The organism is Mycolicibacterium vinylchloridicum (assembly GCF_013404075.1).
In the GTDB taxonomy this organism is placed as follows: Bacteria; Actinomycetota; Actinomycetes; order Mycobacteriales; family Mycobacteriaceae; genus Mycobacterium; species Mycobacterium vinylchloridicum.
Window position 1 is genome coordinate 1 of the sequence record NZ_JACBJQ010000040.1, and the last position, 52,260, is coordinate 52,260.

The window sequence follows — 52,260 nt, forward strand, 5'->3', positions numbered from 1 at the left end:
ATGGGGCATTACGGTGGGACACGAAGACCTCCGGTGTGTGAGTGCTTTCCTAGACAGCTCGCACTTCACTCGGAGGTCTTCGTCATGTCACCACGCCACGCCGTCACCAACGTCCGTGGTCAGTACAGCTAGCTAGCGGCGTGGCCGGCGCAGGCCGAAGGCCAGCCAGATCACGGTGGAGGTGCCCGCGGCTACCAGCACGGCGGGCGCGGCATTCGCCGTCACCAGCCCGACGACGCCGAACACGACAAGGCCCAGGACCAGCGCGACGAGCTTGTACAGCGGCCACGGGACGCCCGCGATCTGCACCTGATCCATGCTCGTCATGGCTCGACGATAGCACTTTTTCGGGTTCCCGAAACTTGGGATTCGGGTGCCGATGTTCTCGGGTGGGCGGGCAGCACTGCCAGCACAAACACCGCACCGGCGAGGCAGACCGCGGCTGCCGTCAGACAGCCTGCCTGCAGGCCGGCCAGGAACGCAGTGTCGACGGCGCCGCGCACCGCACCCGCGATCGGCGGCGGCGCCTGTGCCGACACCGCCAGTCCCTGGGCCAGGCCTTCGGCCGCGGCGGACCGGGCGGCCGGCGGCATGAGGCCCAGTGCCTGGCTGTCGCCCAGGTGCCGGATGTAGAGGGTGGAGAAGATGCTGCCGATCACCGCGACGCCGAGAGTGCCGCCTACCTGACGGGTGGCGTCGTTGACGGCCGATCCGGCACCGGCCTGCTCGGGCCGCACCACGCCCATGATCGAGTCGGTGGCCGGTGCGGTGGTGAGTCCGAGCCCGCCGCCGAGCAGTACCATCTGCGCGGCCATCGTCGGGTAGGTGATGGCGAGGTCGCTTGCCGCGATCCACCCGAACGATGCGGCCAAGAGTAGAAGGCCAACGAACACAACGACTTTGGTGCCGATCCGGGTCACCGCCAGTCGGGTTCCCACGACCGACCCGACGGCGATCGACAGCGCGACCGGCAGGATACGCACGCCGGTCTCCAGTGGGCTGAAGCCCTGCAGCAATTGCATGAACTGCGTGATCAGGAAGATGAACCCGAACAGCGCGAAGAAGGCGACGGTCACCGCCCCGCTGGCGGCGCTGAACCGCAGATTCGTGAACAGCCGGACATCGATCAGCGGTTCGCGCCGGCGGCGCTCCCACCAGGCGAAGCCCACGGCGGCGCCGAGAGCGACGGCGAACCCGGCCAGCGTCGGTGCGCTGGACCATCCGCGGTCGGGGGCTTCGATGATCGTGTAGACCAGCGCGCCGAGCATGACGACCGACAGTACGAGTCCGCCGCGGTCCAGCCGGTTCTGGCGTCCGGGGGACGCGCTCGGAATGACGAATGGGGCCGCCAGGGCGGCCGCCAGCGCGATCGGTGCCAATGCCAGGAACAGGCTGCCCCACCAGAACACCTCCAGCAGGGCGCCGCCGAGAATCGGGCCGATGGCGACACCCAGTCCGGTGACCGCGCCCCACACCCCGATGGCCGCCGCCCGCTGCCGCGGATCGCGGAACGTGTCGGTGATGATCGCGAGCGTGGTGGGGAAGATCAGCGCGGACGCGACACCCATCACCAGTCGCATGGCGATCAGCGGTCCGGTGGACGTACACAGCGCGGCGCCGACGCTGCCGAGCGCAAACAGCACCAGGCCGGCGATCAGGGTTCCGCGACGGCCGAACCGGTCGCCGACGGTGCCGCCGGCCAAGACCAGTGCGGCGAAGGCCAGGTTGTAGGCGTCGACGATCCACTGCAGGGCCTTGGTCGAGGCACCGAGCGACGAATTCAGGGTTGGCAGTGCGACATTGACGATCGTGGTTTCGACGTTGATGGCGAGTGCGGCCACCAGGACCACGACCAGGATCGCAACGGGCCGGCCGCGGCCGGGCGTGCGGGGCTGCGGCGGGACCGGCTCGATGCCCACGCTCATACGCTCGACCTCCATGTTGACGGCGATAACATCCGCGAGCATGCCAGCGGAAGTTAGCGCTGTCAACATCAGATGTCAGTGGATCCCGTCGCCGATGACGTCGAGGAGCCGATCCGTGATCAGCTGGCGGCGTTCGGCGCCGGCCGTGGCCAGTGGGCCTTCGAGGAAAAGGGTCGCCGCTCCGTGCACGGCCGCCCAGGCGGCTTCGTCGAATCCGTCCCGGCGAGCCTTCGTGAGCACGCCCGCCGCGACCAGCTCGTCGACGCAGCCCCGCAGGATCTGGAACGGGTGCCGGCCGTCGGGCACGGGGCCGTCGAGTGGCTCGATGCCCTCCGGGGCGAATGCGGTGCGGAACAACCCCGGCTCGGCGACCGCGAAATCGACGTACGCCTGACCGGTCGCGCGCAACCGGTTCAGTGCCCGCTCGGACCGCGAATCTCCATCGGAAACCCACTCCAGCGCGTCGATCATCGTCGTGCCGAGCTGGGTCATCGCGTACACCTTCACCGCCCCTAGCAGCGCATGCCGGTCGGCGTAGTGGCGGTAGGCCGCGGAGTTGCTCACCCCCGCCAAGCGCTGGACGTCACGCAACACCACGGCGTCGGGGCCGCCCGCGCGGGCCAGCGCGACCCCGTGATCGAGCAGCGCCTGACGCAGGTTGCCGTGGTGATAGGAGGCGCTCGCCATGTTGACAAGTCTTACATCGGCTACCGAGTTCTCACATGAGCGGCCCGGCCAATGTGAGCGCGGTTTATCGTCGCGATAACGCGCCCCGGCACCTCCCGTAATGTCCGCCGGGCACGGTAGAGCCGTGGCTGCCGGGAATGACTGCGCCGACCACATCCGTACCGCGTGCTCGTATTGCGGGGTCGGATGTGGCATCGACGTGCGCACCAGACCCGGTCCTGGAGGTCCGGTCATCGCCAGCGTCGTCGGTGACCGGCTTCACCCCACCAACCGCGGCCGGCTGTGCACGAAGGGCGCCACCCACACCGAACTGATGGGCACCGCCGAGGGCCGCGTCCTCACCGCGCTGATGCGCCCGGCGCGCGGCGAGGAATTGGTCGCCGCGCCCGTCGATGACGCCGTGGTGACGGCCGGCACCCGGCTGCGCGAGATCCTGGACCGGCACGGGCCGGACTCGGTGGCCCTCTACGTATCCGGCCAGATGTCGATGGAGGCCCAGTACCTGGCCACCAAGCTGGCCAAGGGATTCATCCGCACGGTCAACATCGAATCCAACTCGCGGCTGTGCATGGCCAGTGCGGCAACCGGATACAAGCAATCCCTCGGTGCCGACGGGCCGCCCGGCTCGTATGACGACTTCGACTGTGCGGACCTATTTTTCGTCATCGGCGCGAACATGGCCGACTGCCATCCGATCCTGTTCCTGCGGATGGCCGATCGGATGCGGGCCGGGGCCAAGCTGATCGTCGTCGATCCGCGCCGCACCGCAACCGCCGACAAGGCCGACCTGCATCTGCAGATCCGGCCCGGCACCGACCTGGCGCTGCTGAACGGCTTGCTGCACCTGCTGGTGGCCGCCGGCGCCATCGACACCGATTTCATCGCCGAGCACACCGAGGGCTGGGCGGCGATGCCGCAGTTTCTCGCCGACTACCCGCCGGCGAAGGTGGCCGACATCACCGGCCTGGCCGAAGCCGACATCCGCGCCGCGGCAACGATGATCGCCGAGGCCGGGGAGTGGATGTCGCTGTGGACGATGGGTCTCAACCAGAGCACCCACGGCACCTGGAACACCAACGCCATCTGCAACCTGCACCTGGCCACCGGGGCGATCTGCCGGCCAGGCAGCGGGCCGATGTCGCTGACCGGTCAGCCCAACGCGATGGGCGGCCGCGAAATGGGTTATATGGGGCCGGGATTGCCCGGGCAGCGTGCGGTGGTCTCGGCCGACGACCGGGCCTTCGTCGAAGATGTCTGGGACGTGGTGCCCGGAACGATCCGCGCCGACGTCAACCACGGCACCATCGACATGTTCGAGCAGATGGCCGCCGGCGACATCAAGGCATGCTGGATCATCTGCACCAATCCGGTGGCGTCGGTGCCCAACCGCACCACGGTCATCACCGGCCTGGAGACGGCGGAGCTGGTGATCACCCAGGATGTCTACGCGGACACCGCCACCAACCGGTACGCCGATATCGTCCTGCCCGCCGCGCTGTGGGCCGAAGCCGACGCGGTGATGGTGAATTCCGAACGCACGCTCACTCTGGTGCGCCGATGTGTTTCCCCGGCAGGGCAATCACGCCCGGACTGGCAGCTGATCTGCCAGGTGGCCGAGGCGATGGGATTCGGTGCCCACTTCCGCTATGAGTCCAGTGAACAGATCTTCGACGAAATCCGCCGGTTCGCCAATCCCAAGACCGGCTACGACCTGCGCGGCATCACCTATCAACGGCTTCGGGAAACGCCCGTGCAGTGGCCGTCCCCGCCCGGCGACGAGCAGGATCGTCACCCGATTCGGTACCGCACTGACGGTGGGCTCAGGTTTGCCACACCGTCGGGCCGAGGCATCTTCCACCCCCGACCGCACCTGGATGCCCGCGAATTGCCGGACGGCGACTATCCTTTCGTCTTGAACACCGGCCGGCTGGCTCACCAGTGGCACACCATGACCAAGACCGGCCGGATCGCCAAGCTCAACAAGCTCAACGGAAAGCCTTTCGTCGAGATCAACCTCGACGACGCCGGGAGCCTCGGCATCGTCGACGGCCAGGCTGTCGAGCTGCAGTCGCGGCGGGGCCGGGCCGTGCTGCCCGCCGTGATCACCGACCGGGTCCGGCCGGGCAATTGCTTTGCGCCCTTTCACTGGAACGACGAGCACGGTGAGTACCTCGCGATCAACGCCGTGACCAGTGATGCCGTCGACAGCGACTCGCTGCAACCCGAACTCAAGGTGTGCGCCGTGAGTCTGCGCCCGGTGAAGACGGTCGACACCCAACTCCCGCTGATCGCCACTGACGATGAAAAGCACTATCTGTCAGGCTTTTTCGCAGCGCTGACCGGCGAGGTCGTCGTGGTCCCTGTGCTACCCGACTCGGCTCCGGTCAGCGATGAGGTCCGGCTGTGGATCGATGGCCTGTTGGCCGGCAGATATTCGCGGATCGGCACACCGGCTGCGTCAACGACGTCCGGGCCGTGGGTGTTGTGGGCATCGCAGACCGGCAACGCCGAGGAACTCGCGGCCCGGCTCGTCGATCAGCTCGGGGCAGCCGGCCTGGCGGCCCGACTGGTCACCATGAACGACTGCGCGGTAACCGATCTCGCGGAGCGTGACGTGCTGGTGGTCACCAGTACGTTCGGCGACGGCGATCCACCCGACAACGGCGCCGACTTCTGGGAAAAGCTGCGGGCGCCGGATGCCCCGGAGCTGGCCGGCTTGCGGTTCGCGGTGCTGGGTATCGGCGACCGGTCCTACGGCCAGTTCTGTGGTCACGCCCGGTCTCTCGACACCCGGCTGGCCGAGCTCGGTGGTGCCCGGTTACTCGCCCGCAGCGACTGCGAGGCCCACGACGAAGACTCGCTGGCCGCGTGGGCCGCCCGGGCGATCGAGCTCGTCGCCGGGGGCGATACGCCCGCGGTGGTCAGCACGCCCGTGCCCCGGCGCACGGAACCGTTCACCCGCGCCAGCCCGGTCGCAGCGCGGCTGACGCGTAACACTCGGCTGACCCCGTCGTCAGCCGCCAAAGAGGTGCGGCAGCTGGGATTTGACATCTCCGAACACGAGGTCGGCTACGCCGTCGGCGACTCGCTGGGGGTACTGCCCACCAACAGCGACGAGGATGTCGCCGCCTGGCTTGCCGCGACCGGCCTGCGCGGCGACGACGTGGTCGAGGTCGACGGGGCGCAATGCACACTGCGCCAGGCACTCATCGGAAGTTACGACATCTGTCGCATCACCCCGAACCTGCTGGCCTTCTTGGCCGAGGCGACGGACGACAAGGCGGCGGCAAGGCAGCTGCGATCGGCGCGCGCGCAACTGGACACCTGGCGGTTGGGGCGCAACGGAATCGACGTGGTTCGGGCGTTTCCGGTCCAGGCCGAGGCGCAGCTGTGGCAGGAAGTCCTCGTCCGGCTGACGCCGCGGTTGTATTCGATCTCCTCGAGCCCGTTGGTCAGCCCGCACGAAGTGCAGTTGACGGTCTCGATCGTCCGCTACCAGACATCGGATGGCGCCGAGCGTGGGGGAGTGTGCTCGACGTTCCTGGCCGATCGCGCCCGCGACGTTCCGGTGTTCCTGCAGAAATCGCCGCATTTCCGGCCGCCCGAGGACACGACGACGCCGATTGTCATGATCGGCGCGGGTACCGGCATCGCGCCGTTCCGCGGCTTCCTCCAGGAGCGCCGGGCATCGGGCCACACCGGGCGCAACTGGTTGTTCTTCGGTGACCGGCACCGGGCCGAAAACTTTTACTACCGAGACGATCTGACAGATATGGTCACCGACGGCTTCCTGAATCGGCTGGACCTCGCTTTCTCCCGCGACCAGCGCAGGCGAATCTATGTGCAGGACAAGATGATCGAAAACGGTGCGCAGCTGTGGGCGTGGTTGCAGGACGGTGCGCACCTCTACGTCTGCGGTGATGCCGCCACGATGGCGCGGGACGTCGACTCCGCGCTGGAGACCATCATCGGCACCCACGGCCACCTGTCTGCCGAAGCCGCCCGCGATTTCAAGCGCGAACTGATCTCCGAGAAGCGCTACCTGCGCGACGTGTACTGAACCTCACTGCAGCGCAACAGCCAAAGTGAGAAGGTTGTGACACATCGATCACGGCGGGCAGCGAGGGCGCAATAAAGAATCCCTACCGTGAGCACATGCAGACTTCAACCACCCGTAGTGGCTACGACATCGACGACTGGGATGCCGAGGACGTCGAGGCCTGGAACAACGGCGGCTCGAAAATCGCACGCCGCAACCTGATCTGGTCGATTTTCGCCGAGCACGTCGGATTCTCGGTGTGGTCCATCTGGTCGGTGATGGTGTTGTTCATGCCGCAGAACGTCTATCACATCGACGCCGCGGGGAAGTTCTTCCTCGTCGCCGTCCCGACCCTCGTGGGCGCCGTGCTGCGGATCCCCTACACGTTCGCCACCGCCCACTTCGGTGGCCGGAACTGGACGATCTTCTCGGCCCTGGCCTTGCTGGTGCCCACCGCGCTGACGCTGTACTACATGGCGCACCCGGGCACGTCGTACACGACGTTCCTTGTGGTGGCCGCCTTCGCCGGACTGGGCGGCGGAAACTTCGCCTCGTCGATGACCAACATCAACGCCTTCTATCCGCAGCGATACAAGGGCTGGGCGCTGGGCCTCAACGCCGGCGGCGGCAACATCGGTGTCGCCGTCATCCAGCTGGTCGGGTTGCTGGTCATCGCGACCGTCGGCAATCGGTCGCCGCACCTGGTCTGCGCCGTCTACCTGGTGTTGATCGCCCTTGCCGCACTGGGTGCCGCAGTGTTCATGAACAACCTCACCAACCAGCGCAGCGACGCTCGATCGCTGATCGAGGTTCTTGCACATCGTGATTCGTGGCTGATCTCACTGCTCTACATCGGCACCTTCGGCTCGTTCATCGGGTTCGGCTTCGCCTTCGGCCAGGTGCTTCAGATCAACTTCCTGGCCGGGCTTTCGCACGGCGGACCCGTCACCCCGGCGATGACCGCCCAGGCATCGCTGCACGCCGCCCAGATCGCGTTCCTCGGGCCGGTGCTCGGCTCGCTGTCCCGGCCGTTCGGCGGTTGGTTGTCCGACCGCTTCGGCGGCGGCAAGGTCACCCTGTACACCTTCGGGGCGATGATCGCCGCCGCGGCGTGGCTGGTCGCGGCCGGTGAGATCGACGACGCCGCGGCCGGACCCGCGTCGGGTGCCACGATGGCGGCGTTCATCGCCGGCTTCATCGCCCTGTTCGTGTTGTCCGGCATGGGAAATGGCTCCACCTACAAGATGATCCCGTCGATCTTCGAGGCCAAGTCCAAGAGTATGGACCACCTCAGTGCCCAGGAGCGCAGCGCCTGGTCGCTGCGGATGTCCGGCGCGCTGATCGGCATCGCCGGGGCCATCGGCGCCCTCGGCGGGGTCGGCGTCAACGTCGCCCTGCGGGCCTCCTACCTGTCGCCGGCGAAATCAGCGACGATGGCCTTCTGGGTGTTCCTCGGCTTCTACGTGCTGTGCGCGATCATCACCTGGGTTGCCTACGTCCGGACCCCCAAGAAGGCGGGAGTCCTGCGCACCGACAACCCGGCGGTCGACAGCGCCGCAGCCGCGGCATGACCGCCGCGGCGCGGACCGTCGTCGTCGTCGGTCACGGGATGGTCGGGCACCGGTTCGTCGAGGCGCTGCGAGACCGAGACCGCGACGGGGCGTGGCGGGTGGTCGTGCTGTGCGAGGAACCCACCCCGGCCTACGACCGGGTGGGGTTGTCCTCCTACATCGACGGTTGGGACCGCTCGACCCTGGCCCTGTCCGGAAACGATTATGCCGGAGATGATCTGGTGGACCTGCGGGTCGGGGAGCCGGCCACCGCGATCGACCGGGACGCCCGTCAGGTCATCACATCCGCGGGGGAGCGGATCGGCTACGACGCCTTGGTGCTGGCGACCGGCTCGTACCCGTTCGTGCCGCCGATCCCGGGCAGCGATCTCGAGCGCTGCTTCGTCTACCGCACGCTTGAGGATCTCGACGCCATCCGGGCGACGGCCTCGGCGGCCCGCCCCGGTGCGGTCGGCATCGTGGTCGGCGGCGGTCTGCTGGGACTGGAGGCCGCCAACGCGCTGCGTCTGCTGGGCCTGACACCGCATGTGCTGGAACGCTCTCCGAGGCTGATGCCCATTCAGGTCGACGACGGCGGCGGTGCGCTGCTGAACCGGCTCATCACCGAACTCGGTATCACCGTGCACACCGACGTGGCGTCCACCGAGATCGTCGACACCGGCGATGGCATCACGGTGTCGCTGTCCAACGACGAGACGCTCGACGGCGCACTGCTGGTGTTCTCCGCAGGTGTGCGCCCCCGCGACGATCTGGCTGCCGACTGCGGTCTGCCCATCGCCGAGCGCGGCGGCGTGCTGACCGATATCAGCTGTGCCACCTCCGATCCGCGGGTGTTCGCCATCGGTGAGGTCGCCGCGGTCGAGGGCCGCTGCTACGGCCTGGTCGCGCCCGGTTACACGATGGCCGAGGTGGTGGCGGACCGGCTACTCGGTGGCACCGCCGAATTCCCGGGTGCCGACCTGTCCACCAAACTCAAGCTGCTCGGTGTCGACGTCGCCAGCTTCGGCGACGCCCATGCCAGCACACCCGGCGCGCTGGAAGTCGTGCTCAATGACGCCGTCAACGCGACCTACGCCAAACTCGTGGTTTCCGACGATGTTTCGACGCTGCTGGGCGGGATCCTGGTCGGCGACGCCTCCGCGTACGCCACCCTGCGCCCGATGGTCGGCCGGCCGCTGCCCGCCGATCCGGCGACACTGATCTCGCCGTCGGGTGCAGAGGTGGGGGTGGGAGCGCTGCCTGACGACGCCCAGATCTGCTCCTGCAACGCCGTGACGAAGCAGAGCATCTGTGGCGCTATTTCCCAAGGCGCCCATGATGTTCCGGCCATCAAGTGTGCCACTGCGGCCGGAACCTCTTGCGGCAGTTGTATCCCGATGCTCAAGCGGCTGCTCGAAGCGCAGGGCGTGGCGATGTCCAAGGCCCTGTGCGAGCACTTCGAGCAGACCCGCGCCGAGCTGTTCCAGATCGTCGCGAGCACCGGCATCCGCACCTTCTCGGCCCTGATCGGCGAGTACGGCACCGGAACCGGTTGCGACATCTGCAAGCCTGTGGTGGCTTCGATCCTGGCGTCCACCAGCTCCGACCACATCCTCGACGACGAGACGGCCGGCCTGCAGGACACCAACGACCACTTCCTGGCCAACATCCAGCGCAACGGCACGTATTCGGTGGTGCCCAGGCTGCCCGGCGGCGAAGTCACGCCGGAGAAGCTGATGGTGATTGCCGAGGTGGCCCGGGACTTCAACCTCTACACCAAGATCACCGGCGGCCAGCGCATCGACCTGTTCGGTGCGCGCGTCGAACAGCTGCCGCTGATCTGGAAGCGACTGGTGGACGCCGGCATGGAATCGGGCCACGCGTACGGCAAGTCGCTACGGACGGTCAAGAGCTGTGTCGGCTCGACGTGGTGCCGCTACGGGGTGCAGGACTCGGTGGCGATGGCCGTGGACCTCGAATTGCGTTATCGCGGGCTCCGTTCGCCGCACAAGATCAAGATGGGCGTGTCGGGCTGCCAGCGCGAATGCGCGGAAGCGCGCGGCAAGGACGTCGGCGTCATCGCCACCGAGAAGGGCTGGAACCTCTACGTCGGCGGGAACGGAGGCGCCACCCCCAAGCATGCGCAACTGCTGGCCGGTGATCTGGACTCCGAAACCCTGGTCCGCTACATCGATCGCTACCTGATGTTCTACATCCGCACCGCGGACCGACTGCAGCGCACCGCGGTGTGGCAGGAGACCATCGAAGGTGGGCTCGATCATATCAGGGCAGTGGTGTGTGAGGACTCGCTGGGCATCGCCGATGACCTGGACGCCGCGATGGCGCGGCATGTCGAGGGGTACTCCGACGAGTGGGCAGGCGTACTGAACGACCAGCAGAAACTCTCGCGCTTCGTATCGTTCGTCAACGCGCCCGGAGAGCCCGATCCGACGGTGGTCTTCGACGAAACCGGGCCGCGCAAGGTACCGCTGCTGCTGGGCATCCCGAGCGTCGTCAACGCGGCCGAAAGCCGCCCGTAACAGCTGTGAAACACGACCCCTCTATCAAGGTCTTGGAGGCTTGAAACCATGACACTTCTTGCGGACACCCGCGCCGGGCTCGACCTGGATGGCTGGACGCCCGCGTGCTCGCGCAGTGTGCTGCTGCCCGGGCGTGGCGTGGCGGTGCTGCTGCCCGACGGCGCACAGGCCGCGCTCTTCCTGCTGGCCGACGGAACGCTGCACGCTGTCGGCAACATCGACCCCTTCGGTCGTGCCGCGGTGATGTCGCGTGGCATCGTCGGGGACCGGCGCGGCGAGCCCACTGTGGCGTCACCGTTGCTCAAGCAGGTGTTCTCTCTTGTCGATGGTCGGTGCCTCGACGACGAGTCACACGCGCTGCCGGTTTACGACGTCAGGGTGGTTGATGGATTCGTCGAGATCAGAAGTAGCTGACCCGTTAGCCGGCTTCACCGTCGGGGTAACCGCAGCGCGCCGGGCAGAGGAACTCATCACGCTCCTCGAGCGTCGTGGCGCCTCCGTCGTGCACGCCCCGGCGATCCGGATCGTGCCACTCGTCGATGATGTCGAGTTGCGCCGGGTGACCACACAGCTCATCGAGCAGCCTCCGGACCTGGTCGTGGTGACCACCGGGATCGGGTTTCGCGGCTGGATCGAGGCCGCCCACGGCTGGGACGTCTCCGACGAGCTGACCGCCGCGCTGGACTCCGTGCGAATTCTGGCTCGCGGGCCCAAGGCTCGCGGTGCAGTGCGTCAGGCCGGGCTGTGCGAGGAGTGGAGCCCGGAGTCGGAATCCTCGGTGGAAGTGCTGGAGCGCCTGCTGTCCGAGGGCGTGGACGGTCTGCGCATCGCCGTGCAGCTGCACGGCGCGGCCAGTGAGTGGGAGCCCGACACCGACATCTGTGAAGCGCTCACGCGGGCCGGCGCCTACGTGGTCAAGGTCCCGGTCTACCGCTGGGAGGCGCCGGAGGATTCCCGCCGCGTCGATGCGCTGATCGCGGCGATCGTCGGCGCCGACGTGGATGCGGTGAGCTTCACCAGCGCACCCGCTGTTGCGGCCATGCTGGAACGTGCGAAAGCCCTTGGCGCGCTGCAATGTCTGATCAATGCGCTGCGCAACGATGTCGCCGTGTTCTGCGTCGGCCCGGTCACCGCCACCCCGCTGACCCGGCTCGGAATCGACGCCCGCTATCCGCAGCGTTACCGGCTGGGTGCGTTGGCCCGGTTGATCACCGACGAATTGCCCTGCCTGGCCAAGAAGTACAGTGCGGGCGGGCACGAGATCAGTGTCCGCAGTGCCAGTGTCGAGGTGGACGGCGAGCTCAAGGTGCTGCCGCCGGCCGCGATGGCGTTGCTGCGCAGGCTGTTGGTGGCGCCGGGGCTGGTGGTGTCACGGGAGGAACTACTGGCCCAACTGCCCGGCGGCGGCGACGACACCCACGCGGTCGAGACCGCGATGGCCCGGCTGCGCTCGGCGCTGGCCGCCCCCCGTGTCGTCCAGACTGTCGTGAAGCGGGGATACCGACTGGCGCTGGACTCCGCCTCGACATGACACGACAACTGGTCCTGGTTGCCCATGGCACCCGAAATCCTTTGGGGCTGAACACCATCACCGAGATCGCGGCGGCTGTCGCGGAGCATGTCGGCCCGGTGCGCACCGCGTTCGTCGACGTGCTCGGGCCCAATCCCCGTGAGGTGCTCGAGAACACGGTGGGCCCCGCTGTTGTCGTACCCGCGTTCCTGGCGTCGGGTTATCACGTCAATGCCGACCTGCCGGCCCGGGTGGCCGAGAGCGGTCACCGGGACGTCACCGTCACCCCGGCGCTGGGGCCCGACCCGGTGCTTGCCCGGATCATGCTCGGGCGCCTGCTCGAGGCCGGCTGGTCACCCGGCGACCCGGTGGTGATGGCCGCGGCCGGATCGTCGGATCCCGCGGCCCGCGCAGAACTGACGGAGGCGGCCGGACTCCTGGCCGAGCTGGTGGGGGAGGTGCACCTCGGCTTCGTCGCAACCGGTGCGCCGACCGTCGCCGATATCGTCGGCCGGCTCGCAACGGCGGGGCGGCGGGTGTTCATCGCCTCCTACCTGCTCGCGCCCGGGGTGTTCCACACCAAACTGGGGCGGTGCGGCGCACACGCCGTGACCGAGCCGCTGGGAGCGCACCCCGATCTGGTGGCGCTGCTTGCTCATCGCTTCATGGCCGATTCCCTGATTCCCCGTGCAAGGTGGCACCATTGAGCGGTGTCCGCCGAACTGAGCCAGCACCGACTGTCAGCGCCGCTTTCCGCGGCTGACATCGATGAGGCTGCTCAGCGAATTTCCGGCGTGGTCACTCGTAGCCCGCTGCAGCACAGCGACCGGCTCTCGCAGGCCACCGGCGCGCAGGTGTACCTCAAGCGTGAGGACCTGCAGAGTGTGCGGTCCTACAAGGTGCGGGGCGCCTACAACCTGCTGCGACAGCTCTCCGAGCAGGAGCTGGCCGCCGGGGTGGTCTGCTCCTCGGCAGGTAACCATGCCCAGGGGTTTGCGCTGGCCTGCCGCTCGATGGGCGTGCACGGCCGGGTCTACGTGCCGGCCAAGACCCCCAAGCAGAAGCGTGACCGCATCCGCTATCACGGCGGGGAGTTCATCGAGCTGATCGTCGGCGGCAGCACCTACGACCTGGCCGCCGACGCCGCGCTGGAGGATGTCGCGCGCACCGGCGCCACGCTCGTCCCGCCGTTCGACGATCCGCGCACGATGGCCGGTCAGGGCACCATCGCGGTGGAGATCCTCGACCAGCTCGACGGCGAGCCGGACCTGGTGGTCGTGCCGGTCGGCGGCGGCGGGTGCATCGCCGGGATCACCACCTACCTTGCCGAGCGGACGGCGAACACCGCGGTGCTCGGCGTCGAGCCCGCCGGCGCGGCGTCGATGATCGCGGCGCTGGCCGCCGGCGGTCCGGTCACCCTGGAGCACGTCGACCAGTTCGTCGACGGGGCGGCGGTCAAGCAGGTCGGCGCGCTGACTTATCAGGCGCTGGCCGCGGCCGGGGACATGGTGTCGGTCACCACCGTCGACGAGGGTGCGGTCTGCACGGCGATGCTCGACCTGTATCAGAACGAGGGCATCATCGCCGAGCCCGCGGGGGCGCTGTCGGTGGCGGGACTGCTGGAGGCCGATGTCGAGCCGGGGTCGACGGTGGTATGCCTGATCTCCGGTGGCAACAACGACGTGTCGCGCTACGGCGAGGTGCTCGAGCGGTCACTGGTCCACCTGGGGCTCAAGCACTACTTCCTGGTCGACTTCCCGCAGGAGCCCGGCGCGCTACGCCGGTTCCTCGACGAGGTGCTCGGCCCGAACGACGACATCACGCTGTTCGAGTACGTCAAGCGCAACAACCGCGAGACCGGTGAGGCGCTGGTCGGTGTCGAACTCGGCTCCGCGACCGGGCTGGACGGGCTGCGAGCCCGGATGGCCGCCTCAGGTATCCACGTCGAGGCGCTCGAACCCGGCTCGCCGGCGTATCGGTATCTCACCTAGCTCGTCCGCGTCACCACCACCGAGTGCGCGGGCAGCCGCGCGCCGTGCACGCCGGCCTCGGGTTCACCCCAGGCCAGCAGCACCTCACCGGCGACGGGCACAGTCGCCGGTTGCTCGCCGAGATTGCAGGCGATCGCAATTGCGCCGCGTCGCATCACGATCCAGCGCTCGTCCTCGTCGTAGTCGATCACCAGGTCGGTCAGCCACGGGTCGGCCATGTCGGGTTCGTTGTCGCGCAACGCGATCAATCCGCGGTAGAACGCCAGTAACCGGGCGTGCTCACCCCCGCCGAGCTCGTCCCAGTCCAGCTTGGAGCGCAGGAACGTCTGCGGGTCCTGCGGATCGGGCACATCGTCGGCGTTCCAGCCGTGGTCGGCGAACTCCGACTTGCGGCCCTCCGCGGTCGCTTTGGCCAGCTCTGGTTCGGGATGGGAGCTGAAGAACTGGAACGGCCGGCACGATCCCCATTCCTCGCCCATGAAGAGCATTGCGGTATAGGGCGATCCGAGAGCAAGTGCCGCCTTGACGGCGAGCTGGCCGAAGTCCAGATTCTGCGACGGCCGGTCGCCGACCGCCCGATTGCCGACCTGATCGTGGGTCGTGGTGTAGGCCATCAGCCGGGTGGCCGGAATCAGCGCCTTGTCCAGCGGCCTGCCGTGCCTGCGGTGGCGGAACGACGAGTAGGTGCCGGCGTGGAAGTACCCGTTCTGCAGTGTGGTCGCCAGCGTGGCCATCGAGCCGAAATCGGCGTAGTAGCCTTGCCGCTCACCGGACACCGCGGTGTGGATGGCGTGATGGATATCGTCGTCCCACTGGGCGGTCAGGCCGTAGCCGCCGCGGTCCCGCGGGGTGATGAGCCGCGGATCGTTGAGGTCACTCTCGGCGATCAGCGACAGTGGCCGGCCCAGAACCGCTGACAGCGCGTCGGTTTCGGCCGACAGCTCCTCGAGGATGTGGATCGCGGTGTTGTCGACGAGCGCGTGAACGGCATCGAGTCGCAGGCCGTCGGCGTGGAAGTCGCGCATCCAGCGCAGCGCGCAGTCGATGATGTAGCGCCGCACCTCGTCGGCGTCCGGCCCGGCCAGGTTGACGCCCTCGCCCCACGGATTGCTCACGGCGGACAGGTACGGCCCGAACCGGGGCAGGTAATTGCCCGACGGCCCGAAATGGTTGAACACCGCATCGATCAACACCCCGAGCCCGCGGGCGTGACAAGCTTCGACCAGACGCACCAAACCGTCAGGGCCGCCATAGGGTTCGTGCACGGCATACCACAACACCCCGTCGTAGCCCCAGCCGTGGCTGCCGTTGAAGGCGTTGACGGGCATCAGCTGGACGAAGTCGACACCCAAGTCCGCCAGGTAGTCCAACTTCTCGATGGCGGACTCGAAGGTGCCGTCGGCGGTGAACGTGCCGGTGTGCAGCTCGTAGATCACCGCGCCCTCGATCGAGCGCCCGGCCCACTGCTGATCGTTCCACCGCACCGCCGAGGCGTCCCAGAGTTGGGAGCGCTCGTGCACGCCGTCGGGCTGACGAGCCGACCGCGGATCCGGCAGGACGGCCGGATCATCGTCCAGGACGAAGCCGTACCGGGCATCCGGCGGGCAGTCGACGTCGGCGCGCCACCAGCCGTCGTCACCGGCAGACATCTCGTGCAGCTGCCCGCCGACATCGAGGCGCACCAGTTTGGGCAGCGGCGCCCACACCGCGAATTCAGGCATCTGAGGACTCCAACAACACAACAGGCAGCTCGCCGAACACCTCGCCGGCCGGCGTCGGGCCGCTGAAACGCGAACCGGTCAGCCGATCGGTCCACACCCCTTCGGGCAACGGCAGAATCGTGTCACCCCAGCCGTCGTGATGCAGCCGGACCGTCCAGCGGGTGACCGCGACCAGCACGTCGGAACCCCGGTGGAACGCCACAACGTGCGATGCCGCGGCGCCGACCGCCAACACCGGCCGATACTCACCCGACAAGAATGCGTCGGGGCGGTCCCGCCGGGCGTGCAGCGCCGCCCGCACCACCCGAATCTTGGGATGCGACAAGCGTTCCAGCTCGCTGCCGCGCACAGAGTAGTCGACGGGTCTGCGGTTGTCCGGATCCACGAGGCTGTCCTCCCACAGTTCGGTGCCCTGGTAGACGTCCGGGATGCCGGGGACGGTGAGGGCGAGCAGCTTCTGCCCCAGCGAGTCGCTGTGGGCGTGCGGTTCCAGTTGGACAACCAGGCCGGTCAGCTCGGTGGCCACCGGCCCGTCCACGATGGCGTCCAGCCACGCGTGGACGGCGTCCTCGAACTCGGTGTCCGGGTCGTTCCACGAGGTGCGCCACGCGGCTTCGCGGATCGCCTTCTCCGCATAGGCGTGCAACCGCGTGCGCAATTCGTCGGTGACCTGACCGTCGGCCGGCCAGACCCCGAAGATGTTCTGCAGCAAGAACAGTGCGGTCGCGGGGTCGGGCGCCGGCGTGGTGGTCTGCCAGCTGGCCACGAACTCGGCCCACAGTGACGGCACCTGGGACAGCACGCCGATCCGGGCGCGCACGTCCTCACCGCGCTTGGTGTCATGCGTCGACAGGGTGGTCATCGCGTGCGGCCACAACCGCCCGCGCACCGCCGCGCTTCGATGAAACTCGGCGGCGCTGACGCCGAAGCATTCCGGCTCACCGCCGACCTCGTTGAGCGACACCAGGCGTGGGTCGCGGTAGAAGTAGCAGTCCTCCACCGCCTTCGCCGTCATCGCCCCGCACAGCTGCTGCAGCCGCGCAGCGGGCTCCGCCGAACACAGCGCCAACGAAACGAGTTGCAGCGGTGCGGCCAGCGCAGGCTGCTCGGTCACCGTCTGCGCGATCGCGACCGACAACAGTGACGACAGGCTCAGGTAATCCGATCGATACACACCGACATTCGTCAGCAGTGCGACCACCGCGTCGGGCAGCTGCGGGTGGTCGGCACCCACGGCGGTGACGATCGAGCGACGCAGCCGGGCCAGCTCGCTGGCGAGCGTGCTGGTGGCCGCGGTGATCTTCAACTGACGCAACATCTCCGGCGCGTAGGCGTAGTCGAAGCCATTACCGTCGACCAGTTCGGTCAACGCCGTGGCGCCGGTGGGATCGACGAAGACACCGCCCACCTCGCGCAGCACGTCGTAGCCGGTGGTGCCGTCGACGGGCAGCGACGGGTCAAGCGGCTCACCGACGCCGAGGATCTTCTCGATCACGATCCAGGCCTGCGGCCCGATCAGATCGCGCAGCCACCTCAGGTATCCGGTCGGATCGGTCAAGCCGTCGGGGTGGTCGATACGCACTCCGTCGACCAGACCCTCGCGGAACCAGCGAGCCACCTCGGTGTGTGATGTCTCGAACACCGTCGGGTCCTCCTGGCGCAGGCCGGCCAGCGAGGTGATCGAGAAGAACCGGCGATACCCGCACGCTCCGGTGCGCCACCCGATCAGCTTGTAGTGCTGGCGCTCGTGCACCTGCGGCCCGCTGCCGTCGCCGGTGCCCGGCGCGATCGGGAAGGCGAGGCCGCCGAGCCGCAGCGTGTCGGCGTCCACCTTCAGATCTGCGACGTCACTGTCAGAGCCCAAGACCGGCAACAGGATTCGGCCATCGGGGTCGGCCGTCCAGTCGATGTCGAAGAATGTCGCGTAGGCCGACTGGCGACCGTTGCGCAGCACGTCCCACCACCACGGGTTGCGCTCGGGCCGGTCCACTCCGACATGGTTGGGCACGATGTCGACGACCAGCCCCAGACCGCGCGCCTTGGCGGCCTCGGCCAGCCGGGCCAGGCCGTCGGGGCCGCCCAGTTCGTCGGACACGGTGGTGGGGTCGGTGACGTCGTAGCCGTGGGTGGACCCGGGTGCGGCGGTCAGGATGGGGGACAGGTAGAGATGGGTGACACCCAGCCCGTCGAGGTACTCGAGGAGCTTCTCGGCGTCGGCGAAGGTGAACGCATCGCCCGCCGAGGGGCCGCGCAGCTGCAGGCGATAGGTGGACAGCACCGGGGAAGCCATAGCTGTGCCTGTTCCCGCTAGCCGGTCTTTTGAAGCACCAGAACCGATCGACCCGGCACCGTGATCGCCTCGCCCGTCTTCACCACCGTGCCGTTGGTTCCGGTGGCATCCCAGGTGTCGAGAACCGCCGTCCACTGTTCGGCATAGTCGCCGTCGGGAGTGACGAATTCGATCGGCTTGCTGTGGGCGTTGAAGCACAGCAGGAACGAGTCGTCGACGACGCGTTCGCCGCGGGAGTTGGGTTCGGGGATGGCTTCACCGTTGAGGAACATGCCCACGAACTTGAAGCCCGAGTCCCAGTCGTCGTGGCTCATCTCCTGGCCGGCCGGGGTGAGCCAGGCGATGTCCCGAACCTGATCACCGGTCCGGATCGGCTCACCGTCGAAGAACCGGCGGCGCCGAAAGACCGGGTGCTGCTTGCGAAGTGCAGTCACCTTCTTGGTGAACTCGAGCAGATCGGAGTTGGTCTCGCGCAGGGTCCAGTCCATCCAGGACAGTGGCGAATCCTGGCAGTAGACGTTGTTGTTGCCCTGCTGGGTACGGCCGATCTCGTCACCGTGGGCGATCATCGGGGTGCCCTGCGAAAGCAGCAGGGTGACCAGGATGTTGCGCATCTGCTGGCCGCGGAGCGCCAGGATCTGCGGATCGTCGGTCGGGCCTTCCACCCCGCAGTTCCACGACCGGTTGTGGCTCTCGCCGTCCCGGTTGTCCTCGCCGTTGGCCAGATTGTGCTTCTCGTTGTAGGACACCAGGTCGTTGAGGGTGAAGCCGTCATGGCAGGTGACGAAGTTGATGCTGGCGCCCGGGCGGCGGCCGGTGGCTTCGTAGAGGTCCGACGATCCGGTCAGCCGGGACGCGAACTCGCCGAGGGTGGCCGGTTCGCCGCGCCAGTAGTCGCGCACGGTGTCGCGGTACTTGCCGTTCCATTCGGTCCACAGGCTGGGGAAGTTGCCGACCTGGTAGCCACCCTCGCCGACGTCCCACGGTTCGGCGATCAGTTTGACCTGACTGATCACCGGGTCCTGCTGCACGATGTCGAAGAACGCGCTCAAGCGGTCGACTTCGTAGAACTCACGGGCCAGCGTGGAGGCCAGGTCGAACCGGAATCCGTCGACGTGCATCTCGAGAACCCAGTACCGCAGCGAGTCCATGATCAACTGCAGCGTGTGCGGATGCCGCGGGTTGAGGCTGTTGCCGGTGCCGGTGAAGTCGCGGTAGAGCCGCAGGTCGTCGTCCATCAGGCGGTAGTAGGCCGCGTTGTCGATGCCGCGCAGGTTGATCGTCGGCCCGAGGTGATTGCCTTCGGCGGTGTGGTTGTAGACGACGTCGAGGATGACCTCGATGCCCGCCTCGTGGAACGAGCGCACCATCGTCTTGAACTCGGCGACCGCACCGCCGGCGTGCCGGGTCGCCGCGTACTGGTAGTGCGGAGCCAGGAAGCCGAACGTGTTGTATCCCCAGTAGTTTCGCAGTCCCAGATCGATCAGGCGGTGGTCGTGCATGAACTGGTGCACCGGCATCAGTTCGATGGCGGTGACGTTGAGCGCCTTGAGGTGATCGATCACCGCCGGGTGGCCCAGCCCCGCGTAGGTGCCGCGCAGTTCCTCGGGGATGCCGGGGTGGGTTTGGGTCATGCCCTTGACGTGGGCTTCGTAGATGATCGTTTCGTTGTACGGCGTCCGTGGCGCGTGGTCGGAGCCCCAGTGGAAGAACGGGTTGATGACGACGCTGGTCATCGTGTGCCCCAGCGAATCGATCATCGGCGGGGTGCCGCCGGAGGCCAGGTCGTCGGCCCCGAGGTCGTAGGAGTACAGCGCCTGGCTGAACTCGAAGTCGCCGTGGAAGGACTTGCCGTAGGGGTCCAGCAGCAGCTTGCTGGGATCGCACCGGTGGCCGGCCGCCGGGTCCCACGGGCCGTGTACCCGGAAGCCGTACCGCTGCCCGGGATTGATCGTCGGCAGGTAGGCGTGCCACACGAAACCGTCGACTTCGTCGAGGTCGATGCGGGTTTCCGTGCCGTCCTTGGCGATGAGGCAGAGTTCGACCCGGTCGGCCACTTCGGAGAACAGCGAGAAATTCGTGCCCGCGCCGTCATAGGTGGCCCCGAGCGGGTATGCGGCACCAGGCCACACCGTGGTCAGTGCGGGTTCGCTCGACGACATCTCTCGACCCTATCGACGTGGCGCGAACGTCGCGCAGGATGTCACCACCATGTGGTGGCCGCCCCCAGCTGCCGGCCCAGCTCGGGGATCAACGTGCGCATGTATGTCGCCGAGATGTGATGAGAATCGTGGTAAATCAGCACATTTCCCTCGACCGCGCGGCACCGGTCGGCACGGCACACCGCGTCGCTGAGGTCCAGGACCCGCATGAGCGGGAAGATCGGGAGGAAATCGAGGGTCTGGTTGCGGTCCGAGAGCACCTCGGAACGGTCGATCCCGCACGACACCGCGTCGCCGCCCTTGGCCAGGCAGTCGGTCGGGAAGAAAGGTTGGCCGTTGCGCACCAGCCACGGCGTGTCACGCATCGCCAAGATCGGAATCTTGTTGTCCGACAACGTCTGCCAGATACCGATATAGGTGGCTGGCATCACATCGCCGGGCTTGATGTTCCATGGCCGGGTCGAGGTGGTGAACACGAAATCGGGGTGATCGCCGATCAGCTTGGCCATCACCTTCTGGTTCCACTTGTGGCAGTTGGGGTAGGGCCGGTTGTCGCCCATCACCAGCGGTGATTCCTCAGTGGTCAGCGGACAACCCATCTTCAGATAGGTGACCACCTTGAAGTGGTGCATCTTGGCCAGCGCGTCGAGTGCGGTGATCCAGTGTTCGGCGTGCGATCCGCCGGCCAGCGCGATGGTCCGGGTCGCCGACTTGTCCCCGTAGGTGCAGTTGATGACGTCGGTGTTGTCGAAATCACTGATACAGCCGTCGGTGGTCGACTCGGGCAGATCCTTCTGCGCCTCGAGCACAGTCGGGCGCATCGGCAGCTTGGGCACCCGGGCATGCTGGGTCAGTGCCCGCGCTCCCGGATACCCGTCGGTGGACAGCGCGACCAATTCCTTACCGTTGGCGCGCTGCACCGTGACGTGCTCGCGCCAGGTGAACGACGTCGCCGTGAGGGCCACCCCGAGCAGTGCCACGGCGGTCCCCAGGGCGATGGTGGGCCTGCGCAGGCGGGCGCGCCACGCGATCTGCGGCGCAGGCGCGGCTGCCGCCCGTCGCCCGGAACGCAGCGGTTCCTCGATGAAGCGCATCGTCAGATAAGCCAGCACGCCCGAGATCGCCAGGACGATCGCCCCGGCGACGAAGCCGGCGCGCTTGTCGCCGGTGTAGGCGAGCCAGAAGATCAGCAGCGGCCAATGCCACAGGTACAGCGAGTAGGCCATCGCGCCGAGCGTCACCAGCGGTCGCGCCGACAGCAGCCGGTTCGGCAGCGGCAGCCGGTCGCGCGTCGACGGGCTCGCGTGCCGGTTCGCGGCCGCCAGGATCATCAACACCGTCGCGCCGACCGGCACCAGCGCCCACGGGCCGGGGAACTCCCGCACCCCGTCGATGACGGCGCCGCACGAGACGATCAGCGCCAGCCCGGCCGCGGCCAGCACGGTGCGCAGCCACATCGGCCAGCGCACGAAGGGAACCACCGCGCCGACGAGCGTGCCCAGCAGCAACTCCCAGGCGCGGGCGAAGCTGTTGTAGTACGCGGCCGTCTGATCGGACAGATGGAGGACGACGGCAAAGCTGAAGGACGCGACAGTGAGTACGGCCAGCAAAGTCACAAGAGTCACACGCAGCCGATTGCCGAGCCGGCGGCGGAACAAATAGGCAAACCCGAAGATAAGGGCGAGCATCGAAACGTAGAACTGGCCCTGAACGGACATCGACCAGATGTGCTGCAGCGGACTAACGGCCTCACCGGCGCGGAGATAGTTCGCCGCGGTCGCGGACAACTCCCAGTTCTGGAAGTAGCCCAGGCTCGCCAGACTCTGGTCGGCAAACGTCTCCCAGCGCGTCTGCGGCTGTATCAGAACGGTAAGCACGGCGCCCGCGGCAAGCACGACGACGAGGGCGGGCAACAGTCGCCGCACCAATCGGAGGATCTCGGGCCAGGGTGACAGCCGCGAGTCGGGATTCAGCGCGGTGCGCAGCAGTGAACCGCCGAAGAAGAATCCGGACAGCACCAGAAAGACGTCGACCCCGCCGGACACCCGCCCGAACCACACATGAAATACCGCCACCAGAGCGATCGCGACACCACGGAGCCCGTCGAGGTCGTGGCGATAGAACCCCGACTTTCGCTCCGCCGCTACCTTCGCCGGGGGTGGGGTCAGGGTCAGCATGATCGGGGATCAATCTACCCAACCCGGGTATGTCTCTCATCTCCAGCGAACCGCGCCCGGGCCGCGTGTCGGCGTAGAGCAAAGGCCCGCCCGTGACTGCGCGGCGCCCCCGCTAGGCTCACACACCGTGTCGGCGTTGACCCCCCAACAGATCAGCGCGATCGACGCCGCCCATATCTGGCACCCGTACAGCACGATCGGCGCCGAGGCGCTGCCCCCGGTGGTGGCGGTCGGAGCCGACGGCCCATGGCTGACCCTGGTCCGCGACGGCGCCCAGATCCGCGTCCTCGATGCGATGGCCTCCTGGTGGACGGCTGTGCACGGCCACGGTCACCCGGTGCTCGACGCCGCGATCACCCGGCAGCTTTCGGTGATGAATCACGTCATGTTCGGCGGGCTGACCCACGAACCTGCCGCGCGCCTGGCGCAGCTGCTCGTCGACATCACCCCGCAGGGCCTGGATACCGTGTTCTTTTCCGACTCCGGCTCGGTGGCCGTCGAGGTCGCGGTCAAGATGGCGCTGCAGTACTGGCGCAGCACGGGCCGGTTCGGCAAGCGCCGACTGATGACCTGGCGTGGCGGATATCACGGCGACACGTTCACCCCGATGAGCGTCTGCGACCCCGACGGCGGGATGCACTCGCTGTGGAGCGACGTACTTTTCCCGCAGGTGTTCGCGCCGCCGGTGCCGTCCGGCTACGACCCGGCCTACATCGCGGCATTCGAGGCGCAGCTGCTGGACCACGCCGACGAGGTCGCCGCCGTCATCGTCGAACCGGTGGTGCAGGGTGCCGGGGGTATGCGCTTTCACGACCCGCGCTATCTGAGCGACCTGCGGACGATGTGCGACCGGGCCGGGGTGCTGCTGATCTTCGACGAGATCGCCACCGGATTCGGTCGCACGGGGGAGCTGTTCGCCGCCGACCACGCCGGTGTCAGCCCCGACATCATGTGTGTGGGCAAGGCGTTGACCGGGGGTTACGTCACACTCGCCGCGACGCTGTGCACGCGAGAGATCGCTGCCACGATCAGCGGCAGCGAGGCCGGCGCGCTGATGCACGGCCCCACCTTCATGGCCAACGCGCTGGCGTGCGCGGTATCGGTGGCATCGGTGGAACTGCTGCTCGGCCAGGACTGGCGCGGCCGCGTCGCGGAGATCAGCGCGGGGCTGACCGGCGGGCTGGCGCCGGCGCGCGCCCTGCCCGGCGTCGTCGACGTGCGGGTGTGCGGCGCGATCGGCGTGATCGAGATGGCGGCACCGGTCGATCTGACGGTCGCGACGCCCGTCGCCATGGACAACGGCGTCTGGCTGCGGCCGTTCCGCAACCTGATCTACGCGATGCCGCCGTTCATCTGCACCCCCGACGAGATAGGCCAGGTCACCTCGGCGATGGTCGCCGTCGCCCGTGCATTAACCTGAACGGTGTTCAAGAGTCCGGAAGGAGTGCCCGTGACCCGCGTCGGTGTTTCACCGCTGGCCTGGCTCGACGCCGTCGAGCAGCAGCGTCGGCAGGCCGGCCTGCGCCGTTCGTTGCGCACCCGGCCCGCGGTGGCCACCGAACTCGACCTGGCATCCAACGACTACCTGGGTCTGTCCCAGCATCCGGCCGTCATCGACGGCGGCGTGGCGGCGTTGCGCACCTGGGGTGCCGGGTCCACCGGCTCGCGGCTGGTCACCGGCAACACCGAGCTGCACGAGGAATTCGAAACCGCACTGGCCGACTTCGTCGGCGCCGAAGCAGGTTTGGTGTTCTCGTCGGGTTACACCGCCAATATCGGCGCCACCGTCGCATTGTCGGGGCCGGGCTCGCTCGTGGTCTCCGATGCGCTCTCGCACGCCTCGCTGGTCGACGCCTGCCGGCTATCTCGGGCCCGGGTCGTCGTGTCCCCGCACTGTGATGTCGACGCGGTGGAGGCGGCGCTGGCTGATCGCGATGAGGAACGCGCGCTGGTGATCACCGAGTCGGTGTTCAGCACCGACGGCGCGCTGGCGCCGCTGCGCCGGTTGCACGAGGTATGCCGCAGGCACCGGGCCGTGCTGCTGGTCGACGAGGCGCACGGGCTCGGGGTGCGCGGTGCCGGCGGGCGTGGCCTGATCCACGAGGCCGGTCTCGCCGGTGCACCCGACGTGGTCATGACGACCACCATGTCCAAGTCGCTGGGTAGTCAGGGCGGCGTGGTGCTCGGCCCGGCCGCGGTGCGCGATCACCTGATCGACGCCGCGCGCACGATGATCTTCGATACCGGCCTGGCTCCGGCTCCCGTCGGCGCCGCCCTGGCCGCGCTGACCGTGATGGCCGCCGAACCAGCACGGGCCGGTGCCGTCATCGGGCGGGCGCGCGAGCTCGCCGCGATGTGCGACGTATCCGAAACGCCCGAATCCGCCGTGGTGTCAGTCATTCTCGGCGATCCCGAGGTCGCGGTGGCCGCCGCGACCGCCTGTCTGGACGCCGGGGTGCGGGTCGGCTGCTTCCGGCCGCCGACAGTGCCCGCGGGTACGTCACGGCTGCGACTGACCGCGCGGGCATCGCTGACCGATGACGAGATGGACACCGCCCGCCAGGTATTGACGACCGTTCTGGGTACTCACCCGCGATGAGTGTCCTGGTCATCACCGGAACCGGAACCGGCGTCGGCAAGACCGTCGCGACGGCGGCACTGGCCTGCCACGCCCGGGTGTCCGAGCATGACGTGGCCGTGTGCAAACCGGTGCAGACCGGCACCGCCGGTGGCGACGACGACCTGGCCGAGGTCGCGCGGCTCTCCGGGGTCACCGAACTCGTCGGTGTCGCCCGCTATCCCGAACCGCTGGCGCCGGCTGCCGCGGCCGAACAGGCCGGCCGGCCGCTGCCCAGCGCGGACGAACTGTTGGCGTCCATCCGCGGGGTGGACCGTCCCGGCCGACTCACCCTGGTCGAGGGCGCTGGCGGCCTGCTTGTCGAACTGGCCGCCGGCGGGGCGACGCTACGCGATCTCGCAGTCGAGCTGGCCGCGCCGGTACTCATCGTGGTCGAACCCGGACTGGGCACCCTCAACCACACCTCTCTGACGTTGGAAGGGCTTGCCGCCAAAGGCCTTTCGTGCGCGGGTTTGGTGATCGGCTCGTGGCCTGCGCAACCGGGCGCTGCCGAGAAGTCCAATCGCGAGGCGCTGGCTCAACTCGCTCCGGTGCGCGCCGCGCTGCCGGCCGGGGTTTCCGCGGTGTCACCGAACGACTTCGCACTGTTCAGCGCGCGCGCATTCGACGCGGACTGGGTCGCCGGTCTGATCTGAGATGGCGCACTCGATCGAACTGCTCCTCGACCAGCGCGCCGAAACGGCTATCCGCCAAATGTGGCGGGAGCTGGCCGACGCCGGGCTGCCCAGCCAGCTGAGCGTCACCTCGCACACCAACCGACCGCACATCACACTCGTGGCCGCCGAGCGGATCGCCCCGGACATCGACGAGGAGTTGAGCTGGCTGGCCGCGGAACTTCCCCGGCCTGCGGTGCTGGGCGCACCGCTGGTCTTCGGCGGTGGCCGATTGACGTTAGCGAGGCTCGTGATTCCGTCGGACTCACTGCTGGCCGCGCACGAGCAGGTCTACGACGATTGCCTGCCATTCGCGTCGAACGTCTTCGCCCACAGCGCTCCGGGTCGGTGGACCCCGCACGTCACGCTGGGTCGCCGCTTCACGCCGGCTCAGATCGGTGAAGCGTTGACCATCGACGGACTCGCCGCCGAAATCCGGGTCAGTCTGGTCGGCATGCGGCGCTGGGACGGCGACGCCAAACGTGAATATCTGATCAGTTGACCTGCGCCGCAATACTTTTCGGCACACACATCTTCCAGCCTTCGATCACCAATTCGCGTACCTCGTCGAGGTCGACCGCATCCAGGTGGACGTGGATCCAGTTGTAGCGCATGTCTGACGGGCGCGGCAGCGCGAACTTCTTGGGCTCGGCGGCCACCGTCGCCGCCCGCTCTTCCTTCCAGAAGCCGACACCCATCAGCGTCTCGTCGCGGGAGAACTTCAAGAAGACCAGCCTGCCGACGCGAAACGTGATCCGGTCGCGGACAACCGTCTCGTAGGCCCGCGGCAACGCGAGCGCGATCGGCCGCACCTGCTCGACTGTGATCACACCGGCGCGGTCCGTCGCGCCGCGATGCCGTCGACCAGCAGCTGTACCCCGAAGCCGAACCGGCGGCTGGGGTCGGCGCCGAGTACGGATTGGTCGTCGGGGAGGTCTGCACCGGCGGCGTCCCACTGCAGCCGAGACTGCTCGTCAGCGGTGAAGCCCAGCACGTAGTACAGGACGGTGCGGGCAGCGACTGCGGCGTGCCCCGAATCCACGCCTGCCTCGGCGGCCGCGTCGGCCAACCAGGCGAGGATCTGCGTCATGGCCTCGGACTGGCCGGCGGCGAAACTGGCGGACACCAGCTCGGCACCGTCGGTGTGCGACAGCAGGGCGTCGCGCAGCTGTCCGCAGATCGCCGCGACGCGCTCGCCCCAATCCGCGGACACGTCGTCGACACCGGCCAGGATCCGGTCGGCGACCGCGCCGAGCAGCTCCTGCTTGTTGGCGAAGTGCCAGTACAGCGCGCCGGGGGTCACCGCGAGTTCGCGGGCCAGCCGACGCATCGAGAGGTCGGCGATGCCGTAGTTGTCCAGCAGTGTCGTCGCCGCGTCGACCACGTCGCGTTTGTGGAGCTGCACACGGACCACCGCCTTCCCCGAGTCGCTTCGCTCCTGCCCCAGTAGGCTACCCTGAACACTGTTCAAGTTGGCAGGCACTTCAGGAGGGTTGGCGGGTGACGCAGGCAGCGGTGGACGTATTGGCACTGGCGCGCGAGCAGGTGCTCGAGCGCGGCGAGGGGTTGTCCCGCGATCAGGTGCTGGAAGTCCTGCAGCTGCCCGACGATCACCTCGAAGAACTCCTGGCGCTGGCCCACGAGGTCCGGATGCGCTGGTGCGGCCCCGAGGTCGAGGTCGAAGGCATCATCAGCCTGAAAACCGGTGGCTGCCCGGAGGATTGCCACTTCTGCTCGCAGTCGGGCCTGTTCGCCTCGCCGGTGCGCAGCGCCTGGCTGGACATCCCGAGCCTGGTCGAGGCGGCCAAGCAGACCGCCAAGTCCGGTGCCACTGAGTTCTGCATCGTCGCCGCGGTACGCGGGCCCGACGAGCGCCTGCTTGCCCAGGTGGCCGCGGGTATCGAGGCCATCCGCAATGAGGTCGACATCCAGATCGCCTGCTCGCTGGGCATGCTCACGCAGGAGCAGGTGGACCGCCTCAAGGAGATGGGCGTACACCGCTACAACCACAATCTCGAGACCGCGCAGTCGTACTTTCCCAATGTCGTGACCACGCACTCGTGGGAAGAGCGCTGGGGCACGCTGGAGATGGTGCGTGAGGCCGGCATGGAGGTCTGCTGCGGCGGCATCCTCGGCATGGGGGAGACGCTGGAGCAGCGTGCCGAATTCGCCGCGAACCTGGCCGAGCTGGATCCGCACGAGGTGCCGCTGAACTTCCTGAACCCGCGACCGGGCACACCGTTCGGCGATCTGGAGGTGCTGCCTGCTTCCGAGGCACTCAAAGCGGTGGCGGCGTTCCGCCTCGCGCTGCCGCGCACGATGCTGCGGTTCGCCGGTGGCCGCGAGATCACCCTCGGCGACCTGGGCGCCAAGCAGGGCATCCTCGGCGGTATCAACGCCGTGATCGTCGGAAACTATCTGACGACGCTGGGCCGCCCGGCGGAGGCGGATCTCGAGCTCCTCGAAGATCTGCAGATGCCGATCAAGGCTCTCAACGCCAGCCTGTGATGGTCGACGAGCTGCCCGCGCCGGTAGGTGCCGGGATCTACAACGTCTACACCGGCGGACCCGCCGGAAGTGTGGTGCCCACCGCGGCCCAGCTGGGGCTCGAGCCGCCGCGGTTCTGCGCGGAATGTGGTCGCCGGATGGTGGTCCAGGTTCGGCCGGACGGCTGGTGGGCCAAGTGTGCGCGGCACGGCCGGGTGGACTCCCATGATCTGGAGGCGCAGCGGTGAGGCAGCGGGCGGCCCTGACCGTCGTCGTCGGACTGACGCTCGCGGGTGCCGTGATCGGCGGGATCTGGGCAGTGCTGGCGCCGTCGGCGCACGGTGTGATCGCGCTGACCCGCTCCGGCCAGCGGGTGCAGACTTATCTGGGCAGCGAGTCCGACCACCTGTTCGTGGCGGCCGCATTGCTCGTCGGGCTGCTGACGTCGATGGCGGTCATCGCCGCCGTCCTGGTGTGGCAGTGGCGTGCCCATCGCGGACCGCTGTTGGCGACGGCGCTGTGGGTGGGCCTGGTGGCCGCCGCAGGCGCGGCCGCTGGCGTCGGCGCGCTGCTGGTGCACTGGCATTACGGCGCGGTGCCGTTCGACACCGCCCCGGTGACACCCGATCATCGGGTCTTCTACTACGCGGAGGCGCCGCCGGTGTTCTTCGCCCGCGGCGCGCTCCAGGTGGCGACGACGCTGCTGTTCCCGGCCGCGCTCGGGGCACTCACCTACGCCTTGATGGCGGTCGCGACGCCGCGTGACGATCTCGGCGCCCTGCCGTCGCTGGACCGCACACCGCTGGGGGCCGGCGCCCCGAGTTAGAGCTGGGCCCTCAAAGGGGGCGCAGTGGAACCCGGCCGCCGCAGACCACCCGGGCGACGATCCCGCCCAGGCGAATCATGCCCGCATAGGTCATCGGGTTGAGCAGCGTCGGCCACTTGCTGCGCACGATGTGCTCGTCGATCGGGCGGCCGTCGAAGCGGTCGGTCAGCCAGCGCAACGTCATCGGTGCCGACATCGGGTGTAGCAGCATGTGCTCACTGAACATGTCGCGGTGGTAGGTCACCTGCGCGCCGCCCACGGAGTAGGTGTGTGCCAGGTCGTCGATGTCCTCGACGGCGATCACCGAGTCGTGCACCGCCTGCACGATCAGCACCGGCAGATCGGGCACTGCCTTACCGAGCTTGATGTTGTCGAAGACGTACTGGACCTCGGGCATCGCCAGCACGTCTTCCAGCGGCGGGCGCACCAGGTTGTCCATGTCGGTGCGGAACAGCCGGATGATCGCCTCGGCCGTCGTCATCGTCTCCAGCCGCCGCAGCAGCGCCTTGCCGTCTTCGGTGGCGTGCTGCTCGATGACCCGGTTGAGGTCGGGGTAGGTCTTGGTCAGTGCGGATACCACCAGCGCGGGAAGTGCGGCCAGGTAGGAGCCGTTGAGCCGGCGGAACGTGTGGCCGAGGTCGCCGACCGGCGAGCCCAGTACTGCGCCGACGATATTGAGCTCGGGGGCGTACTCCGCGTGCAGTTCGGCTGCCCATGCGCTGGCCAGCCCGCCACCGGAATAGCCCCACAAACCGATCTGGCTGTCATCGGCGAGGCCGAAGCGCTCGAAACCCAGGGCGGCTCGCAGACCGTCGAGCACCGCGTGGCCGGGCTCGTAGGGGGCGCCCCACATGCCGTTGGGACCTTCGTGGTCGGGAACCGACACGATCCAGCCCTCGGCCAGCGCGGCCGCGATCAGGAGGTACTCCAGCTGTGCGATCGAGCCGAGTGATTTGGAATGGCGGCGCAGCGCGTAGGACGGGAAGCAGCGTGCGGCTACCGCGTCGATGGCGCACTGATAGGAGACGACGTTGCGGACCTGGGTGGGGGTGTTGCCGGTCGGGATCAGCACCGTGGTGACGGTGGCCTCCGGTAGCCCGTTGTGGTCGGTGGTGCGGTACAGCAACTGCGTGGCTCGGACGCGCTGCGGGATCAGTCCGAGAAAGCCCAGCTCGACGTCGCGGGAGCGCAGGACGGTACCGGGTTCGGCGTGCTCGAAGCCGGCGGGGGGCTCGTAGAACGGGTCATCGGCGGGCAGCAGGGGATGCACGCCGCGTTCGAACTCCTCGTGCGGGGCGCGGCCAATCCATTCGGGGCTCGGCGCCCCGACAACACTCACCGGATGCATCCAGACATTCTTACCTTAAGAAGGGTCTAAGAATCCAGCCGACTCACCCGGGCGGGCGCAATGCGGCAAACTCGTCGGTCACCCGGATCTGGGAGTCGGTGAAGCGGTACAGGGCCGCCGGACGACCGCCGGTGCGGCCCGGATGGGCGGTCGTCCCGGTCGGTGTGATGACGCCGCGCCGGGCCAGCACGCGCTGCAGGTTCGTGGCGTCGACCTGGTAGCCGAGCGCGGCGCCGTAGATGTCACGCAGCGTTGAGAGTGCGAATTCTGTTGGTGCCAAAGCGAATCCGATATTCGTATAGGACAATTTGGCGACCAGGCGGGTCCGGGCGTACTCCACCATCGGGGCGTGATCGAAGGCCATCTCGGGCAGTGCGTTCACCGGGTGCCAGCGGGTGTCCGGCGGCAGCACCGGGGTGGCGACCGAGGGCACCAGCCCGAGGAACGTCGAGGCGATCGTGCGAACGCCCGGCACCCGGCCCGGATCGGAGAACACGGCCAGCTGTTCCAAGTGGGCGATCTCACGGACGTCGACTTTCTCGGCGAGCTGCCGGCGGACCGAGCTGGTCAGGTCCTCGTCGTTGCGCACCCGGCCGCCGGGCAGTGCCCATTTGCCGCGCTCGGGTTCCAGGGCGCGTTGCCATAACAGCACGTTAAGGGCGGGTTTCCGGGAGTGGGCGTCGCCAACCTGGAATACGACGGCAAGCACTTCGTGTTCGGTGCTAGTATGGGGCACGTTTTCGATTATAAGTCGAAAACCTCGAAAGCAAGACAGGAGGCGGAAATGACCGTCTTGGATCGCGCCGACGCCGTCGAGAGTGGGCTTGCCGCCCGCATCGCCGACGGACCCGGGGGTTACACCGGGGTGAACGGTGACGGGGAATGGGCCGCCGAGGTGCGGCGCCTGGCCACCTTGCGCAACGCGACCATCCTGGCGCACAACTACCAGCTGCCGGCCATCCAGGACGTCGCCGATCACGTCGGCGACTCGCTGGCGCTGTCCCGGATCGCGGCCGAGGCCGCCGAAGAGACCATCGTGTTCTGCGGCGTGCACTTCATGGCCGAGACCGCCAAGATCCTCAGCCCCGAGAAGACGGTTCTGATCCCCGATCAGCGGGCCGGCTGCTCGCTGGCCGACTCCATCACCGCCGAGGATCTACAGGGCTGGAAGGACGAGCACCCAGGCGCCGTCGTGGTGTCCTACGTCAACACCACCGCCGCGGTGAAGGCGCTCACCGATATCTGCTGCACGTCGTCCAACGCCGTCGAGGTGGTGGCGTCGATTCCCGCGGACCGTGAGGTGCTGTTCTGCCCCGACCAGTTCCTCGGCGCACACGTCCGGCGGATGACCGGCCGTACCAATCTGCACATCTGGGCCGGCGAGTGCCATGTGCACGCCGGTATCAACGGCGACGAACTCGCCGACCAGGCCCGAACCCACCCCGATGCCGAGCTGTTCGTGCACCCCGAATGCGGTTGCGCCACTTCGGCGCTGTACCTGGCCGGCGAAGGTGCCTTCCCGGCCGACCGGGTTCACATCCTGTCCACCGGCGGCATGCTCGACGCGGCCAAGGCGTCCAGCGCCAAGCAGGTGCTCGTCGCCACCGAGGTCGGCATGCTGCACCAGTTGCGCCGTGCCGCACCGGGTATCGACTTCCAGGCCGTCAATGACCGGGCCTCCTGCAAATTCATGAAGATGATCACGCCCGCCGCTCTGCTGCGCTGCCTGGTCGACGGCGCCGATGAGGTCGACGTCGATCCGGATACCGCCCGGCTGGCCCGCGCCAGCGTGCAGCGGATGATCGAGATCGGTCAGCCCGGCGGCGGCGAATGAACCGCCGCTTCGCCTGCGGTCTGGGCGCCGCGGGCGTTGATTGGCAGCAGCGCGCCGACGTCGTGGTGATCGGCACCGGGGTGGCGGGTTTGGCCGCCGCGCTGGCTGCGCACCGAACGGGCGGCCGCACAGTCGTTTTGAGTAAGGCTCCCGATACCGCGACGTTCTATGCGCAGGGCGGGATCGCAGTGGTGCTCCCGCACACCGATGACTCCGTGGACGCCCACGTGCGCGACACCCTGGCCGCAGGTGCGGGCCTGTGTGATCCCGACGCGGTGCGCTCGATCGTTGCCGACGGCTACCGGGCGGTGGCCGACCTGGTCGATGACGGCGCCCGGTTCGACGAGAGTGCGCCCGGACAGTGGGCGCTCACCAGGGAAGGCGGCCACTCTCGTCGTCGCATCATCCACGCCGGCGGTGACGCCACCGGTGCCGAGGTGCAGCGCGCGCTCGATCACGCGGCCGCAACACTGGACATCCGGCGCAATCACATTGCGCTGCAGATCCTTCACGACGGTTCGGCCGTCACCGGGGTGCTGGTGCGCAATGCCGATGGGCTCGGCATCGTGCATGCGCCGTCGGTCATTCTCGCCACCGGCGGACTGGGCCATCTGTATCGCGCGACCACCAACCCGGAAGGCTCCACCGGTGACGGGATCGCCCTGGCGTTGTGGGCCGGCGTCGGTGTCACCGACATCGAGTTCGTCCAGTTCCACCCGACGATGTTGTTCGACCGCGACGGCGCCGGGAGGCGCCCGCTGATCACCGAGGCGCTGCGTGGCGAAGGTGCGGTGCTGCGCGACGCCCGCGGCGAGTCGGTCACCACGCATCACCCGATGGGTGACCTCGCCCCGCGCGATGTGGTCGCCGCGGCCATCGAGGCCCGACTGCGCGAAACTGGGGATCACTGCGTCTATTTGGATGCGCGCGGTATCAAGAACCTCGCCCAGCGCTTCCCGACGGTGACGGCGGCCTGCCGGGCCGCAGGCATCGACCCGATCCGGCAGCCGATCCCCGTCGTCCCCGGTGCGCACTACAGCTGCGGTGGTGTCGCCACCGATGTGTACGGCCGGACCGACCTGTCCGGACTGTTCGCCGCCGGTGAGGTGGCCCGGACCGGTATGCACGGCGCCAATCGCCTGGCCTCCAACAGCCTGCTGGAGGGCCTCGTGGTCGGCGGTCGCGCCGGGCGCGCGGCGGTCGAGCATGCGCACGACGCGGGTGCGGTGATGGCGAAAGCCGAAGAGCGCCAACATACTGCGCTGGACCGGAAAGTCCTGCAGACCGCGATGACCGAACACGCCTCCGTGGTCCGCGATGCCGCCGGATTGCAGCGCCTCGCCGAGGCGCTGACCGAGGCCACTCCCCGGCCGATGACCACCCGTGCCGCCGCCGAGGACGTCGCGCTCACGGTGACGGCCCGAGCGGTGGCCGCAGCAGCGTTGGCCCGCACCGAATCTCGGGGCTGCCACCACCGCGGCGACCACCCCGACGCCGATCCCGCCCAGGGGTTCAGCCGCACCCTGCATGGCGACCACGCCCAGGCGTGCGCGCGATGAAGCTCACCGACGACGAGCTGAGCGAAGCTCGTCTCACGATCCTTCGCGGCCTCGATGAGGACCTGCGCTACGGACCCGACGTCACCACTGTGGCCACGGTGCCCGAGGACGCCACCACCGTCGCGTCTCTGGTGTCGCGCGAGCCCGGTGTGGCCGCCGGCATCGACGTCGCGCTGCTGGTTCTCGACGAGGTACTGGGCGAGAACGGCTACGAAGTCGTCGACCGGGTCGACGATGGCACCCGGCTGGACGCGGGTGCGGCGCTGCTGCGTGTGCAGGCCCCGACCCGTGGCCTGCTGACCGCCGAACGGACCCTGCTCAATCTGGTCTGCCATCTGTCCGGAATCGCGACTGCCACCGCCGCCTGGGTGGACGCCGTCGACGGCACCAAGGCGCAGATCCGCGACACCCGCAAGACACTGCCGGGGCTGCGGGCGCTCCAGAAGTACGCGGTGCGGGTCGGCGGTGGGGTCAATCACCGGATGGGCCTCGGTGATGCCGCCCTGATCAAGGACAACCACGTCGCGGCCGCCGGATCGGTTCTCGCCGCCCTGCGGGCCGTCCGCGCGGCTGCCCCGGACCTGCCGTGCGAGGTCGAGGTGGACACCCTCGAGCAGCTCGACGAGGTACTCGGCGAGGACGTGCAGCTGATCCTGCTCGACAACTTCCCGGTCTGGCAGACCCAGATCGCCGTGCAGCGCCGCAACGCCAGCGCCCCGGGCGTCCTACTGGAGTCCTCGGGCGGGCTGAGCCTGGAGTCGGCCGCCGAATACGCCGGAACCGGGGTGGACTATCTGGCCGTCGGGGCGTTGACGCACTCGGTGCGGGTCCTCGACGTCGGTCTTGACCTCTAGGCGATATCGGCCACGAACGCGCCGACGCCACGCTTGACACCCCGGCGCGCGACCCCGGGCAGCGACGGATCGTCGGTACCGGCGGGCACCACCCGTGGGTTGACCAGATGCAGGGTGTGGCGGCCGTGCCGGATGTCGGCCTCGCCAGCGGCCAGGATGTTCTTGACCCAATTGGTCTTGCCGTGGCCGAGCATGATGGCGATGGTGTCGCCCTTGCGGAAGGCCGAGACCACGGTCTCGTACTGCTTACCCGAGGTGCGGCCGCGGTGTTTGACGACCGACATCCCCGGCATGTACTTGGCCAGCGGCTTCACTGCGGGGTTGAAGTACTTGATCTGGAAGTTCTCGAACCAGACCGGGAACTTCATCGGCACGCCGGGGGCGTTGTTCGGGTGATCCTTGGTCGACATGGCGCCAAGGTTAGGCGGCAGCGCCGCGGCGCACCAGGGACAGCACCACCGCCGCGGCGGCGAACAGTCCGGAGAAGGTCCGGTTCATCGTTCTCTGCTGGCGCGGGGTGCGGAGCCAACCCAGCAGCCGGGCAGCCAGCCCCGTGTAGGCGCCCATCACCACCAGATCGACGACCACCATCGTTGCGCCGATGGCCAGATACTGGGGGAGCAGCGGGGCCGTCGGCACGACGAATTGCGGCAGCACGGCGAGCAGGAACACCAGCCCCTTAGGGTTGGTCACGTTGACCAGGCACCCGCGCACCAGCAGGGACCAGCGCCCGCCGCCGGCGTCCAGGCTGACCTGTTCATCCAGGTCAAAGGGCTTGCTGCGCCATTGGCGGACGGCCAGATACACCAGGTAGACCACGCCGATCCACTTGATGACGGTGAACGCGACGACCGATTGCGCGACCGCCGCGCCGAGTCCCACGGCGACCGCCGCCAGTTGCAGCATCAGTCCGATCTCGAGGCCGGTGATGCTCCAGTAACCGCGGCGCAGACCGTACGCCAGACCGGTGGCCATGGACTGGATCGCACCGGCGCCGGGCGACACACTGATGGCGATCGCGGCGCCGACGAAGGCCAGCCACAGCTCCCATTGCATACCCGCAGTATCCGGGCCGCCGCGACCCGCGTTCAATCGATTTTTATTCGGGTGCACCGATCGGGGACAATTGAACCGATGACCAGCTTCGCCATGAATCGAATCGACCTGCGTGGCCGCACGCTGACCGCCGCCGAACTGCGCGCGGCGCTGCCGCGCGGCGGTATGGACGTGGACGCCGTGGTCCCCACGGTCCGGCCGATCGTCGACGATGTCGCCGAGCGTGGCGCGGTGGCCGCCCTGGAGTACGGCGAACGGTTCGACGGGGTGCGCCCCGCGACGGTGCGCGTGCCCCCGGCGCGCATGGCCGCAGCCCTCGCCGAGCTCGATCCGGACGTACGCGCCGCACTGGAGGTGGCCATCGAGCGCACCCGGATCGTGCACGCCGACCAACGGCGTACCGACACCACCACGACCCTGGCGCCGGGCGCCTCGGTCACCGAGCGCTGGGTTCCGGTGGAACGGGTCGGCCTGTACGTGCCGGGCGGCAACGCGGTTTACCCGTCGAGCGTCGTCATGAACGTGGTGCCCGCCCAAACCGCCGGGGTGGATTCGCTGGTCATCACCAGCCCGCCGCAGGCCGATCACGGCGGACTGCCGCACCCGACCATCCTCGCGGCGGCGGCGCTGCTCGGTGTCGACGAGGTGTGGGCCGTCGGCGGCGCGCAGGCTGTGGCATTACTGGCCTACGGCGGCGCCGACACCGATGGCACCGAACTGGCACCCGTCGACATGGTCACCGGGCCGGGCAACATCTACGTCACCGCCGCCAAGCGGATCTGCCGTTCGCAGATCGGCATTGACGCCGAGGCGGGGCCGACCGAGATCGCGATCCTGGCTGACCACAGCGCCGACCCGGTGCACGTCGCGGCCGATCTGATCAGCCAGGCCGAGCACGATGTGATGGCCGCCAGTGTGCTGGTGACCGACAGCACCGGGCTGGCCGAGGCCACCGAAGCCGAGCTGGCCATCCAGCTGAGCAGCACCAAGCACCGGGAGCGGGTGACCGAGGCGCTGCGCGGGCGCCAGTCCGGCATTGTCCTGGTCGACGACATCGACACCGGGGTTCGTGTCGTGAATGCCTATGCCGCTGAGCATTTGGAGATCCAGACCGTCGACGCCAAGGAGGTGGCGAGCCGGATCCGGGCGGCAGGCGCGATCTTCGTCGGCCCGTGGTCGCCGGTCAGTCTCGGCGACTACTGCGCCGGGTCCAACCATGTGCTGCCCACCGCCGGCTGTGCGCGGCACTCCAGCGGTCTGTCGGTGCAGACGTTCCTGCGCGGCATCCACGTCGTGGACTACACCGAGGCGGCCCTGAAAGACGTGTCCGGACACGTGATCACCCTGGCCAAGGCCGAGGACCTGCCGGCCCACGGCGAAGCGGTCCGGCGGAGGTTCGAGCGATGACGATCCCCGGCGCGAAGGTGACTCTGGCCGATCTCCCGCTGCGCGACGATCTGCGCGGCAAATCCCCCTATGGCGCACCGCAACTCGACGTTCCCGTGCGGCTGAACACCAACGAGAACCCGCACCCGCCGAGCCGCGCTCTGGTCGAGGACGTGACGCGCTCGGTGCAGGCCGCCGCCGCCAACCTGCACCGCTATCCGGACCGGGATGCCGTCGAGCTGCGCACCGACCTGGCCGCCTATCTGCGGGCCCAGACCGGTGTCGAGGTGCAATGCGAAAACCTGTGGGCAGCCAACGGATCCAACGAGATCCTGCAACAACTGCTGCAGGCATTCGGCGGACCAGGGCGCAGCGCGATCGGCTTCGTGCCGTCGTACTCGATGCATCCGATCATCGCGGGTGGCACGCAGACGGAGTGGATCGAGTCGGTGCGTGCGGCCGACTTCAGTCTGGACGCCGACACCGCGGCGACCGTCATCGCCGCCCGTGATCCCGACGTCGTGTTCGTCGCCAGTCCCAACAACCCGTCCGGACAGAGCATCCCGATCGACGACCTGCGCCGGTTGCTGGACGCCATGGGCCACGGCATCCTCATCGTCGATGAGGCGTATGGCGAATTCTCCAGTCAGCCCAGCGCGATCGAGCTGATCGACGAATACCCCAGCCGGCTCATCGTCAGCCGCACGATGAGCAAGGCGTTCGCCTTCGCCGGCGGGCGGCTGGGCTATCTGATCGCGGCCCCGGCGATCATCGATGCCGTGCTGCTGGTCCGGCTGCCCTACCACCTCTCGGTGGTCACCCAGGCCGCCGCACGTGCTGCGTTGCGGCATGCCGACGACACCCTGGGCAGTGTCGCGACGTTGATTGCCGAACGGGAGCGGGTCTGCGCGGCCCTGGCCGAACTCGGCTTCCGCGTCATCCCCAGCGATGCGAACTTCGTGCTGTTCGGTGAATTCGCCGATGCCGCAGCGGCCTGGCAGCGCTATCTCGACGACGGCGTCCTCATCCGTGATGTCGGAATCCCCGGATATCTGCGCACCACAATCGGATTGGCCGACGAGAACGACGCCTTCCTGGCCGCCAGCGCACGGCTGGCCGCCACCGAGCTGGCCCACATAGGAGCGACATGACCGCTATCGCCACGCCCACCCGTCGCGCCCGGGTCGAGCGCAAGACCCGCGAGTCCGACATCGTCGTCGACCTCGATCTCGACGGCACCGGCGATGTCAGCGTGCACACCGGGATTCCGTTCTTCGACCACATGCTCACCTCGCTGGGCACCCACGCCAGCTTCGACCTGGCCATCTCCGCCCAGGGCGACGTCGACATCGAGGGCCACCACACCATCGAGGACACCGCGATCGTGCTCGGCACCGCGCTGGGCCAGGCCCTCGGCGACAAGAAAGGCATCCGCCGCTTCGGCGACGCCTTCATCCCGATGGACGAGACGCTGGCCCACGCCGCCGTCGACGTGTCCGGCCGGCCGTACTTCGTGCACACCGGGGAACCGGACTACATGGTCGATTTCACCATTGCCGGATCGACCGTGCCGTACCACACGGTGGTCAACCGGCACGTGTTCGAATCGTTGGCGTTCAACGCCCGGATTTCGCTTCATGTGCGGACCCTCTACGGCCGCGACCCGCACCACATCACCGAGGCGCAGTACAAGGCGGTGGCCAGGGCGCTGCGGCAGGCCGTCGAGCCCGATCCGCGGGTGACTGGCGTGCCGTCCACCAAAGGCACACTGTGACAGCTAGATCCGTCGTGGTCCTGGACTACGGCTCGGGCAACCTGCGCTCGGCGCAGCGGGCGCTGGAACGCGTCGGGGCCGATGTCGAGGTGACCGCCGACGCGCAGCGCGCGCTCAACGCCGACGGTCTGGTCGTACCCGGCGTCGGCGCGTACGAGGCCTGCATGACCGGGCTGCGAGACATCGGCGGCGAGCGCATCATCGCCGACCGGGTGGCTGCGGGCCGCCCGGTGCTCGGGGTGTGCGTGGGCATGCAGATCCTGTTCGCCCGGGGCGTGGAGTTCGGGGTGGAATCGCAGGGCTGTGGCCAGTGGCCGGGGTCGGTCACCCGGCTCGATGCGCCGGTGATCCCGCACATGGGCTGGAATGTCGTGGACGCGGCGCCGAACAGCGTGCTGTTCCGGGGTTTCGATGCCGACACCCGGTTCTACTTCGTGCATTCCTATGCCGCACAGAAGTGGGAGGGCGCACCCGACGCGCTGCTGACCTGGGCCGACCACCACGTGCGGTTCCTTGCCGCGGTCGAGGACGGTCCGCTGTCGGCGACACAATTTCATCCGGAGAAGAGCGGTGACGCCGGTGCGGCACTGCTCGCGAATTGGGTTGAGGGGCTGTAAGAGTGCCACTGATTTTGTTGCCTGCCGTCGACGTTGTCGAGGGCAAGGCGGTTCGTCTGGTGCAGGGCAAGGCCGGCAGCGAGACCGAGTACGGCTCGGCGCTGGACGCCGCGCTGACCTGGCAGCGTGACGGTGCCGAGTGGATCCATCTGGTGGACCTCGACGCCGCATTCGGCCGCGGGTCCAACCGCGAACTGCTCGCCGAGGTGGTCGGTGCGCTCGACGTGAAAGTCGAACTCTCCGGCGGTATCCGCGACGACGAGTCGCTCAAGGCGGCGCTGGCCACCGGGTGTGCCCGGGTCAACATCGGCACCGCGGCGCTGGAGAATCCGCTCTGGTGTGCCGCCGCGATCGCCGAGTACGGCGAGAAGGTGGCCGTCGGACTGGACGTCCAGATCGTCGACGGGGAGCACCGCCTGCGTGGCCGCGGCTGGGAGACCGACGGCGGCGATCTGTGGCATGTATTGGAACGCCTTGACAGCGAAGGCTGTTCGCGTTTTGTCGTGACCGATGTCACCAAGGACGGTACGCTCACCGGACCCAATCTCGACCTGCTCGAGGGGGTTGCCGAGTGCACCGACGCACCGGTGATCGCCTCCGGCGGGGTGTCCAGCCTGGACGACTTGCGGGCGATCGCGACCCTGACTGACAGCGGTGTGGAGGGTGCGATCGTCGGAAAGGCGCTCTACGCCGGGCGATTCACGCTGCCGGAGGCGCTGGCCGCGGTGAGCCGGTAGTGGATCTCGAGGCCCTGGTGGCCCAGGCGGCGGTGATCCTGGACGACGCGTCCAAACCGTTCATCGCCGGGCACCGGGCCGAGTCGGCTGTGCAGAAGAAGGGCAACGACTTCGCCACCGAGGTGGACCTGGCCATCGAACGGCAGGTGGTCGCCGCGCTGGAGTCAGCCACCGGGATCGGGGTGCACGGCGAAGAATTCGGCGGCGCGCCGATCGATTCCGACCTGGTATGGGTGCTCGATCCGATCGACGGCACGTTCAACTACGCCGCGGGCTCGCCGATGGCCGCGATCCTGCTGGGGCTGCTGCGTGACGGCGAGCCGGTCGCGGGACTGACCTGGCTGCCGTTAACCGACCAGCGCTTCAGCGCGGTGGCGGGCGGACCGGTGTACTACAACGGCGTGGCGCAACCGCCGATCGGGCACAGCGATATCGGGCAGTGCGTGATCGGTATCGGCACCTTCAACGTGGACTGGCGGGGGCGGTTCCCCGGCCGGTATCGACTGGCGGTGCTGGAGAACCTCAGCCGGGTGTGCTCGAAGCTGCGGATGCACGGCGCCACCGGTGTCGACATCGCCTATGTATCGGCCGGAATCATGGGCGCTGCAATCAGTTTCGGTCATCACATCTGGGACCACGCCGCGGGCGTCGCGCTGGTGCGCGCCGCGGGTGGGATCGTCACCGACCTGTCCGGCCAGCCGTGGACACCCTCGTCGCGCTCGGCGCTGGCCGCCGCGCCCGGCGTGCATGCCCATGTCATGGAGATCGTGCAGAACCTCGGCCCACCGGAGGATTACCTGTAATGGACGTCGCCGTACGCGTGATTCCCTGCCTCGACGTCGACGCCGGCCGGGTGGTCAAGGGTGTCAACTTCGAAAACCTGCGCGACGCGGGCGATCCCGTCGAGCTTGCCGCCGCCTATGACGCCGAAGGCGCCGACGAGTTGACCTTTCTGGACGTGACCGCATCCTCGTCGGGACGCGCGACGATGCTCGACGTGGTGCGCCGGACCGCCGAACAGGTTTTCATCCCGCTCACCGTCGGCGGGGGAGTGCGCTCGGTGGCCGACGTCGACATGCTGCTGCGCGCAGGCGCGGACAAGGTGTCGGTGAACACTGCCGCCATCGCACGTCCGGAATTGTTGGCCGAGTTGTCCAGGCAGTTCGGCTCGCAGTGCATTGTGCTGTCAGTGGATGCCCGCACGGTGCCCGAAGGCTCGGCGCCGACGCCGTCGGGCTGGGAGGTCACCACCCATGGCGGGCGGCAGGGGACTGGTATAGACGCGGTTGAATGGGCTACCCGCGGAGCCGAACTCGGTGTCGGTGAGATCCTGCTGAACTCGATGGACGCCGACGGCACCAAGGCCGGCTTCGACCTGAAGATGCTCAAGGCGGTGCGCAAGGCCGTCACGGTGCCGGTGATCGCCAGTGGCGGCGCCGGTTCGGTGGACGATTTCGCGCCTGCAGTGCAGTCCGGTGCCGATGCCGTGCTGGCGGCCAGTGTCTTCCACTTCCGCGAGCTCACGATCGGTCAGGTGAAGGCCGCGATGGCGGCCGAAGGGATCACGGTGAGATGAGCCTCGACCCCGATATCGCCAAGCGCCTCAAACGTGACGCCAACGGCCTGTTCGCGGCGATCGTGCAGGAGCGCGGCACCGGAGACGTGTTGATGGTCGCGTGGATGGACGACGAGGCATTGGCCCGCACGCTGGAAACCCGCGAAGCCACTTACTATTCGCGCTCCCGCGGCGAGCAGTGGGTCAAGGGGGCGACGTCCGGACACACTCAGCACGTGCATTCGGTGCGGTTGGACTGCGACGGTGACGCGGTGCTGCTGGAGGTCGACCAGGTCGGCGGCGCCTGCCACACCGGCGACCACAGCTGCTTTGACGCCGATCAGCTGCTCGGCCCGGAGAGCTAACTCCCAAAGGCGACGTTTGTCGTCAAAATGTATGACCATTGCCCTGATATGCCAATCTGCATTGACCTCAGGTGGTGATGGTCATACACTTCTGATATTAATGTCCGTCAGCTGGCGATACTCTGTCGGCGGAAGTGGAGCGAGCGATGACCGCCACCAGCGTCTTCGAGGCCGGCCTCCCCGCAATCGACTACGGCCTCGATGCCACACCGAAAGACATTCTCGACGATCTCCGACGTGCGCAATCGCGTGCGCCCATCGCCATCGGGCCGATGGGGCCAGAGATCCTGTCCTACGACCTGGCTCGGGAAATACTGCGCGACAACAGATTTCGCCTGCCGCCCGGCATCACCCTTGCGGCGCAGGGCATCACGTCGGGTCCATTGTTCGACAAGCTGACCGGCAGCCTGCTTGGCCTGGACGGCGCACCACACGTTCGATTGCGCAAACTGGTTGCCAAGGCGTTCACTCCTCGTGCGACATCCCGTCTCTCCGAGACGATCCACGAGGTGGTGAACGGGCTGATCGACCGGGTTATGGACGCCGGACGCTGCGACGTCGTGACCGACATCGCGCGCCCCTACCCAACCCCGATCATGTGTGCGCTGATCGGGGCGCCCCGCCAGGATTGGCAGCTCTTCGCGGATTGGACCGAGGAGATCTTCAAGGCGTTCAACTTCCAGCCGGATGCCGCCTTCGACGAGGCTCAGATCATGCGGGCATGGGGTGAGCTCGACGCCTACGTCGACGATATGGTCGCCGCCCGCCGCGACAATCTGACCGACGACCTGCTGTCGGAGCTCATTCGTGCGGAAAGCGATGGAGACCGGCTGAATATCGATGAACTCCGCGGGCTGGTCGCCGGCTTCCTGATGGCGGGGACGGACACGACGCGAAACCAACTCGCGGCGTCGGTGCAGGTGCTCTGCGAGCATCCGGATCAATGGGCGAGGCTGCGCGAGCAACCAGAACTCGGGATGCAGGCGGTCGAGGAAAGCATGCGCCACTCGCCCGCGGCCTGCATCGTGCCACGCGCCGCCGTCGAGGATGCCGAGTTCGGTGGCTATCTGTTCCCGGCAGGGACCTTCGTATTCGCGAACACCTTTGCCGCCAATCGGGATCCGGCGATCTATGACGATGCCGACCGCTTCGACATCGCCCGCACGGACGTGCCGGCGATTCTGACCTTCGGCGGCGGCGCCCACTACTGCCTCGGGGCCAATCTCGCACGCCGGGAATTGGCGGAGGCACTTGTCGTGTTGACCCGCCGTCTGTCTGCACCTCATCGGGTGGGGCCGGCCCCGTGGAAATCGGTGTTGGGAATGACCGGCCCGACAACACTTCCCATCGAATTCGACGTCGACATGCTGGCGACCGCGGATGCGTAGCCGCGGCTGGGCGGGCTCCACACCGACCTCGGACGAGGAGGCGATCGGCCGGATTCTCGATGCGGTGGACGACGTTGTCGCCGAACACGGATCGGCGATACGCCTTGCCGACGTCGCCCGCAGGCTCGGCGTCACCCGCCAGACGGTGTACCGCTATTTCCCGAATGCCGACGCGCTGCTCATCGCCAGCTCGATGCGTGCGGTCGACGGATTCATCGATCAGGTGGTCGAACACGTCAGCGGACTCAGCGACCCGGTCTCGGTCGTCGTCGAAAGCGTGTCGTTCGGCATCGAGAACCTCGTCGGCGATCCGCAGCTGGAGAATCTGTTGACCCTGCGGCACGAGGGTGAAGCCGTCACCTCGCTGACATCCGACACGGCGATCACCTTCTGCTTGTCCGTCTTCCACCGCTTCGACGTGGACTGGGAGTTGCACGGTTTCGACGCCGCCGCGCTGCGCGACCTTTGCGAAATGACCGCGCGCACCGTGCAATCCCTGCTGACCGATCCCAGGCAGCCCTCACCGGACGGCATCGAACTGCGGCGCTTCCTCGGAAGATGGCTCGGTCCGGCGATCCTGCGTCCCCGGATGATGTCGTTGTCGAGGTACTAGACGTCGATCGCCGTCGCCTTCGCGCGGGCCGTCCAGCGGCCCTCGTCGTAACCCACCACGATCGGATGCGAGAACGCGGCCGTGACGTTGTCAGTCGAAATCGTCGCGCGCGCAGGGCCGCTGGCCACCGTACGGCCGTCGGCGATCAGCAGCGCGTGCGTGGTGGTGGTCGGCAACTCCTCGAGGTGATGGGTCACCAAGATCGACGCGACGTCGGGATGCGTCCGGTCCAGGGTGTCGATCGTCTCCAGTAGCTGCTCGCGCGCCGCGACATCGAGCCCGGTCGTCGGTTCGTCCAGCAGAAGCAGATCCGGCTCCGAAACCAGCGCCCGCGCAATGAGAGCGCGGCCCCGCTCGCCCTGTGACAGTGTCGGCCAGACATTCTGGGCCTTACGGGTCATCCCCACTGCGGCGATCATCGCATCGGCCCGCTCGTTCTCGGCCGCAGTCGGCGTCCAGCGATTCGGGATGTCGATGGTCGCGGTGATGCCGGTCAGCACCACCTCACGAACGGTCAGCGGATACTGCAGCCGGTGCCGAGGATTCACGTGCCCGATCGAGTGGCGCAACCGGGCCAGGTCCACCCGGCCCATCTGCTGGCCGAGGATTTCCACACTGCCGGAGGTGGGGAACGTCACCGCCGCACAGAAGCCGAGCAACGTGCTCTTGCCGGCGCCGTTGGGCCCCAACAGCGCCCAGTGCTCACCGGCCCGAACGGTCAGCGAGATCCCGTCGATGATCTGCTTGCCGTCGCGGCGGAACGTCACGTCCGACAGTCGCAGGATCTCCCTGCGCATCATCACGCCGGCTTGCGCGAGCGCAAGACCTCCAGCGCCTTGTCGGCGTGGGCATCCATGTTGACCTCACTGGAGATGACCTCCAGAACCGTGCGGTCGGTGTCGATGACGAACGTCGTGCGCTTGACCGGGATCAGCTTGCCGAGCAGGCCGCGCTTGACGCCGAACATCGTCGCGACGGTGCCATCGGTATCCGACAGCAGCGGATAGTCGAAACTCTGCGAATCGGCGAACCGGGCCTGCTTCTCGACGGCGTCGGTGCTGATGCCGACCCGGCTGGCGCCCAGGGCGGCGAACTCGGAGCCGAGGTCACGGAAATGACAGGCTTCCTTGGTGCAGCCCGGCGTCATCGCGGCGGGATAGAAGAACAGCGCGATCGGCCCATCGGCCAGCAGATCAGTCAGAGAGCGCACGGTGCCGGTCTGATCCGGCAGTTCGAAGTCCGTAACCCGGTCTCCACGTTTCATGGGTGCAGGCTACGCCGGTCAAACCGGGCCGACGGGTCTGGGAGGATGTATCGGTGCAATCCAACCTCGCCGCCACCACCACACGCGAGGAGTTCCGTGCGCTGGCCGCCGAACATCGCGTGGTGCCGGTGACCCGCAAGGTGCTCGCCGACAGCGAGACGCCGTTGTCGGCGTACCGGAAATTGGCCGCCAACCGGCCCGGAACCTTCCTACTCGAATCCGCCGAGAACGGGCGGTCCTGGTCGCGATGGTCGTTCATCGGGGCCGGGGCACCGTCGGCGCTCACGGTCCGGGACGGCGAAGCGGTCTGGCTCGGTGCGACCCCGCAGGACGCGCCCACCGGCGGCGACCCGCTGCAGGCGCTGCACCAGACGATGGCGCTACTGTCCACCGGCCCGCTGGCCGGCGTCCCGCCACTGTCCGGCGGCATGGTCGGGTTCTTCGCCTACGACTTCGTCCGGCGTCTCGAGCGGCTGCCCGAGTTGGCCGTCGACGACCTCGGACTGCCCGACATGCTGCTGTTGCTGGCCACCGATCTGGCCGCGGTCGACCATCACGAGGGCACCATCACGCTGATCGCCAACGCGGTGAACTGGAACGGGACCGACGACCGTGTCGACTGGGCCTACGACGACGCCGTCGCTCGCCTCGACGTGATGACCGAGGCATTGAGCCAGCCGTTGACGTCCAGCGTGGCGACATTCTCCCGGCCCCAACCGCAGCACCGCTCGCAGCGCACCCCCGAGGAGTACAGCGCGATCGTCGAACGGCTGGTCAAGGAGATCGAGGCCGGCGAGGCCTTCCAGGTGGTGCCGTCGCAGCGTTTCGAGCTGGACACCGCCGTCGATCCGATCGACGTCTACCGGATGCTGCGGGTGAGCAATCCCAGCCCCTACATGTACCTGCTGCACATCCCGGATGAGGCTGGGGGAACAGCGTTTTCGATCGTCGGCTCCAGCCCGGAGGCGTTGGTGACAGTCAAGGACGGCTGGGCCACAACGCATCCGATCGCCGGTACCCGGTGGCGCGGCCAGACCGAGGAGGAAGACCAGCTGCTCGAAAAGGAGCTGCTGGCCGACGAGAAGGAGCGCTCGGAGCACCTGATGCTGGTCGACCTCGGCCGCAACGATCTTGGCCGGGTGTGTGTGCCGGGCACCGTGCGCGTGGAGGACTACAGCCATATCGAGCGCTACAGCCACGTCATGCACATCGTGTCGACGGTCACCGGCCTGCTCGCCGAGGGCCGCACAGCCCTGGACGCCGTCACCGCCTGCTTCCCGGCCGGCACCCTGACAGGCGCGCCGAAGGTGCGGGCGATGGAGCTCATCGAAGAAGTGGAGAAGACTCGCCGCGGCCTCTACGGGGGCATCGTCGGATATCTGGACTTCGCAGGCAACGCCGACTTCGCGATCGCGATCCGCACTGCCCTGATGAGCAAGGGCACCGCCTACGTGCAGGCCGGCGGCGGCGTGGTCGCCGACTCCAACGGGCCCTACGAGTACAACGAATCCGCCAACAAGGCCAAGGCGGTGCTCAGCGCGATCGCGGCCGCGGAAACGCTGGGAGCTCCGTGATCCGGATCGGGCAGCTGTTGCTGGTCGTCGCCGCCCTGCTGTTGTGGGTGGCGTCCCGGCTGACGTGGGTGTCGGTGACGTCCTTCGACGGCCTCGGCCAGCCCAAGACCGTCACCCTGACCGGCTCCGGCTGGTCCAACGCCCTGATCCCGCTGGCGGTGCTGCTGCTGGCGGCCGCGGTGGCGGGCCTGGCAGTGCGCGGCTGGGGTCTGCGGGCCGTTGCGGTGCTCCTCGCGGTGGTCACGCTGCTGCTGGGGTACCTCGGCATCAGCCTGATCACGACACCCGACGTCGGACCGCGAGGCGCTGACCTCGCCCAGCTCCCGGTGGCGTCGCTGGTGGCCAGCGACCGGCAGTACACCGGTGCCGGCCTGACGATCGCCGCTGCGGTGTGTGCGCTGGTCGCTGCCGTACTGCTGATGCGCTCAGCGGCCTCGGGGCGGGGCGCCACGGCCAAATACGCCGCGCCCGCTGCCCGTCGCAGCGCCGCGCGCAGCGAGGACGCCGACTCGGCCATCTCGGAGCGGGGCATGTGGGACGCCCTCGACGAGGGCGTCGATCCCACCGAACGACGCCCCGACACCGAGGGTCGGTGACGGATGCGCGGCCTACTACGACTACCCTTCCAAGGACAGAAGCGATCACCATTGCGGCAAGAAGGGATCGAAGTTCGCATGAGTTCGGCAACCGTGCTCGATTCCATCATCGAGGGAGTACGCGAAGACGTTGCCGCACGGGAGGCGATCGTCAGCCTGGACGAGGTGAAGGCGGCCGCCGAAGCGGCGCCGGCCCCCCTGAACGTGTTGGCCGCGCTGCGGGCCCCGGGCATCGCCGTCATCGCCGAAGTGAAGCGCGCCAGCCCATCCCGAGGGCAACTGGCCAACATCGTCGATCCGGCCGAACTGGCCCGCTCCTACGAGAGCGGCGGAGCCCGGGTGATCAGCGTGCTGACCGAGGAGCGTCGCTTCCACGGCTCTCTGGCTGACCTCGATGCGGTGCGTGCAGCCGTCCGGATTCCGGTGCTGCGCAAGGACTTTATCGTCCGGCCCTATCAGATCCACGAGGCCAGGGCGCACGGCGCGGACATGCTGCTGCTGATCGTGGCCGCCCTGGAGCAGCCGGCCCTGGAGTCGATGCTGGAGCGCACCGAGTCGCTGGGCATGACCGCTCTCGTCGAGGTGCACACCGAGGAAGAAGCATCCCGGGCACTGGAAGCCGGCGCCAAGGTGATCGGCGTGAACGCGCGCGACCTCAAGACTCTGGAGGTCGACAGGGACTGCTTCGCGCGGATCGCGCCGGGACTACCGTCCGACACCATCCGGGTTGCCGAGTCCGGCGTGCGTGGCACCGGTGACCTGCTGGCCTACGCCGGCGCCGGAGCCGACGCCGTTCTGGTCGGCGAGGGTCTGGTGACCAGTGGGGACCCGCGCAGCGCCGTCGCCGACCTGGTGACCGCAGGAGCCCACCCGTCCTGCCCGAAACCCGCTCGCTGAGTCGTGGCTGATACCTCCACCCCGAACGTGCCGCGCATGAGTGCGGCCGTCGCGGAGCCCACGGCGCACGATCCTGACGCCCGCGGCCACTTCGGCGCCTACGGCGGGCGGTATGTGGCCGAGGCGCTGATGGCGGTCATCGAGGAGGTGACGGCCGCCTACGAAAAGGCCCGCACCGACTCCGAATTCCTCGACCGGCTCGACAATCTGCAGACCCACTACGCCGGGCGCCCGTCCCCGCTTTACGAAGCGGTCCGGCTCAGCGAGCACCTCGGTGGGGCCCGGATCTTCCTCAAGCGTGAAGACCTCAACCACACCGGTTCGCACAAGATCAACAACGTGCTGGGCCAGGCGCTGTTGGCCAAGCAGATGGGCAAGACCCGGGTGATCGCCGAGACCGGTGCCGGTCAGCATGGGGTGGCGACCGCGACAGCGTGTGCCTTGCTCGGGTTGGAGTGCATCATCTACATGGGCGCGGTGGATACCGCGCGCCAGGCGCTGAACGTCGCGCGGATGCGACTGCTGGGCGCCGAGGTGGTGTCGGTGGAGTCCGGCTCCAAGACGCTCAAGGACGCCATCAACGACGCTTTCCGCGATTGGGTCACCAACGCCGACAACACCTATTACTGCTTCGGGACCGCGGCCGGTCCGCATCCGTTCCCGACGATGGTGCGCGATTTTCAGCGCATCATCGGGCTCGAGGCTCGTACGCAGATCCTCGCCCAGGCCGGCCGGCTGCCCGACGTGGTGGCCGCGTGTGTGGGTGGCGGTTCCAATGCGATCGGTATTTTCCACCCGTTCATCGACGACTCCTCGGTGCGTCTGGTCGGGTTCGAGGCGGCTGGCGATGGCGTCGAAACCGGAAGACACGCAGCAACTTTCACTGGGGGAACGCCAGGCGCGTTTCAGGGTTCGTACTCGTATCTGCTGCAGGACGAAGACGGGCAGACCATCGAATCGCACTCGATCTCGGCCGGGCTGGACTATCCCGGCGTCGGCCCTGAGCATGCATTCCTCAAGGATCTCGGCCGCACCGAGTACCAGCCGATCACCGACACCGAGGCGATGGACGCGTTCCGCCTGCTGTGCCGGCTGGAGGGCATCATCCCCGCCATCGAATCGGCGCACGCAGTGGCCGGCGCGGTGAAGTTGGCGGCGGAGTTGGGGCCTGGGTCGATCATTCTGGTCAACCTGTCCGGCCGCGGGGACAAAGACGTGGAGACGGCGGCCAAGTGGTTCGGGCTGTTCGACAAGTCCGGCCCGGGAGCGTCATGACGATTGCGCACAGCCAGTCGGGTCGGCTGGGTTCGATCTTTGCGGCCTGCCACGAGGAGGACCGGGCGGCCCTGATCGGGTATCTGCCGACCGGTTATCCCTCCGTCGACGTGTCGATCGACGCGTTGGTGGCATTGGTCGAATCCGGTTGCGACATCGTCGAAGTCGGCGTTCCGTACTCCGATCCGGGGATGGACGGTCCGGTGATCGCGACGGCGACGGAGGCGGCCCTGCAGGGCGGTGTCCGCGTTCGTGACACCCTGCGCGCGGTGGAGGCCATCAGTGCCGCCGGTGGCAACGCGGTGGTGATGACGTATTGGAATCTGATGCTGCACTACGGGATTGACGCCTGGTCGCGTGACCTGGCGGCGGCCGGCGGATTGGGCATGATCACCCCCGACCTGATTCCCGAAGAGGCCGACGAGTGGCTGGCCGCGTCTGAGGCTCACGACTTGGACCGGATCTTCTTGGTGGCGCCCTCGTCGACCCCGGAGCGATTGGCCAAGACCGTGGAGGCTTCGCGCGGATTCGTCTACGCGGCGTCGACCATGGGGGTGACCGGTGCCCGCGACGTGGTGTCCAGCGCGGCGCCGGAACTGGTGCAGCGGATCAAGGAGATCTCGGACATTCCGGTGGGCGTCGGGCTCGGTGTGCGCTCACGTGAGCAGGCGGCCGAGATCGCTACGTTCGCGGACGGCGTGATCGTGGGTTCGGCGCTAGTGTCGGCCCTGACCGACGGGTTGGCGGCAGTGCGGACGCTGACCGAAGAGTTGGCCGTGGGTGTGCGACAGAAGGTGCCTGCCTCGTGACGACAACCGTCTTGGCTTATTTCCCGAGCCCGCCGCAAGGTGTGTGGCATCTGGGTCCGGTTCCGATCCGGGCCTATGCGCTGTGCATCATTGCGGGCATCGTCGCCGCGTTGGTGATCGGCGACCGTCGCTGGGCGGCGCGCGGCGGCGAGCGGGGCGTCATCTACGACATCGCGCTGTGGGCGGTGCCGTTCGGGCTGATCGGTGGCCGGCTGTACCACCTGATGACCGACTGGAGAACCTATTTCGCCGAGGGCGGCGCGGGTATCGGGGCGGCGCTTCGGATCTGGGACGGCGGCCTGGGTATCTGGGGTGCGGTCGCTTTGGGCGCTGTCGGTGCCTGGATTGCCTGCCGGCGCAGGGGGATTCCGCTGCCGGCATTCGGTGACGCGATCGCCCCGGGCATCATCCTGGCGCAGGCGATAGGCCGGCTCGGGAACTACTTCAACCAAGAGTTGTACGGCCGCGAGACCACGGTGCCGTGGGGGCTGGAGATCTTCTACCGGCGTGATTCGTCCGGGATGGTCGACGTGCATTCGCTCGACGGGGTGTCGACCGGGCAGGTCGCTTACGTGGTGCAGCCGACGTTCCTGTACGAGCTGGTGTGGAACGTTTTGGTGTTCGCCTTCCTGATCTGGATCGACCGGCGGTTCACGATCGGTCATGGTCGCTTGTTCGCGGCGTATGTGGCGGCCTATTGCATCGGCCGGTTCTGGGTGGAGCTGTTGCGTGACGACACCGCCACCCACATCGCGGGCATTCGGGTGAACTCGTTCACGTCCGTGTTCGTGTTCATCGGCGCGATCGTGTACATCCTGCTTGCGCCGAAGGGGCGCGAGGATCCAGCGACACTGGGCGGCAAGCATGCCGTTGCAGCGCCCGATGAGGAATCGCCGGCCGAGAAGATGGCCGAGGATCTGGTCGCCGTGGCCACGGGCGGTGGTATCGCCGCCGCGGTGACTGTGGCGGCCGAGCACGACCCTGAAGATGCCGCAGCCGTCGGCGACATCGAAGAGCCCGAGCCCCAACCCGAGCCCGAGCCCGAGCCCGAGCCCGAGCCCGAACCGGAGGCGGAAGCCGAGCCCGAACCGGAGCCCGAGGCGGAGCCTGAGCCCGAGCCCGAACCGGAGGCGGAAGCCGAGCCCGAACCGGAGCCCGAGGCGGAGCCTGAGCCCGAGCCCGAACCGGAGGCGGAAGCCGAGCCCGAACCGGAGCCCGAGGCGGAGCCTGAGCCTGAGCCCGAACCGGAAGCCGCGCCTGAGCCCGAGCCCGAGCCTGAACCCGCGGCTGAACCGGAGCCGGAACGCGAATCCGAGCCGGTCGCAGTAGCGGCACCCCCAGCTCAGCGGCGCGAGTTCCGGGCAGTCGTGCGTCGCGTGCTGTGGGGCGTCGAGGTCCATCGCGACTGACTCGGTCTAGGCGAGCAACTTGTCGCCTGTGATGTATCAGGACATCGGTGACAGTTCTGGATCAGGACATTGGTGACAGTTGGTGTATCAGGACTTCGGTGACGTTCCGTCGGTCTTGGGTTGTGGGCCGCTGGGTCGGCCGTTGCCTATGTAG

General features: G+C 68.0%; 48 protein-coding genes. 33 read left to right on the forward strand and 15 right to left on the reverse strand.

Features of this window, described 5'->3' with window-relative positions; translation table 11 throughout:
* Positions 1–132 precede the first annotated feature (132 nt).
* The 3 genes from HPC46_RS25330 to HPC46_RS25340 are packed head-to-tail and all read right to left on the reverse strand — an operon-like array spanning position 133 to position 2,612.
* Positions 133–327: a hypothetical protein gene (locus HPC46_RS25330; protein ID WP_179474949.1), complete on the reverse strand. Its 195-nt coding sequence runs from the start codon at positions 325–327 to the stop codon at positions 133–135.
* Positions 324–1,967 (reverse strand): MFS transporter, encoded by a 1,644-nt coding sequence (locus HPC46_RS25335; RefSeq protein ID WP_233716677.1) that lies wholly within the window; start codon positions 1,965–1,967, stop codon positions 324–326. Before HPC46_RS25335 ends, HPC46_RS25330 begins: the two co-directional genes overlap by 4 nt.
* A gap of 33 nt (positions 1,968–2,000) precedes the next feature.
* A complete protein-coding gene (locus HPC46_RS25340) occupies positions 2,001–2,612 on the reverse strand; it encodes a TetR/AcrR family transcriptional regulator (protein WP_179474950.1) in 612 nt (203 codons plus the stop codon).
* A 100-nt stretch (positions 2,613–2,712) separates the two neighbouring features.
* Between HPC46_RS25340 and HPC46_RS25345 the strand changes: the two genes are divergently transcribed.
* The 7 genes from HPC46_RS25345 to ilvA all read left to right on the forward strand — a co-directional run bounded on the left by HPC46_RS25345 (position 2,713) and on the right by ilvA (position 14,242).
* Positions 2,713–6,672: a bifunctional nitrate reductase/sulfite reductase flavoprotein subunit alpha gene (locus tag HPC46_RS25345; protein WP_179474951.1), complete on the forward strand. Its 3,960-nt coding sequence runs from the start codon at positions 2,713–2,715 to the stop codon at positions 6,670–6,672.
* 95 nt (positions 6,673–6,767) lie between these two features.
* Positions 6,768–8,222 carry a nitrate/nitrite transporter gene (locus HPC46_RS25350; protein ID WP_179474952.1) on the forward strand — a complete coding sequence of 485 codons (1,455 nt, stop codon included), beginning with the start codon at positions 6,768–6,770 and terminating at the stop codon, positions 8,220–8,222.
* A complete protein-coding gene (nirB, locus tag HPC46_RS25355) occupies positions 8,219–10,741 on the forward strand; it encodes a nitrite reductase large subunit NirB (RefSeq protein ID WP_179474953.1) in 2,523 nt (840 codons plus the stop codon). Before HPC46_RS25350 ends, nirB begins: the two co-directional genes overlap by 4 nt.
* A gap of 48 nt (positions 10,742–10,789) precedes the next feature.
* A complete protein-coding gene (gene nirD, locus HPC46_RS25360; protein ID WP_179474954.1) occupies positions 10,790–11,155 on the forward strand; it encodes a nitrite reductase small subunit NirD in 366 nt (121 codons plus the stop codon).
* Positions 11,127–12,272: a uroporphyrinogen-III synthase gene (locus HPC46_RS25365; protein ID WP_179474955.1), complete on the forward strand. Its 1,146-nt coding sequence runs from the start codon at positions 11,127–11,129 to the stop codon at positions 12,270–12,272. Before nirD ends, HPC46_RS25365 begins: the two co-directional genes overlap by 29 nt.
* The gene (locus tag HPC46_RS25370; protein WP_179474956.1) at positions 12,269–12,958 is read left to right on the forward strand and encodes a sirohydrochlorin chelatase; all 690 of its coding nucleotides are present in this window, start codon (positions 12,269–12,271) and stop codon (positions 12,956–12,958) included. The genes HPC46_RS25365 and HPC46_RS25370 overlap by 4 nt, the downstream gene beginning before the upstream one ends.
* Before the next feature lie 3 nt (positions 12,959–12,961).
* Positions 12,962–14,242, forward strand: a complete 1,281-nt coding sequence (ilvA, locus tag HPC46_RS25375) for a threonine ammonia-lyase IlvA (RefSeq protein ID WP_179474957.1) — start codon at positions 12,962–12,964, stop codon at positions 14,240–14,242.
* Here the strand turns inward: ilvA and treZ are convergent.
* The 4 genes from treZ to HPC46_RS25395 are packed head-to-tail and all read right to left on the reverse strand — an operon-like array spanning position 14,239 to position 22,592.
* Positions 14,239–15,963 carry a malto-oligosyltrehalose trehalohydrolase gene (treZ, locus tag HPC46_RS25380; RefSeq protein ID WP_179474958.1) on the reverse strand — a complete coding sequence of 575 codons (1,725 nt, stop codon included), beginning with the start codon at positions 15,961–15,963 and terminating at the stop codon, positions 14,239–14,241. The two genes, ilvA and treZ, sit on opposite strands and share 4 nt — an antisense overlap.
* Positions 15,956–18,253, reverse strand: a complete 2,298-nt coding sequence (gene treY / locus HPC46_RS25385) for a malto-oligosyltrehalose synthase (RefSeq protein ID WP_179474959.1) — start codon at positions 18,251–18,253, stop codon at positions 15,956–15,958. Before treY ends, treZ begins: the two co-directional genes overlap by 8 nt.
* Before the next feature lie 17 nt (positions 18,254–18,270).
* Positions 18,271–20,415 (reverse strand): glycogen debranching protein GlgX, encoded by a 2,145-nt coding sequence (glgX, locus tag HPC46_RS25390; RefSeq protein WP_179474960.1) that lies wholly within the window; start codon positions 20,413–20,415, stop codon positions 18,271–18,273.
* 41 nt (positions 20,416–20,456) lie between these two features.
* A complete protein-coding gene (locus HPC46_RS25395; protein ID WP_179474961.1) occupies positions 20,457–22,592 on the reverse strand; it encodes an acetyltransferase SucT in 2,136 nt (711 codons plus the stop codon).
* Positions 22,593–22,719: 127 nt separating this feature from the next.
* Here HPC46_RS25395 and HPC46_RS25400 point away from each other — a divergent pair, with 127 nt between their 5' ends.
* The 4 genes from HPC46_RS25400 to HPC46_RS25415 are packed head-to-tail and all read left to right on the forward strand — an operon-like array spanning position 22,720 to position 26,385.
* The gene (locus HPC46_RS25400; RefSeq protein ID WP_179474962.1) at positions 22,720–24,012 is read left to right on the forward strand and encodes an adenosylmethionine--8-amino-7-oxononanoate transaminase; all 1,293 of its coding nucleotides are present in this window, start codon (positions 22,720–22,722) and stop codon (positions 24,010–24,012) included.
* A 30-nt stretch (positions 24,013–24,042) separates the two neighbouring features.
* On the forward strand, positions 24,043–25,191 hold the full coding sequence (locus tag HPC46_RS25405) for an 8-amino-7-oxononanoate synthase (protein ID WP_179474963.1): 1,149 nt from the start codon (positions 24,043–24,045) through the stop codon (positions 25,189–25,191).
* Positions 25,188–25,865, forward strand: a complete 678-nt coding sequence (gene bioD / locus HPC46_RS25410; protein ID WP_179474964.1) for a dethiobiotin synthase — start codon at positions 25,188–25,190, stop codon at positions 25,863–25,865. The genes HPC46_RS25405 and bioD overlap by 4 nt, the downstream gene beginning before the upstream one ends.
* 1 nt (position 25,866) lies before the next feature.
* Entirely contained in the window at positions 25,867–26,385 is a 519-nt protein-coding gene (locus HPC46_RS25415) for a 2'-5' RNA ligase family protein (protein ID WP_179474965.1), read from the forward strand.
* Here HPC46_RS25415 and HPC46_RS25420 read toward each other — a convergent pair.
* Both HPC46_RS25420 and HPC46_RS25425 read right to left on the reverse strand, forming a co-directional pair.
* Entirely contained in the window at positions 26,378–26,713 is a 336-nt protein-coding gene (locus HPC46_RS25420) for an MmcQ/YjbR family DNA-binding protein (RefSeq protein ID WP_179474966.1), read from the reverse strand. The genes HPC46_RS25415 and HPC46_RS25420 overlap by 8 nt on opposite strands.
* Positions 26,710–27,288, reverse strand: coding sequence for a TetR family transcriptional regulator (locus HPC46_RS25425; protein ID WP_179474967.1), 579 nt, complete (start codon positions 27,286–27,288; stop codon positions 26,710–26,712). The genes HPC46_RS25420 and HPC46_RS25425 overlap by 4 nt, the downstream gene beginning before the upstream one ends.
* Before the next feature lie 110 nt (positions 27,289–27,398).
* Here HPC46_RS25425 and bioB point away from each other — a divergent pair, with 110 nt between their 5' ends.
* Genes bioB through HPC46_RS25440 form a run of 3 tightly spaced genes read left to right on the forward strand, consistent with a single transcriptional unit; the run spans position 27,399 to position 29,196 of the window.
* Entirely contained in the window at positions 27,399–28,391 is a 993-nt protein-coding gene (bioB, locus tag HPC46_RS25430; RefSeq protein ID WP_179474993.1) for a biotin synthase BioB, read from the forward strand.
* Positions 28,391–28,618 carry a biotin synthase auxiliary protein BsaP gene (gene bsaP / locus HPC46_RS25435; RefSeq protein ID WP_179474968.1) on the forward strand — a complete coding sequence of 76 codons (228 nt, stop codon included), beginning with the start codon at positions 28,391–28,393 and terminating at the stop codon, positions 28,616–28,618. The genes bioB and bsaP overlap by 1 nt, the downstream gene beginning before the upstream one ends.
* Positions 28,615–29,196: a DUF2567 domain-containing protein gene (locus HPC46_RS25440; protein ID WP_179474969.1), complete on the forward strand. Its 582-nt coding sequence runs from the start codon at positions 28,615–28,617 to the stop codon at positions 29,194–29,196. Before bsaP ends, HPC46_RS25440 begins: the two co-directional genes overlap by 4 nt.
* Before the next feature lie 10 nt (positions 29,197–29,206).
* Here the strand turns inward: HPC46_RS25440 and HPC46_RS25445 are convergent, their stop codons facing one another.
* A complete protein-coding gene (locus tag HPC46_RS25445; RefSeq protein WP_179474970.1) occupies positions 29,207–30,544 on the reverse strand; it encodes a lipase family protein in 1,338 nt (445 codons plus the stop codon).
* Positions 30,545–30,587: 43 nt separating this feature from the next.
* Positions 30,588–31,280 (reverse strand): NUDIX hydrolase, encoded by a 693-nt coding sequence (locus HPC46_RS25450; protein WP_179474971.1) that lies wholly within the window; start codon positions 31,278–31,280, stop codon positions 30,588–30,590.
* A 48-nt stretch (positions 31,281–31,328) separates the two neighbouring features.
* Between HPC46_RS25450 and nadA the strand changes: the two genes are divergently transcribed.
* Genes nadA through nadC form a run of 3 tightly spaced genes read left to right on the forward strand, consistent with a single transcriptional unit; the run spans position 31,329 to position 34,791 of the window.
* Entirely contained in the window at positions 31,329–32,378 is a 1,050-nt protein-coding gene (nadA, locus tag HPC46_RS25455; protein WP_179474972.1) for a quinolinate synthase NadA, read from the forward strand.
* Positions 32,375–33,937: an L-aspartate oxidase gene (locus tag HPC46_RS25460; RefSeq protein WP_179474973.1), complete on the forward strand. Its 1,563-nt coding sequence runs from the start codon at positions 32,375–32,377 to the stop codon at positions 33,935–33,937. Before nadA ends, HPC46_RS25460 begins: the two co-directional genes overlap by 4 nt.
* Positions 33,934–34,791 (forward strand): carboxylating nicotinate-nucleotide diphosphorylase, encoded by an 858-nt coding sequence (gene nadC / locus HPC46_RS25465; RefSeq protein ID WP_179474974.1) that lies wholly within the window; start codon positions 33,934–33,936, stop codon positions 34,789–34,791. Before HPC46_RS25460 ends, nadC begins: the two co-directional genes overlap by 4 nt.
* Here nadC and HPC46_RS25470 read toward each other — a convergent pair.
* Positions 34,788–35,201, reverse strand: a complete 414-nt coding sequence (locus tag HPC46_RS25470) for a nitroreductase family deazaflavin-dependent oxidoreductase (RefSeq protein WP_179474975.1) — start codon at positions 35,199–35,201, stop codon at positions 34,788–34,790. The two genes, nadC and HPC46_RS25470, sit on opposite strands and share 4 nt — an antisense overlap.
* A 10-nt stretch (positions 35,202–35,211) precedes the next feature.
* Entirely contained in the window at positions 35,212–35,847 is a 636-nt protein-coding gene (locus HPC46_RS25475; RefSeq protein WP_179474976.1) for a LysE family transporter, read from the reverse strand.
* A gap of 78 nt (positions 35,848–35,925) precedes the next feature.
* Between HPC46_RS25475 and hisD the strand changes: the two genes are divergently transcribed.
* From hisD to HPC46_RS25525, 10 genes are all read left to right on the forward strand, one after another.
* Complete coding sequence (hisD, locus tag HPC46_RS25480) at positions 35,926–37,254, forward strand: histidinol dehydrogenase (RefSeq protein WP_179474977.1); 1,329 nt, start codon at positions 35,926–35,928, stop codon at positions 37,252–37,254.
* Positions 37,251–38,384: a histidinol-phosphate transaminase gene (locus HPC46_RS25485; protein ID WP_179474978.1), complete on the forward strand. Its 1,134-nt coding sequence runs from the start codon at positions 37,251–37,253 to the stop codon at positions 38,382–38,384. The genes hisD and HPC46_RS25485 overlap by 4 nt, the downstream gene beginning before the upstream one ends.
* Positions 38,381–39,007, forward strand: a complete 627-nt coding sequence (gene hisB / locus HPC46_RS25490; RefSeq protein ID WP_179474979.1) for an imidazoleglycerol-phosphate dehydratase HisB — start codon at positions 38,381–38,383, stop codon at positions 39,005–39,007. Before HPC46_RS25485 ends, hisB begins: the two co-directional genes overlap by 4 nt.
* Positions 39,004–39,624 carry an imidazole glycerol phosphate synthase subunit HisH gene (gene hisH / locus HPC46_RS25495; protein WP_005148971.1) on the forward strand — a complete coding sequence of 207 codons (621 nt, stop codon included), beginning with the start codon at positions 39,004–39,006 and terminating at the stop codon, positions 39,622–39,624. The genes hisB and hisH overlap by 4 nt, the downstream gene beginning before the upstream one ends.
* A 2-nt stretch (positions 39,625–39,626) precedes the next feature.
* Complete coding sequence (priA, locus tag HPC46_RS25500; RefSeq protein WP_179474980.1) at positions 39,627–40,361, forward strand: bifunctional 1-(5-phosphoribosyl)-5-((5-phosphoribosylamino)methylideneamino)imidazole-4-carboxamide isomerase/phosphoribosylanthranilate isomerase PriA; 735 nt, start codon at positions 39,627–39,629, stop codon at positions 40,359–40,361.
* Positions 40,361–41,164: an inositol monophosphatase family protein gene (locus tag HPC46_RS25505; protein ID WP_179474981.1), complete on the forward strand. Its 804-nt coding sequence runs from the start codon at positions 40,361–40,363 to the stop codon at positions 41,162–41,164. Before priA ends, HPC46_RS25505 begins: the two co-directional genes overlap by 1 nt.
* The gene (hisF, locus tag HPC46_RS25510; RefSeq protein WP_179474982.1) at positions 41,164–41,937 is read left to right on the forward strand and encodes an imidazole glycerol phosphate synthase subunit HisF; all 774 of its coding nucleotides are present in this window, start codon (positions 41,164–41,166) and stop codon (positions 41,935–41,937) included. Before HPC46_RS25505 ends, hisF begins: the two co-directional genes overlap by 1 nt.
* Positions 41,934–42,281 carry a phosphoribosyl-AMP cyclohydrolase gene (hisI, locus tag HPC46_RS25515; RefSeq protein ID WP_179474983.1) on the forward strand — a complete coding sequence of 116 codons (348 nt, stop codon included), beginning with the start codon at positions 41,934–41,936 and terminating at the stop codon, positions 42,279–42,281. The genes hisF and hisI overlap by 4 nt, the downstream gene beginning before the upstream one ends.
* A 146-nt stretch (positions 42,282–42,427) precedes the next feature.
* Positions 42,428–43,669 (forward strand): cytochrome P450, encoded by a 1,242-nt coding sequence (locus tag HPC46_RS25520; RefSeq protein ID WP_179474984.1) that lies wholly within the window; start codon positions 42,428–42,430, stop codon positions 43,667–43,669.
* On the forward strand, positions 43,662–44,282 hold the full coding sequence (locus HPC46_RS25525; RefSeq protein ID WP_179474985.1) for a TetR/AcrR family transcriptional regulator: 621 nt from the start codon (positions 43,662–43,664) through the stop codon (positions 44,280–44,282). Before HPC46_RS25520 ends, HPC46_RS25525 begins: the two co-directional genes overlap by 8 nt.
* On the opposite strand, the gene HPC46_RS25530 is transcribed toward HPC46_RS25525, so the two are convergent.
* Complete coding sequence (locus HPC46_RS25530) at positions 44,279–45,082, reverse strand: ABC transporter ATP-binding protein (protein WP_233716679.1); 804 nt, start codon at positions 45,080–45,082, stop codon at positions 44,279–44,281. The genes HPC46_RS25525 and HPC46_RS25530 overlap by 4 nt on opposite strands.
* On the reverse strand, positions 45,082–45,546 hold the full coding sequence (locus HPC46_RS25535; protein ID WP_179474986.1) for a peroxiredoxin: 465 nt from the start codon (positions 45,544–45,546) through the stop codon (positions 45,082–45,084). The genes HPC46_RS25530 and HPC46_RS25535 overlap by 1 nt, the downstream gene beginning before the upstream one ends.
* A 53-nt stretch (positions 45,547–45,599) precedes the next feature.
* On the opposite strand from HPC46_RS25535, the gene HPC46_RS25540 reads away from it, so the two are divergent.
* From HPC46_RS25540 to HPC46_RS25565, 6 genes are all read left to right on the forward strand, one after another.
* Entirely contained in the window at positions 45,600–47,120 is a 1,521-nt protein-coding gene (locus HPC46_RS25540; RefSeq protein WP_005148983.1) for an anthranilate synthase component I, read from the forward strand.
* On the forward strand, positions 47,117–47,716 hold the full coding sequence (locus HPC46_RS25545; protein ID WP_179474987.1) for a TIGR02234 family membrane protein: 600 nt from the start codon (positions 47,117–47,119) through the stop codon (positions 47,714–47,716). The genes HPC46_RS25540 and HPC46_RS25545 overlap by 4 nt, the downstream gene beginning before the upstream one ends.
* 78 nt (positions 47,717–47,794) lie before the next feature.
* Positions 47,795–48,613, forward strand: coding sequence for an indole-3-glycerol phosphate synthase TrpC (trpC, locus tag HPC46_RS25550; protein WP_179474988.1), 819 nt, complete (start codon positions 47,795–47,797; stop codon positions 48,611–48,613).
* A 36-nt stretch (positions 48,614–48,649) separates the two neighbouring features.
* Positions 48,650–49,888, forward strand: coding sequence for a tryptophan synthase subunit beta (gene trpB / locus HPC46_RS25555; protein ID WP_218894654.1), 1,239 nt, complete (start codon positions 48,650–48,652; stop codon positions 49,886–49,888).
* Entirely contained in the window at positions 49,885–50,697 is an 813-nt protein-coding gene (trpA, locus tag HPC46_RS25560; RefSeq protein WP_179474990.1) for a tryptophan synthase subunit alpha, read from the forward strand. The genes trpB and trpA overlap by 4 nt, the downstream gene beginning before the upstream one ends.
* Complete coding sequence (locus HPC46_RS25565; RefSeq protein WP_179474991.1) at positions 50,694–52,106, forward strand: prolipoprotein diacylglyceryl transferase; 1,413 nt, start codon at positions 50,694–50,696, stop codon at positions 52,104–52,106. Before trpA ends, HPC46_RS25565 begins: the two co-directional genes overlap by 4 nt.
* The last annotated feature ends 154 nt before the right edge of the window (positions 52,107–52,260 follow it).

Coding starts and splice junctions, on each gene's coding strand:
- trpA (WP_179474990.1), top strand. CDS start 49,885: ATGACGATTGCGCACAGCCAGTCGGGTCGGCTGGGTTCGATCTTTGCG.
- nirD (WP_179474954.1), top strand. CDS start 10,790: ATGACACTTCTTGCGGACACCCGCGCCGGGCTCGACCTGGATGGCTGG.
- HPC46_RS25470 (WP_179474975.1), bottom strand. CDS start 35,201: ATGTCGACCAAGGATCACCCGAACAACGCCCCCGGCGTGCCGATGAAG.
- HPC46_RS25460 (WP_179474973.1), top strand. CDS start 32,375: ATGAACCGCCGCTTCGCCTGCGGTCTGGGCGCCGCGGGCGTTGATTGG.
- HPC46_RS25535 (WP_179474986.1), bottom strand. CDS start 45,546: ATGAAACGTGGAGACCGGGTTACGGACTTCGAACTGCCGGATCAGACC.
- trpC (WP_179474988.1), top strand. CDS start 47,795: ATGAGTTCGGCAACCGTGCTCGATTCCATCATCGAGGGAGTACGCGAA.
- HPC46_RS25485 (WP_179474978.1), top strand. CDS start 37,251: ATGACGATCCCCGGCGCGAAGGTGACTCTGGCCGATCTCCCGCTGCGC.
- glgX (WP_179474960.1), bottom strand. CDS start 20,415: ATGTCGTCGAGCGAACCCGCACTGACCACGGTGTGGCCTGGTGCCGCA.
- hisB (WP_179474979.1), top strand. CDS start 38,381: ATGACCGCTATCGCCACGCCCACCCGTCGCGCCCGGGTCGAGCGCAAG.
- hisI (WP_179474983.1), top strand. CDS start 41,934: ATGAGCCTCGACCCCGATATCGCCAAGCGCCTCAAACGTGACGCCAAC.
- HPC46_RS25340 (WP_179474950.1), bottom strand. CDS start 2,612: ATGGCGAGCGCCTCCTATCACCACGGCAACCTGCGTCAGGCGCTGCTC.
- HPC46_RS25335 (WP_233716677.1), bottom strand. CDS start 1,967: ATGCTCGCGGATGTTATCGCCGTCAACATGGAGGTCGAGCGTATGAGC.
- HPC46_RS25415 (WP_179474965.1), top strand. CDS start 25,867: ATGGCGCACTCGATCGAACTGCTCCTCGACCAGCGCGCCGAAACGGCT.
- nadC (WP_179474974.1), top strand. CDS start 33,934: ATGAAGCTCACCGACGACGAGCTGAGCGAAGCTCGTCTCACGATCCTT.
- HPC46_RS25330 (WP_179474949.1), bottom strand. CDS start 327: ATGACGAGCATGGATCAGGTGCAGATCGCGGGCGTCCCGTGGCCGCTG.
- treZ (WP_179474958.1), bottom strand. CDS start 15,963: ATGCCTGAATTCGCGGTGTGGGCGCCGCTGCCCAAACTGGTGCGCCTC.
- HPC46_RS25445 (WP_179474970.1), bottom strand. CDS start 30,544: ATGCATCCGGTGAGTGTTGTCGGGGCGCCGAGCCCCGAATGGATTGGC.
- HPC46_RS25350 (WP_179474952.1), top strand. CDS start 6,768: ATGCAGACTTCAACCACCCGTAGTGGCTACGACATCGACGACTGGGAT.
- HPC46_RS25365 (WP_179474955.1), top strand. CDS start 11,127: ATGGATTCGTCGAGATCAGAAGTAGCTGACCCGTTAGCCGGCTTCACC.
- hisF (WP_179474982.1), top strand. CDS start 41,164: ATGGACGTCGCCGTACGCGTGATTCCCTGCCTCGACGTCGACGCCGGC.
- HPC46_RS25530 (WP_233716679.1), bottom strand. CDS start 45,082: ATGATGCGCAGGGAGATCCTGCGACTGTCGGACGTGACGTTCCGCCGC.
- HPC46_RS25475 (WP_179474976.1), bottom strand. CDS start 35,847: ATGCAATGGGAGCTGTGGCTGGCCTTCGTCGGCGCCGCGATCGCCATC.
- HPC46_RS25520 (WP_179474984.1), top strand. CDS start 42,428: ATGACCGCCACCAGCGTCTTCGAGGCCGGCCTCCCCGCAATCGACTAC.
- nirB (WP_179474953.1), top strand. CDS start 8,219: ATGACCGCCGCGGCGCGGACCGTCGTCGTCGTCGGTCACGGGATGGTC.
- trpB (WP_218894654.1), top strand. CDS start 48,650: ATGAGTGCGGCCGTCGCGGAGCCCACGGCGCACGATCCTGACGCCCGC.
- bioD (WP_179474964.1), top strand. CDS start 25,188: ATGAGTGTCCTGGTCATCACCGGAACCGGAACCGGCGTCGGCAAGACC.
- HPC46_RS25370 (WP_179474956.1), top strand. CDS start 12,269: ATGACACGACAACTGGTCCTGGTTGCCCATGGCACCCGAAATCCTTTG.
- HPC46_RS25345 (WP_179474951.1), top strand. CDS start 2,713: ATGTCCGCCGGGCACGGTAGAGCCGTGGCTGCCGGGAATGACTGCGCC.
- hisD (WP_179474977.1), top strand. CDS start 35,926: ATGACCAGCTTCGCCATGAATCGAATCGACCTGCGTGGCCGCACGCTG.
- HPC46_RS25395 (WP_179474961.1), bottom strand. CDS start 22,592: ATGCTGACCCTGACCCCACCCCCGGCGAAGGTAGCGGCGGAGCGAAAG.
- nadA (WP_179474972.1), top strand. CDS start 31,329: ATGACCGTCTTGGATCGCGCCGACGCCGTCGAGAGTGGGCTTGCCGCC.
- bsaP (WP_179474968.1), top strand. CDS start 28,391: ATGGTCGACGAGCTGCCCGCGCCGGTAGGTGCCGGGATCTACAACGTC.
- treY (WP_179474959.1), bottom strand. CDS start 18,253: ATGGCTTCCCCGGTGCTGTCCACCTATCGCCTGCAGCTGCGCGGCCCC.
- HPC46_RS25525 (WP_179474985.1), top strand. CDS start 43,662: ATGCGTAGCCGCGGCTGGGCGGGCTCCACACCGACCTCGGACGAGGAG.